We start from the raw sequence: 57,671 nt of genomic DNA, 5'->3' as shown, positions 1-57,671 counted from the left end.
CCAACGCCTCGTTCAACCGCGGCCGCATCGAGAGCCTGGGCGGCAACCAGACCGAAATCCCCGCCATCTCGTCGGGCTGGGCTGGCAGCACTGCCTCGCTCATTCCGGACTATGTGGCCCGCGTGGGCCAGCCGGTGGGCCAGATGTACGGCTACGTGACCGACGGCTACCTCACCGCCGACGACTTCTCGGGCTACGTGCCCAGCACCAGCGGCGGCCTGGGCACTTGGACGCCCAAGACGGACCGCACCTTCGTGAACGACCTGGGCCTGATTGGCGAATCGGCCTACCGCCCCGGCCTGCTCAAGCTGAAAGACCTTAACGGCGACGGCAAGATTGATTCCAATGACCAGACGGTGATTGGCAACGCCAACCCCAAAGCCGTGGGCGGCCTGAACCAACAGTTCACCTACAAAGGTTTTGATGCCAGCTTGTTCCTGAACTTCGTGCTGGGCAACGACATCTACAACGCCAACAAGATTGAGTTCACCTCAAACACGCCCAATACTTCCTTCAGCAACGTGCTCGATATCATGAGCAACCGCTACCGCGTCATCGAAGCCGACGGCAGCCCCATCACCACCATTGCCCGCTTGCAGGAAGCAAACCAGTCGGCCAACATCTGGACGCCCACCCGCAACTTCGTGTTCCACTCCTGGGCCGTGGAGGACGGCTCGTTCCTGCGCATCAACAACCTGACCGTAGGCTACACCCTGCCCAAGTCGTTGACGCAGCGCGCCAAGGTAGCCTCGCTGCGCTTCTACGCCACGCTGAACAACCTCTATACCTTCACCAAATACACCGGCTACGACCCGGAGGTGAACACCCGCCGCAGCACGCCCCTCACGCCGGGCGTCGACTACGCCGCTTATCCCCGCAGCCGCGCCTTCCTATTTGGCGTGAACCTGTCGCTCTAATTCCCACCCGATTTTTTGCTCTGACTATATGAAATCGTTTCATTCCTTTCGCCGGGCGACGCTAGCTGCCCTGGCTTTGGCAGGCACCGCCGGACTGGTTTCGTCCTGCAAAGACTATCTTGAAGTTGACCCCATTGCGCTGAACACCACCGAGTACACGTTCAGCAGCGTGAGCGGGGCCACGGCCGCCGTCATTGGCGCCTACGACCCGCTGTCGGGCGACAATGGCTACGGCACCCGCGTCAGCATGTATTATCCGCTGGATTCGGACGAGCTTATCGGCTCGGCCGGCGCGGCCGACGGCGGTCGCCGCAGCATTGCCCGCTACACGGCCCTGGCCACCAACACAGAGATTAACAACCCCTGGAACCAGCTGTACCAGGGCGTGGAGCGCTCCAACATCTGCATCCAGCAGATTCCGCAGATGCCGCTCTACACCGGCGGCACGGCCACCGAGCAGGCCGCCCTCAAGCGCCTGCACGGCGAAGCCCTCACGCTGCGGGCCCAGTACCTGTTTGAACTGGTGCGCAACTGGGGCGACGTGCCCGTGCAGTTCACGCCGGCCGTGTCGGGCCAGGATTTCAACCTGCCCAACTCCGACCGTAACGCCACCCTTACCCGCCTGATTGCCGACCTGAAGCTGGCCGAGGACCTGCTGCCGTGGCGCAGCCAGGCCGGCGCCGCCAGTGAGCGCATCACCAAAGGCGCCGCCAAGGCCCTGCGCGCCCGCATCAGCTTGTTCCGTGGCGGCTACTCGCTGCAGGGCAACGCCATGCAGCGCCCCGGCGACTACCTCGACTACTACCGCATTGCCCGCCAGGAGTGCGCCGACCTGATGACCACCAGCGCCCGCGCTGAGCACAACCTGAACCCGAGCTTCCTGGAGGTCTTCAAGAGCATGAACGAGCTGCGCTCGGAGGCGGCCAACGAAATCATGTTCCAGGTGGGCATGGCTACGGCCACTGGCGCCTCGGGCAGCAAGATTGGCTACTACAACGGCCCGCGCCTGCAGAATGCCTCGGGCACCTACGGCTCGACGCAGGGCGCTGTGACCATCGCCCCGCCTTACTTCTACGCTTTCGACTCGACCGATACGCGTCGCGACGTGACCATCACCACCTACGGCATTGCCAGCACTGCCAACGTACAAACCGGCGTGGCCCTGACGGCCGCCACCGACGGCAAATGGCGCCGCGACTGGCACATTCCGCCCGTGACCGGCACCGTGAACTACCTCGACTACAACTGGCCCATCATCCGCTTCGCGGACGTGCTGCTGATGTTTGCCGAAACTGAGAACGAGCTGAACGGCCCCACCACGGCCGCTCAGGATGCCTTTATGGAAGTACGCACCCGCGGCTTCGGCGGCAACCGCGCCCGCGCCCTTGCCACCCTGCCCACCAACAGCTTCGGCAGCAAGGCCAGCATGTTCAACGCCATCGTGAACGAGCGGTACATTGAGTTCGGCGGCGAAGGCATTCGCAAGTACGACCTGCTGCGCTGGAACCTGTTCGAAACCAAGATTGCCGAAGTGAAGGCCAACATCGAGAAGATGGCCCTCGGCCAGGCTCCCTACGACAACGTGCCGCTGTACCAGTACTACCGCACGCCCACCTCGGCCTCGCTGGCCGTGCAGCCCGTGCAGTGGACCCGCTCGTTCTACCGGCCTTCGCCCACGCCCAACACTGCTCCCACCGGCACCGTGCGCGTGAACTGGCGCCAGGGCATCGACGCGGCTTACGTGGCCAACACCAAGCCCGCCGGCACCGACTACGTGCTGCCCGGTACCACCACCCCCGTGAAGAGCATCGCCTCGGGCCTGGCTGCGGAGTACGTCCCCGGCCGTGGCAAAGAGCTGCTGCCCATCCCGCAGGCTACCCTCAGCGCCGACCCGGCTCTGAAGCAAAACTTCGGCTACTAAGCAATGCGCGTTGTGTAATAAGTGGTGAGGCTCAGGCAAAGGGCTTCGCTACTTATTACGCCATGCTGAAAACCTAATAAAAGGCCGTCGCCATCTCCGGCGTACCGAGCACAGTCCATCGTCACACCATGCTCCGTTTATTGCTGATTATAAGTGGGCTGACGGCTTCCGTTGTGGGCTCGTCCTGCGCCCGGCAGCCCATCGCGGCCGAACCGGGCCGTGTGGCCGCTTCTGCCACGGAGCAGCCGGCTGCCGCTCCCATGCAGGACAGCACCGCCGAAAAGATGCTGGTGTTTCAGCGGGCCATTGGCGGCTGGCCCAAGGCCGTGGGCAACGAGAAGGTGGACTACAAGCACCCGCTGTCGGCCGCCGACCGCACCCGCACGCTGGCCGACAAGGGGCGCAACGACGCCACCATCGACAACAACGCCACCAGCCGCGAAATCAATTATCTGGCCCAGGCCTACCAGAAAACCAACAACCCGGCCTACCGCGAAGGCGCCGAAGCCGGCATCCGCTTCCTGCTGAAAATGCAGTACGCCAACGGCGGCTTCCCGCAGTACTACCCCGATTTCAGCAACTACCGCCACCAGATTACCTACAACGACAACGCCATGGTGCGCGTGCTGGAGCTGCTGCGCAACGTGGCCCGGCAAAAGGCCCCCTTCGTGGGCCTCGCCGCGGACCTGCCAGCCCAGGCCCAAACGGCTGTAGAGAAAGGCACCGACTGCATCCTGAAAACGCAGTACCTGCGCAAGGGTGTGCTCACGGCCTGGTGCGCGCAGTACGACGAGAAAACGCTGCAGCCGGCCAAGGCCCGTGCCTTCGAGCTGGCCTCGTTGAGCGGCGACGAGTCGGTGGAAATCGTGCGGTTTCTGATGGGCATCGACAACCCGTCGCCGGAGGTGAAAAAGGCCATTGAAAGCGCCGTGGCCTGGTTCGAGAAAGTAAAAATCAGCGGCTACACGGTGAAGGAAATTGCCGCGCCGCAAGAAAAATCGGGCCGCGACCGGGTGATGGTGCCCGAAGCCGGTGCCACCATCTGGGCTCGTTTCTATGAGCTTGATACTGACCGGCCCATTTACGTGGGCCGCGACAGCCAGGTGCACTACCAGCTCAGCGAAATTGAGAATGAGCGCCGCGCCGGCTACCTCTACCTGGGCACCTGGCCCGAAAAACTTCTCTCCAAAGACTACCCTGCTTGGCAAAAGCGGGTGAGTACGGGAGGGAGGGGTTAATTCCACCTTATAGCTTCGTTCAGCAATCCAACTATTTCGTCGTAATGGACACTTTGAATCAAGAATTGGCTCTGTCCGCCCCCAGTGCTGCTGCCGCGGTGGCCTGGCCCACCCCGGCACTGTTTGCCCTGCCCGAGAAAGTGCTGCAGTTTGGTACCGGTGTGCTGCTGCGCGGCCTGCCCGATTTCATGATTGACGAGGCCAACCGCCAGGGCGTGTTCAATGGCCGCGTGGTGGTGGTGAAAAGCACCGACGGCGGCGACGCCACCGCCTTCGAGCGCCAGAACGGCCTTTACACCGTGTGCATTCGCGGCGTGGAAGACGGCCGCCCGGTGGAAGAAAACGTGGTGTGCAGCAGCATTAGCCGCGTGCTCTCGGCCAAAAGCCAGTGGGCAGAGGTGTTGGAATTTGCCAAAAGCCCCGACCTGCAGGTGGTGATTTCGAACACCACCGAGGTGGGCATTCAGTTGGTGAACGAAGACATTCACCTCACGCCGCCCTCGTCGTTCCCCGGCAAGCTGCTGGCTGTGCTCTACGCGCGCTTCGAGGCCTTCAAGGGCGACGCCAGCCGCGGCCTGGTGATTGTGCCCACCGAGTTGATTCCCGACAACGGTCGCAAGCTCGAAGCCATTGTGCTGGAGCTGGCCCACCGCAACGACCTGGGCAGCGCCTTCATCGACTGGCTCGAATCGGCTAACTCGTTCTGCAATACCCTGGTGGACCGCATTGTGCCCGGCCGCCCCGAGCCGGCGCTATACGCGCAATTGCAGGAAGAACTGGGCTACCAGGACGAACTGCTGACCATGAGCGAAGCCTACGCATTGTGGGCCATCGAAGGCGACGAAAAGGTGCGCGAGGTGCTTTCGTTCCACTCCGTGGCCAAGGGCGTAGTCATCCGGACCGACATCACCCTTTTCCGCGAGCTGAAGCTGCGCCTGCTGAATGGCACGCACACGCTGAGCTACGCCCTGGCCCACCTGCTGGGCTGCACCACGGTGCGCGAGGCGCTCGAAAATGAGGACATGGCCCGTTTCATCCACAACCTGATGCTGGCCGACTTGCTGCCCGGCATCCCGTACCAGGTGGATGAGAAGGCTGGCCAGCGCTTCGGCATGCAGGTGCTCGACCGTTTCCGCAACCCCTTCCTGGAGCACCGCTGGCTGGCCATTGCCATGCAGGGCACTGCTAAGATGCAGATGCGCAACGTGCCCACGCTGCTGCACTACTACCAGAAGCACAACGCTGTGCCGCACTACGTGGCCCTGGGCTTCGCGGCCTACCTGCTGTTTATGCGCAACACGGCCACCGGCGCCAGCGCCGGCCAGGGCGAAGCCAACGGCGAGCCCTACGCCATTCAGGACGACCGCGCCGGCTACTTCGCCGATTTGTGGGCCAAGCTCTCGCCCGAGGAACTGGCCAGCGCCGCCCTGCGCAACACCGCCCTCTGGGGCCACGACCTCACCCGCCTGCCCGGCTTCGCCGACAAGGTGACCCACTACCTCCACCAACTCCTGGAAGAGGGCCCGTCGGCTACGCTGGCGGCTTTTTTCACTAAAAAAACAGCCTTGGCCAGCTAATTTGAGCCTTCTCTGTTTAGCTACTATGAAACACCAAGTTGCCCGCATCCACCCCGCCGACAATGTGCTCGTGGCCCTCGTCGACCTGCCCATCGGCACCGAAGTGCCCTGGGAAAACGGCTACGTCACCACCACCGAGGCCATTCCGGCCAAGCACAAGCTCGCGCCCCTAGGCCTGAGCGTGGGCCAGCCCGTCACGATGTACGGCGTGCTGGTAGGCAAAGCCAAGGCCGACATTCGCCCCGGCGGCCGCCTCACCACGGCCAACATGCAGCACGCCACCAACAGCTACGACGAGCACGGCCACCAGCGCCCCGCCTGGCAGGCCCCCGACGTATCGAACTGGCAGAACCGCACTTTCATGGGCTACCACCGCGCCGACGGCCGCGTGGGCACCGCCAACTACTGGCTGGTGATTCCGCTGGTGTTCTGCGAAAACCGCAACATCCAGGTGCTGCAGGATGCGCTGATTACCGACCTCGGCTATGCCCGCCGCAAGAACTACCAGCCCGAAACCCGCAAGCTGCTGGAACTGATGCAGGCCGGCCGCTCGGTGGAGGAAATCCTGAGCGCCGACCTCGAAGCCGGTGAAAGCACTGCTCGCAGCCAGCGTCCCTTCCCGAACGTGGACGGCATTCGCTTCCTCTCGCACGAGGGCGGCTGCGGCGGCATCCGCCAGGATGCCCAGACGCTGTGCGGCCTGCTGGCCGGCTACATCACGCACCCCAACGTGGCCGGTGCCACCGTGCTCAGCCTGGGCTGCCAGAACGCGCAGGCCAGCATGCTGCAGGATGAGATTGCCAAGCGCGACCCCAACTTCAGCAAGCCCCTCTACATCCTCGACCAGCAGAAGCTCGGCACCGAGGAAACCCTCATCAGCACCGCGCTGCGCCAAACGTTTGCCGGCCTGATGATTGCCAACCAGGCCCGCCGCGAGCCGGCCCCGCTCAAAGCCCTGAATATTGGCCTCGAGTGCGGCGGTTCAGATGGCTTCTCCGGCATCTCGGCTAACCCGGCTCTGGGCCACGTTTCCGACATGCTGGTGGCCCTGGGCGGCTCGGTCATCCTGGCCGAATTCCCGGAGCTGTGCGGCGTGGAGCAGGAATTGGTGGACCGCAGCGTGGAGCCCGCCATTGCCGAGCGGTTCAGCAGCCTGATGAAGGCCTACGGCGACAGCGCCGTGGCCGTGGGCTCGGGCTTCGACATGAACCCTTCGCCTGGCAACATCCGCGACGGCCTGATTACGGACGCCATGAAATCGGCTGGTGCGGCCCGCAAAGGCGGCTCGTCGCCTGTGGTGGCAGTGCTCGATTATCCGGAGCCCGTCACCAAGCCCGGCCTGAACTTGCTCTGCACGCCCGGCAACGACGTGGAATCGACCACGGCCGAGGTAGGGTCGGGGGCCAACATTGTGCTCTTCACCACCGGCCTGGGCACGCCCACCGGCAACCCCATCGCGCCGGTCATCAAAGTGGCCAGCAACACGGCCCTCGCCAAGCGCATGCCCGACATCATCGACGTGAACACCGGAACGGTGATTGACGGCGAGGAAACCATTGAGCAGGCCGGTGAGCGCATTCTCGACTACGTCATCCGCGTGGCCAGCGGCGAGGAAGAAATTGCCGCCGTGCGCCACGACCAGACCGACTTCATCCCGTGGAAGCGCGGGGTGTCGCTGTAAATTCTCGCCTGTCATCCCGAGCGCAGCGAAGGACCTTCTCACGTCAGCTTTGGCTGAATTACTGCAAGCCGTTTCAACGTGAGAAGGTCCTTCGCTGCGCTCAGGATGACAGCTGGGAATAACAATCTACGCAACCGTTTCCGCTAATAAATACTGCTCTGTGAAGGATACGGCCCCCGCGGCGGCCTACCTTCGGCGCTGAAAGCAGCCGCACTAACCGGGTATCCCACCCATCCCATCTTAGTTGCTCATGAAGCCCTTCCTCAACGACGATTTTCTGCTGCAAACGGCCACGGCCAGCACGCTCTACCACGAGTATGCCAAGGCCATGCCCATTATCGACTATCACAACCATCTCATCCCCGAGCAGATAGCCGAGGACAAGCAGTTCGAAAACATCACCCAAATCTGGCTCTACGGCGACCACTACAAGTGGCGCGCCATGCGGGCCAACGGCGTGCCCGAGCGCTACATCACCGGCGACGCCTCGGACTGGGAGAAGTTTGAGAAATGGGCCGAAACCGTGCCTTACACGCTGCGCAACCCGCTCTACCACTGGACGCACCTGGAGCTGCGCCGCTACTTCGGCATTACGGAACTGCTGAACAAGGATAGCGCCCGCCGCATCTACGACGAGTGCAACGCCAAGCTGCAGACGGCTGAGTACTCGGTGCAAAACCTGCTGAAAATGATGCAGGTAGAAACCCTCTGCACCACCGACGACCCCGCCGATTCGCTGGAGTACCACCAGGCGCTGGCCGCCTCGGGCTTCGGCGTGAACGTGCTGCCCACCTTCCGCGCCGACAAGGCCATGGCGCCGGAATCGGCCGCCGCTTATAACCAGTACCTCGACAAGTTAGCCGCTGCGGCCGAGCTGGAAATCCGCACCTTCGCCGACCTGGAGCAGGCCCTGCGCCGCCGCCACGACTTCTTCGCCAGCATGGGCTGCCGCCTGTCGGACCACGGCCTGGAGCAGATTTACGCCGCCGACTACACCGAGGCCGAAATCGACGCCATTTTCTCGAAAGTGCGCGGCGGGGCTGAGCTGACGGCTGAGGAAGTGCTGAAGTTCAAATCGGCCATGCTGGTGCTGCTGGCCGTGCTGGACTGGGAAAAGGGCTGGACGCAGCAATACCACATCGGCGCGCTGCGCAACAACAACTCGCGCATGCTGCGCGAACTGGGCCCCGACACCGGCTGGGACAGCATCGGCGACTTCTCGCAGGGCCGTGCTCTTTCCACTTTCCTCGACCGCCTCGACGGCCAGGACAAGCTGGCGAAAACTATCATCTATAATTTGAACCCGGCCGACAATGAGCTGATTGCCACAATGATTGGCAACTTCAACGACGGTTCGGTGGCGGGCAAGATTCAGTTTGGCTCCGGCTGGTGGTTCCTCGACCAGAAGGATGGCATGGAAAAACAAATCAACGCTCTAAGCAACATGGGCTTGCTGTCGCGTTTCGTGGGTATGCTTACCGATTCGCGCAGCTTCCTCTCGTACCCGCGCCACGAGTACTTCCGCCGCGTGCTCTGCAACCTGCTCGGCAACGACGTGGAAAACGGCGAGCTGCCGGCCGACATGGACCTGCTCGGCACGATGGTGCAGAACATTTGCTACGGCAACGCCAAGCAGTACTTCGGCTTCGGCAAAGTGGCCGAAACTGCGGCCGTAACGGCGTAATTGCTGAGCCAATCGAACGTCATGCCGAGCGCAGCCGAGGCATCTCGCTCGAATCGTTGCGACGGTCTCAATTACTGCCGCACGCGAGATGCCTCGGCTACGCTCGGCATGACGTTCTTCCAACCAAGACCCTAAGCCCCCAAGTCCCTATTAGATGAAGCAAGTTGTCACGTTTGGCGAAATCATGATGCGGCTGTCGCCGCCGCTGAACTACCGGTTCGCGCAAGCCCAAAGCCTCGAAATCACCTACGGCGGCGGCGACGCCAACGTGGGCGCCTCGCTGGCCGGCCTGGGCGTGCCCGCCGCCCACGTCACCTGCTTCCCCAACAACGACCTGGGCCGCGCCGCCGCCCAGCAATTCCGCGCCCTGGGCGTGAACATGGACGCCACCGTGTACCAGGGCGACCGCCTCGGCCTGTATTTCCTGGAAGTGGGGGCGGGGATGCGCCCTAGCAAGGTGGTGTACGACCGCGCTAACTCGGCCTTTGCTCACCTCGACCCAGCTGCTTTCAACTGGGATGAAATTTTGAAAAATGCCGGCTGGCTGCACTGGACGGGTATCACGCCCGCCATCTCGGCCACCACGGCCGAGGCCACGCGCCAGGCCATAGCCGCCGCGCGCCGCCTGGGCATCACCGTATCGGCTGATGTGAACTACCGCCGCAACCTGTGGCAGTATGGCCAGACGGCCCAGAACGTGATGAGCGAGCTGGTGCAGGGCTGCGATGTGGTGGTGTGCTCCGAGAATGATGCCGAAGACCTGTTCGGCATCGTGCCCGAGCCAGGTACCGACAACAAGTTCGTATCGGTGGCCCGGCAAGTAATGGCGCGGTTTCCGCAAATCAAGCAGGTCATCACCACCCGCCGCAAGACTCACAGCGCCTCGCACAACGGCCTGAAAGGCATTTACTACGACGGTAAGCAGTTCCTCGAAACCGTCACCTACGACATCAACCCCATTGTGGACCGCATTGGCGGGGGCGACGCCTTTATGGCTGGCTTCATCTACGGCGCGCTGAACTACGACAACCCCCAGCAAGCGCTTACCTTCGGCGTAGCTGCCTCGGCCCTGAAGCACACCGTGCACGGCGACATCAACCTGGTGACCGTGGCCGAGGTGGAAGAAATAATGAAAGGCAACACCAGCGGCCGCTTGCTTCGCTAATTAACTAAAAACATGCCCCGACACTCCGCCGACGAAACCCTCGCCACGCTGCTCCGCTACCCGGTGGTGCCCGTGTTCTACCACGCCGATTTAGCTTACACCCAGCGCATTCTGCAGGCGTGCTACACCGGCGGCATCCGCGTGTTTGAGTTTGTGAACCGGGGGGCGCAGGCGCTGGAGGTGTTCACGCAGCTGCAGTCTTTCGTGGCTGAACAGTGCCCCGACATGATTCTGGGCATCGGCACCATTTACACGGCCGAGGAAGCGGCTAAGTTCATTGCGGCCGGGGCCGAGTTCGTGGTGCAGCCCTGCGCCACGGCCGAGGTGGCCGACGTGTGCCGCAGCCGCAACATTCCGTGGCTGCCCGGCGCCATGACGCCTACCGAGATTTACCACGCCAGCCAGTTTGGCGCGGCCGTGGTGAAAATTTTCCCTGGCAACGTGGTAGGTCCCGACTACGTGAAGGCCCTGCGCGGCCCCATGCCCCACATCAAGCTGATGGTGACCGGCGGCGTGGAGCCCACCCGCGAAAGCCTTAGCGCCTGGTTTGGCGCCGGCGTGAATGCCGTGGGCATGGGCTCGCAGCTCTTCAAAAACGCCGATGACACCGCCGCCCTCACCGCCAGCATCACGGAGCTGATGCAGACGGTGGACACGCTAAAAAAATAGTGCCCGCCGGTGCGCTGAGCGTGCCGTTGGGTTGATTCCGAGTAGTGCCCTGGTTTCAAATTCCCGAACTCGATTATGGCTTATTCCACTCAGGCGCCGCCTGATTCCCCGCTGGCCACCGCCAACGCTGCCGTCGGCAAGTACCGCTGGACCATCTGCGGGCTGGTGTTTTTCGCCACCACCATCAACTACCTCGACCGGGCGGTTATTTCGCTGCTGAAGCCCTACCTGGAAAAGGCCTTCAACTGGAACGCCGGCGACTATGCCAACATCGAAATTGCCTTTAAGCTGGCCTACGCGGCCGGTATGGTGGGCGTGGGCCGGGTGATTGACCGGCTCGGCACCAAGCTGGGCTACGCACTGTCGACCGCGCTATGGAGCCTGGCTGCCATGGGCCACGCCATCGTGAGCAGCACCTTCGGCTTCGGGGTGGCGCGGGCCTTCCTGGGCGTGACGGAAGCTGGCAACTTCCCGGCCGCCATCAAAACGGTGGCTGAGTGGTTTCCGCAGCGCGAGCGGGCGCTGGCCACGGGCATCTTCAACTCGGGGGCCAACGTGGGAGCCATTGTGGCGCCGCTGTCGGTGCCGCTGATTGCCGAACAGTTGGGCTGGCAGTGGGCCTTCATCATCACGGGGGCGCTGGGCTTTTTGTGGCTGGTGCTGTGGCAGGTAATGTACACGCCGCCCGCTGAGAACAAGCGCCTGAGCAAAGCCGAATTCGACTACATCAACGCCGACATCCCCGCTGGCTTGCCCGCCGAGGGTGTGACAGAGGAGAAGCCCAAGGCCTCGTGGGGCACGCTCCTGGGCTTCCGCCAAACCTGGGCCTTCGTGGTGGGCAAGTTCCTGACGGACCCCATCTGGTGGTTCTACCTGTTCTGGCTGCCTGATTTCCTGGGCAAGCAGTACGGCCTGAAAGGCACCGATATTGCGCTGCCGGTGGCGGCGGTGTATGTGCTGTCGAGCATCGGCAGCGTGGGCGGCGGCTACCTGCCGCTGAGCTTCATGAAGCGGGGCATGCCCGCTTTCCAGGCCCGCAAACGGGCCATGCTGCTCATTGCGTTCTGCGTGTTCCCCATCGTGTTTGCGCAGTGGCTGGGTGGCATGAATATGTGGCTGGCGGTGCTGGTGATTGGCGTGGCGGCGGCGGCTCACCAGGCCTGGAGCGCCAACATCTTCACCACCGTGTCGGACATGTTCCCGAAGCGGGCCGTGGGTTCCGTCACGGGCATCGGCGGCATGGCCGGTGGCCTGGGCGGCATTGCCCTCACGGCGCTGGTGCAGAAGCGCATGTTTGTGCACTTCGAAAGCATCGGCCAGATTGACAAGGCCTACTACATCATGTTCTTCATCTGCGGCGCGGCTTACTTGCTGGCCTGGGTGCTAATGTTCTCGCTGGTGCCACGCATGGAGCCCATCAAGCTCGACGACGAATAGCAACTTTTCAAACGGCGTGGCGCCTCCCGGGAGCTGCGCCGTTTCGTTTTCTACACTTCTATAACCAGATATGAAAATGCGGCCCCTGCTGCTGGCGTTGTTGCTGGCCCTGCCTTTGTTTGCGCTAGCCCAGGCGCCTAATGCGAAAAACATGACGGTTATTAAAGAAATAGAAGCCCTGGAGCGTCAGCGCTTCGAGGCGCAGGTGAAAAAGGACTATGCTTTCCTGGAAAAGGCTTTTGCCGACGACATGGTGTACACGCACGGCAGCGGCGTGCAAAACACCAAAACCGAGTACATCCAGAGCATCAAGGACGGCAAAAGCCAATACGGCAAAATCGACATTGACGCGTTGAACGTGCGGCCTTACAATGATGGTCAAACGGCTGTGGTGAACGGCACCATTCGCATCACCTCCCCGCCCCAGGCCGATGGCGGCACCAGCGTGGCCCGCATCAAGTACGTGGTGGTGCAAATCAAAGACAAGAAAAAGGGCTGGCAGGTGGTGCTGTGGCAGGCTCAGAAGCAAGCCAACTAGAATCAGTGAACAGTTAACAGTGAGCAGTTAACAAAACGACCTTATTACATTAAAAGCAACCTGTTAACTGCTCACTGTTAACTGCCAATTGACATCCATGTCTCAAGAAGCCCAAGCCAACGAAAACACCCTGGCCACGCCCGTCGGCACCACCCTGGAGCGCTATATCAAGCGCAAGGAAGCCGAGTTTGCCTACGCCACCGGCGAGCTCAGCCAGCTGCTGCGCGACATCGCGCTGGCCGGCAAAATCGTGAACCGCGAAGTGAACCGGGCGGGCCTTTCGCGCATCACCGGCAGCATGGGCGAGAAAAACGTGCAGGGCGAGAACCAGCAGAAGCTTGACGTGGAAGCCAACATCCGTTTCATTCGGGCACTCACGAATGGGGGCGAGGCCTGCGCCATTCTGTCGGAAGAAAACGAGGAAATCATCGAAACCGGCAACCGCAACGGTAAGTACGTGGTGGCCATCGACCCGCTCGACGGCTCGTCGAACATCGACGTGAACGTGAGCATTGGCACCATTTTCAGCATCTACCGTCGGGTGTCGCGCATTGGCGGGCCGGCCCGCAAGGAAGACTTTTTGCAGGGCGGCCGCTCGCAGGTGGCGGCGGGCTACATCCTGTACGGCTCCAGCACCATGCTGGTGTACACCACCGGGCACGGCGTAGCGGGCTTCACTTACGAGAACTCGCTGGGCGAATTCTTCCTCTCGCACCCCGACATCAAGATTCCGCGCCAAGGGCCGGTGTTCAGCTGCAACGAGGGCAACTGGTTCGATTACCCGGAGTTCGTGCGCACTTTCCTGATGACCTGCAAGGAGCGCCGCCTCACTGCCCGCTACGTGGGTTCGCTGGTGGCCGATTACCACCGCAACCTCTTCACCGGCGGCATCTACCTCTACCCGCCCACTGCCACCAAGCCTGAGGGCAAGCTGCGCCTGCTTTACGAAGGCTACCCGTTGGCCTTCATCATCGAGCAGGCCGGTGGCATGGCCGTAACGGGCGCCGATGTGGTGCTTGATGTGCACCCGACTGCTGACCTGCACCAGCGCGCGCCGCTGTTTGTGGGTTCGGCCGATTTGGTGGAAGAACTGCAGGCCGTGGCGGCGCAGTAAGCGCGATGCGGATGCGCGGAAAAGGGTTGCTAATTCTGTGGGCGGCATTGTGCTTCGCTTTAGGCGCCCGCGCCCAGCAGCCCACGGCCAACGTGCTGGACTGGAAGGCGCCCGCCACGCTCAGCACTTACCTGCTGCAGCAGATGCACGCGCAGTACGCACCCCGCGCGGCTGAGCTGGACCAAGCCGCACAGTCGGCGGCCGGCGCGGCGGCCTACCGCGACAGCGTGCGGGCGCGCTTCCGGCGGGTGCTGGGGCCGTTGCCGACGACGCGCACGCCGCTGCGGGCGCAGGTGACGGGCCAGCTGGTACGCGAGGGCTTTCGCATCGAAAAAGTTATCTACGAAAGCACGCCCAACCACCACGTCACGGCCAATCTGTACGTGCCGGCCGGCAAGGGGCGCAAGCCGGGCGTGCTGCTTTTCTGCGGGCATGAGCAGGAGTCGAAGGCCACGGTTTCGTACCAGAAAACTGCTATTTTGCTGGCTCAGCATGGCTTTGTAGTTTTCGTCATCGACCCCATTTCGCAGGGCGAGCGCATGCAGCTGACCGATGCCGCCGGCAAGCCGCTCACCCGCGGCGGCACTACTGAGCATACTTTGCTCAACGCGGGCGCCGCGCTGGTGGGCAGCACTACGCCCGCCGAGCAATTCTGGGACAACAAGCGAGGACTCGACTACCTGCTGACCCGTGCCGAGGTGGACACGGCGCGCCTGGGCTGCCTCGGTAACTCCGGTGGCGCCACCCAAACGGCCTACTTCATGGCCTTGGAGCCGCGCATGAAGGTGGCAGCGCTGTGCAGCTACGTGGCCGCCGGCGAGCGCAACCTGGAGCTGACCGGCCCCGCCGATGGCTGCGTGATGCTGCCCGGTGCCGGCCGCGCCCGCCTCGACCTGGCCGACTGGCCCATCATGTTTGCGCCCAAACCACTACTGGTGCTGGCCGGCCGCTACGACTTCGTGGACTACACCCAGATTCAGGCCGCTACAGCCGAAACACGCCGCATATACGCGGCCTTGGGTAAGGCTGAGCAGGTGGATTTGTTCACCTATGACGACGGCCACGGCATCTCGCAGCCCAAGCGCGAGGCGGCGGTGGCGTGGTTCCGGCGCTGGCTGTATGGCGATGCGGGCCATATTCAGGAAGGCAAACTGGTGGTTTCCTCGGAGAAGGAATTGCGCTGCACCAGTACCGGGCAGGTCAACACCGCTTTCAAAAAGGAGGAAACACTGGCCGCGCAGCATTTAGGTGCGGCGCAGGCGTGGCAGAAGAGCCCAAAGCCGGCGGCCGACTGGACCACACTGGTAGCTGCGGCAACTGGCGCTGCACCGGCCACGCCGCGCAACCTGACCATCTCGGTGCTCGACAGCCTGAAACGGGACGGCATAGCTTGGCAAAAGGTGATTTTGCGCGCCGAGAACGAGCCGCCGCTGCCGCTGTTGCTGGCGCTGCCGACGGGTGCAGCGCCCCGCAAGGTGTTGGTTTGGTTGCCCGATGCAGGCAAGGCAGCCGCGTTGGACAGCTCCACGCAAATCAAGGCCTACCTCAGCCAAGGCACCGCCGTGGTGCTGGCCGACCTGCGCGGGCTGGGCGAAACAACCGACGCGGCCGCCTTCAACGACCCCAAGTATTACAACCGGGAGTATCGCAACGCCATGCTGGCCCTGCACACGGGGAGGCCCCTGCTAGCCCAGCGCCTGGCCGATATTGCCGAGCTCGGCATGTTTGTGCGCAACACCGCGCCCCTCCACACAGTCCCGTTTGAAATCCGGGCCAGCGGCCGGGCGGCGCTGCCGGCCATGCTGGCCACTGTGCTTTCGCCCGCCATCAGCCGCCTCACCGTCGAGGCTTTGCCGCCCTCGTTCCGGCAGCTGCTGGAGCAGCCGGGCACCAAGGACACCTACTCCCAAGTGCTGCCTGGCGTGTTGCGCTACTGGGACGTGCCCGAGTTGCAGCGGGCGCTGGGGGCGCGGCTGCTGGTGCGCTAAATCTCAGGGGCGCTAGCCAGCGGCCGGAGATTCCAGCAACTCGTTTTGCCAGAGCAACTGCTCCGCCTGAATAGGGTAGGGGTCATCGTGCCGGATGGCCTGATACACGGCCTCGAACAAGCCCAGATAGTTGCCGGGCGTGGCCGGGTCGGGCGTAGTGCTCAGCGCGCCATCAGGCCCAGCCAGGGTGAGACGACCTTCTTCGCCAGGCTTCTCGCGGCCGTATTCCGGGGCCTCCGGTGACATGCCGCTTAACAACTGGGCTTCCTGAGGGTCGGTGCGGTGTTTTTGGTAGCTACCCTGGGTGCCGTGCAGCACGTAGGCGGGCACGGGGTCGGCAATGAGCAGGCCTGAGGTCAGCCATACGTTCAGGCCCTGCGGGTAGCGCAGTTGCAGCGAGAAGTAGTCATCTACCTGCGTGTTGGCGCGGTAGTGGCCCACGGTTTTGTGGACGCTCAGGGGGCGGCCAAACAAGCTGATGGCCTGGTCGATGAGGTGGGGGCCGAGGTCGTAGAGCAGGCCGCTGCCGGGCTGGGGCTCTTCCTTGAATTTCTTGGGGTTGAGCGCGGGCTTGTAGCGGTCGAAACGGAAATGCACTTCGATGAGCTGGCCCAGCTGGCCGCTTTCCACCACGCGGCGCACGGCGCCAAAGTCGGTGTCCCAGCGGCGGTTGTGGTAGGCCAGCAGGTGGCGGCCAACTTGCTTAGCCAGCGCCAGCAGTTCCTGCAACTGGGCCACGGAGGTAGCCACAGGCTTTTCGAGCAGCACGTGCTTGCCGGCGCGCAGGGCCTGGCTGGCCAGCTCGAAGTGGGTGCCGCTGGGTGTGTTTACCACCACCAGTTCGATGCTGGGCTCGGCCAGCAGCTCGGCCACGCTGGCGTAGCTGCGGATGCCGGGATAGTCGTGGCGCATGCGCTGCTCGGTGCGCTCGGCCACCGCGTAGAGTTCGAAGCCGGGGTGCGCGGCCAAAAACGGCGCCTGAAAAAGCTTGCCCGACATGCCGTAGGCCAGCAGGGCGGTGCGAATGGGAGCAGTAGTCATGCCTCAAAGTAACGCAGCGGCTGCTTTACCTGGGTGGTGCAGAGCGGTTGCGGAGGCAGTGGCTGTCGGGGCAGGGCAGGCCCCGCCCCGACGTTTTCCGGGCAGTGAATCGAACCTAAAAATGAACATTCGCAAGAACTGCGAAATGGACGTGATGTAGAAAAATATTGATAATCAGTAGGTATTGGTAGCTATTAAATAATATGGCTGGGTTGCTTTTTTGATTGTGCCTAACTTGTACCGGGTTTTTAGCGCAGCGTTGGGCACTATCCTTCGGCCCAGACGTTTGCGTTGAAAAAGCAGCCCGTCGGTTTGGGGCCGCGTCGTTGGTTGGCGCGGGGCCGGATGCGGCGGCACGGCACTGATACATTGAGAATACGGGGCGGCTTTGGGCTTGTTGGGCAAGCTACGCTACTACTGAAAACTGACTTTATGAATCGATATTTGATATTCACGGCGTGGTTGGGCTTGGTGCTGGGCAGCTATTCGGCGGCCTGGGCCCAGACGAAAGCGGCCCCGCCCGGTACCACGCCTGCCGCCGCGCCGCCGCGCTACAAAATCGGCACCCTGGCCACCGACCCCGCCCAGTACATCCTCGACGCGCAAAGTATGATGGCCGCCACCCGCAACGCGGCGGCTATGGCCTCGGCGGCTCGTCTAAAAGAATTGTGGGGCACCAACCGCCTCACGTCGTCGCAGCAGGCGCGCATTGTGGCCCTGTCGCAGGTGATGCTGGCCCAGCACTTCCGGCCACGGCCGCACTTTGAGAGCCTGTTTGGGGCCATTGTGGGCGGAGCCACCACGGCCAAGCTCAGCGACGCGCAGATGGACCAGTACCTCGACGTGCTGAGCCAGACCCTGCAAAAGGAGGCGCCCCAGGAAACTGAGAAGTTTATCACCTCCACCAACCGCTTCTTCAACGGCGGCTACCTATACCACACGGGCTTCAACTCGCTGCGGGCCGTGGGCGGCACCGTGTCGTTTGCCTATTCGCCCATTGCGGCGCCGGTTTCCAACCTCGATTTTGGCAGCGTGGCCCCGGCGCCTAAGGAAGAACCCTTGCCCGCCGCGCCTAAGCCGGCCGCCAAGAAGCCCGTGGCCGCCAAGCCGGTGGCTAAGCCCGCTGCCAAGCCCGCTCCCAAAAAGAAGGCCAGCAGCAGCGGCTGGGACACCGCCGATTTATGGTCGTCGCCCTCGGGTGGCGGCTGGGGCGATGTGGACGACGGCTGGGGAGCGCCCGTGAAGAAAAAAGCGCCGGCTAAGAAGCCGGTAGCCAAAGCTGCGCCTGCTACCAAAGCCAGCCCGGCGGCCACCAAAACGCCTTCGGCCTCGGAGGTGGCCGCCAAAGCGGCCGATTTTGAGACGCCTACCGCCAGCTTCACGCCCTCTGCTACGCCTTACGAGGAGTATCAGGCGCCGCCCGCGCGCGGGCCGGTGCTGGTGATTAAAGACGCGGACCTATTCGTGGCCTCGGCCGGCGACTCGGTGTTTATCAAGAAGGTGAGCGGCACGGCCGTGCCCAATTCCAACCGCTTCATCGGCACGGGCGGGCAGTTTACGTGGTCCATCAACAGCAACCTGGCGACGGCCGAGCTGGCGGGCTTCGACTTCGACATGAGCAAACCTGAGTTTACGGCCCAGCCCGTGACGCTGACCTACTCGGCTGTGCTGGAAGCCCCGGTGAAGGGCGCGCTCAGCTACAAGGCCGTGCGCCGCAAGCCCGGCGTGACGGACAACGGCTACCCGCGCTTTATCTCGCTCACCAACGACGCCCGCATTAAGAACCTGGGCGACAACATTCAGTACCGCGGCGGCATTTCGATGGCCGGTAGCAAGGTGCTCAGCGCCGCCCTCGACGGCTCGCTGGCCAACCTCACGGTGAGCCTCGATGGCAAGCCGAAGTTCAAGGCCGCCTCCCGGGCCTACGTGCTCGGCGACTCAGTGATTACGGCCAGCCGCGCGGCCGTTACCATCTATGAAGGCGCCAAAGACTCGGTGACGCACCCCGGCGCGCAGCTCAAGTACTCCAAAACCAAGCAGCAGCTCAAGCTTTCGCGCGAGGAAGGCTTGTATAAGAACACGCCTTACAGCGACTCCTATCATCAGATGGAAATCCGGACGCAGGCCCTGACCTGGAACTTGCGCCAGCCCACCATCAACTTTGAGGTGCTGTCGTCCAAGAACCAGCAGTCGGCCGACTTTGAGAGCAAGGAGTTTTTCACCAACAACCGCTACCAGCAGCTTAAGAGCATCAACCGCCTGCACCCGTTGCAGATGCTGGTGGGCTACAGCCAGGCCCACGGCAACGTGAAAACCATCAACGTAGCCGACCTGGCCCGCGACCTGCAAACCTCGGAAGACAACATGCGCAGCGCCGCCTCGGGCCTGACGCGCGACGGCTACGTGGCCTGGAACGCCCAAACCGGCGAGGTAACCATCCTGCCCAAAGGCTTCCACTACGTGGCCTCGGCCCGCGACAAGAAGGACTACGACCATATTGCCATCAAGTCCTTGTCGGGCTCGGGCCGCAACGCCACGCTCAACCTGAATACCAACGAGCTGTTGGTGCGCGGCGTGCAGCGTTTCAACTTCTCCGACGACTCGGCCACGGTGTTTGTGCAGCCGGACAGCTCCATCATCCGCATCGGCAAAAACCGCAACATCGACTTTGGCGGTACGGTAGTGGCCTCGGCTATGCGCTTCAAGGGACGGGATTTCAAGTTCGACTACGACGGCTTTTACGTCGACATGGCCAAAATTGACTCCATCGTTATTCGCAGCGAGGCCAAGGACGCCAAGGGCAAGCCCACGGGCAAGAAGGCCGATTTTGCCCTCACCAACAAGGGCAAGACGTCGAGCGGCCGCCTCTACCTGAACGACCCTAAGAACAAGTCGGGCCGCAAGAAGAAGCCGCAATACCCCTCGTTCGACTCCAAAACTGGCTCCAATGTGTTCTTCGGCAAGCAGGACGTGCTGGGCGGCGCCTACGACTCAACGATGGTGTTCGACATCCCACCCTTCAAGCTCGATTCGCTTAACGGCATCGGCAAAACGGCTTCGGGCTTCGACGGTACTTTCCGGAGCGGCGGCATTCTGCCCGATATCAAAACCAAGCTCACGGTGCAGGAAGACGGCTCGCTGGGCTTCACCTACGACGTGCCGAAAGACGGCTTCCCGCTCTACAAAGGCCGCGGCCGGGTGTACAACAAAGTGAAGATGGACGGCAAGGGCCTGCAGGCCGACGGTACGGTGACCTACCAGTCGGGCACATTCACCTCCAACAGCTTCGTGTTCTACCGCGACTCGGTGGTGGCCGTGGGCAAAACCGGCTCTATTGCCGCCAAGAAGACGGCCACGGCCGACATTCCGAAGATGAGCCTGCCCACCGGCTACCTTATGAACTGGAACGTGAAGCAGGACTCGATGTATCTGGCCACGCCAGCCAGCGGCGAGGCCATCAAGCTCTACTCGGGCCCTGTCGACCCCAAAACCAAAACGGCTTCGGGCTACAGCTTCAAGGGCACGGCCTTGCTCACGCCGCGCAACGCGGGCGGCAGCGGCCGGCTGGATGGGCCGCAGTCCTTTATTAAATCGCCGGAGTTCACCTTCAAGACCGACAGCTACTCAGGGCGCAACGCCTCGCTCAGCGTGAAGTCGGCTGAAACGAACAAGCCGGCCCTCACGGCTAGTGACGTGGCGTTTGAGTACAACCTGCAGAAGGGCTACGCCGACTTCAAGCGCGAAGAAGGCAGCAAGGCCAGCATCGACCTGCCTTACTCGAAGTTCAAGACCACGTTGAGCGACGGCCATTGGGACTTCAAGAAAAAGCAGGTGAAGCTGCGCGTGGCGGCCAATTCCGACTCCACGAAGTCGTACTTCTACTCCACCAACCCCGACCAGCAAGGCCTGAAGTTTAAGGCCGCCACCGCCACCTACGACCTGGCCAAGTACCGCATGCAGGTGGGCGGCGTGCCCTACATCGCCTCGGCCGACGCTTGGGTATACCCGGATTCGGGCAAGGTGAGCATTGGCGCCAACGGCAAGCTGCAACGCTTCAAGAACGCCACCGTGGTGCTCGACTCGCTGGCCAAGTTCCACCGCCTGAGCAAGGGCGCCATTGAGGTAGTGTCGAAAACGACCTTTACCGGCTCGGCTGGGTATACCTTCAAAACCGCGCGCGACTCGGTGGCTTTGCGCTTCTCCAACTTCCAGCCCGACTCCGGCGCCGTGGCCGGTGCACGCAAGGGCAAGGGCCTGCTGAGCCGCAAGCCCAAGCCTGTGGCCGACGGCGAAACGCCCCCCGGCCCGGCTACCGTGGCCACAGCCGTGGTGAATGCCAACAGCAAATTCCAGCTCACGCCCCGCATCGGCTACCGCGGCAACGTGCAGCTAAACTCGCAGCGACGAGGCTTTGCCTTCGATGGCCAGGTGCAGCTGCAGTTTGGCAAAAACCGCGCGTCGGCCGAGTGGATTGCAGTGAAGGACTCCATCGACCCGAAGAACTTCAGTCTGAGCTTACAGGATATCAAGAACGAGGAGGGGACGCCGCTCGTGACGGGCCTGTTTGTGTCGGACCAGAGCAACAAGGTATATCCGCTCTACGCCGCCACGGTGCCTAATAACACCGATATTCCCTTGTTCAAGGTGGATGGCAAGCTGCGCTACGACGACCGCAAGGGCGTGTATAGTATCTCGCGCCGCGACCTGGAAGATGTGAACGCCTACGAGGGTTCGGCCATGACCTACATCGACTCGACCAACTCGCTCAGCTTCCGCGGGCCGCTGTCGTTCATTGCCGGCAGCAAGGACTACAAGATGGTAGGCAGCGGCGTGGGCACCGCCAACCCCGACAGCGCCCGCTACTCGGTGGATGCCCTGCTGGGCCTCGACATCAACATGCCGGCCAAAGCCATTGAGGCCATGGGCGCCGACCTGGCCCGCGTCACCAAGGGCTCGGCCGAAGCGTCGGACGGCTCTACCAACGAGCTCTACAAGCTGGCCCAGTTCATTGGCGACAAGGGTGCCGAGGGCTATGCCGGCCACCCCGGCGGGGCCGAGTCCATCATGAAGCTCTCGCCCAAACTGGCCCACACCCTTTTGCTGAGTAAGGTGAACCTGCGCTGGAGCGAGAAGAAACGCGCCTGGTACTCGGTAGGCCCCATTGGCCTGGCCGGCGTGGGCAAAACCTCTCTCAACGCGCTGGTGAATGGCCACGTGGAAATCCGCCGCGACAACGCAACCGATGTGGTGGAAATCTACCTCGAGCCCGAACCCCAGACCTGGTACTACCTAAAATACGCCAACAACCTGCTGCTGACCAAGGCCTCGAACGAGAGCTTCGATGGCGAGATTGGCGGTAAGCAAAAGGGCGACTACCAAACGGCTACGTCCTACGGCGTATTCCTGGGAGAATTCTCCGACGTAGACAACTTCCGCTCTCACTTCCAGAAAGACTACCTGGGCCAGAGCGGCAAGCTGGCCGCGCGCCCGGCCGCCCCGGCGCCCACCGGCAACTTCGACAACTTCGAGGACAAGAAGAAAAAGAAGAAAACCAAGACCGACGACCCCTTCGGCAGCGAAGATGCCAGCGCCAACCCGGGCAGCGCCCCGGCGCAGGACGCCGCCCCGGCCCCCAGCAAAAAGTCTAAGAAGAAGAAAGACAACGACCCCTTCGGCGACGGCACCGTGGACGAGCCAGCGCCTGCTCCGGTAACCAAAGAGAAAACCAAGGAAAAGGAAAAAGCTGCTGCGCCCGCTGCCGCCGACGCTCCGGCTGCCGAACCCAAAAAGGAGAAAGCCAAGGAAAAGGAAGCTGCTCCGGCCACCGATGCAGCTGCCGAGCCCGACGCCGCGCAGTCGAAGAAGGAAGCCGAGCGCGAGGCCAAGGAAGCCGAGAAGCGGAAAAAAGAGGAAGAGAAAGCCGCCAAGGCCGCTGAGAAGGCCAAGCAGGAGGAAGAAAAGCGCAAGAAGAAAAACGAGAACGACCCGTTCGGGGATAGCTAGGCCCAACGGCCGGTTTAGCTGAAACAGAACGTCATGCCGGGCGAAGCCGAAGCAGCTCGCGTGTGGTAGTAAATCCTGACGATTGGATTACTGCTGCGCACGAGCTGCTTCGACTTCGCCCGGCATGACGTTCTTTATGCCTTCAATTCCCCATTGCCCATGCCTTACCTCTACATCGCCCTCGCCCTGCTTGCCGCCTACCTGCTCGGCTCCATCCCTACGGCCCTGTGGGTGGGCCGCCGCTTCTTCAACCTGGCCGACATCCGAGAGCACGGCTCCGGCAACGCTGGTGCCACCAACACCTTCCGCGTGCTGGGGCCAAAGGCCGGCTCATCGGTCTTGTTTGTGGATGCACTGAAGGGCTTTGTGGTGGCGTTTTTCCTGCCGCAGTGGCTAGTGGCGCAGGGTGCCATCGCACCCGAGCACGAGTTGTACTACCGGCTGGCTTGTGGCGCGCTGGCCGTGGTGGGGCACATCTACCCAGTGTTTGCGCAGTTTCGGGGCGGCAAGGGCGTGGCCACCATCCTGGGCATGATGTTGGGCGTGGCCCCGGCCACGGTGGGGGTGTGCATCCTCGTCTTCATCGTGATGCTGCTCATCTTCCGCTACGTGTCGCTGGCCTCCATGACGGCAGGCGTGTGCTTCGCCCTGCTTCAGTTGTTGCCCCAGTTCCGGCCGGCGCAGCCGTTTCTGATTTACGTTGGCTTTGTGCTAGCCGCGTTACTCATCTACACCCACCGGGCCAACATCGGGCGGCTGCGGAGTGGGACCGAAAGCCGGGTGCCGCTGCCGTGGGCGAAGTAGCTAAAATTACATACAATGGCTGCTGACAGTCGCGTTATGGGAGTATGACCAGTTTTCAACGTTTACTTCGGCATATAAGCACCTTTCTCTTCATTGTTTCTGGCGGCGGGTTAGTGATAATATTTTCCTATATCCTTTTTAAGGTTTTTTCTGAATAAAAGATGTGTTTCTGCAATGCGCTAAGCAGTAGCGGGCCATTGCCAATACCACTACCGACACGTTTTGTCTGCAGCTTTTCGAAAACCACGAGAAAGATTGGCTGCTTGCCTGGAGGTTCGGCGTGAAGATGATAAAGCATCCAACTCGAGGCGAAAGTGTAGCGGGCGCTAGCTTCGCCGGTATGTTCCGTTTCCTCTTCGCTGTAGTGGCCGTGCTGCTCACGCTGCCCGCCGCCGCGCAACGCTACAACGTGCCCCTCGGCCCGGCGCCCGCTGGGTTCAACTGGCAGCCCTTGCCCCAGAGCAAAGCCGCCGCGCTGCTGCCTGCCGGCTGGTACTACAAGGCCGAGGGCGAGAAAAGCGCGCCCACCTACTACCTCACCCAAGAGGAGCCGGGCGAAACTGGCGAGTACCAAACCGGCCTCTCGCTGCAGGTGGTGCGCAAGGCCAAAGCCAAAACCCGCCACGCGGCCCCCGAATACGCCGAACTGCTGATGATGCGCACCGGCTTCGGCCACGGCCAGCAGCAGCTGGAGAAAACTGCTGCCACTGAAGGAGCGTGGCACAAGCGCACCGTGCGCTACCGCGACGCCCCGCCCGACGCCGAACCCCGCGTGGTGTACCAAATGGCCCTGGCTAACGCCAAAACCGATACGCTCTACCTACTCACCTTCGAGAGCCTCGAAAAAGACTGGACCGAAGCCTGGAAGCTGGGCGAGGTGATGGTGCGCGAGCTGGTGCTGGACGCCCGGCAGTAACTACTTGCATCAGCTGTTTTCAGCGTCCCTCGGCGGCAACTTCCCGCGCTGCACTCGCTACTTTTACCGCCGCATTCCCAACCCCTAAAATTCGCTTCGCATGGCTGCTTACCTCGCCGCTAATCAAACCCGCTTCCTCGATGAGCTGATGGACTGGCTCCGCATCCCGTCCGTGTCGGCCGACCCCAAGTTCCACGCCGACGTGCTACGCGCCGCCGACTACCTCAAGGCCCGCCTCGAAGAAGCCGGTGTGCAGAACGTAGAAATTTGCCCCACGGCCGGCAACCCCATTGTGTATGGCGAATACCTCGCCGCCGGCCCTGGCGCCAAAACCGTGCTGGTGTACGGCCACTACGACGTGCAGCCCGCCGACCCATACGAGCTGTGGAATTCGCCGCCCTTCGAGCCGGTGATTAAGGACGAGAAAATCTACGCCCGCGGCGCCTGCGACGACAAAGGCCAGGTGTACATGCACGTGAAGGCCTTCGAGATGATGATGCGCGATGGCCAGGGCGGCGTGCCCTGCAACATCAAGTTCATGTTCGAGGGCGAGGAGGAAATTGGCTCCAACAACCTCGAAATCTTCGTGAAAGCCAACAAGGAGAAGCTGAAAGCCGACGTCATCCTCATCTCCGACACCGGCATCTTGGCCAACGACGTGCCCAGCATCGAGGTGGGCCTGCGCGGCCTGAGCTACCACGAAGTGACCGTGACTGGCCCCAACCGCGACCTGCACTCCGGCCTCTACGGCGGCGCCGTGCAAAACCCCATCAATGCCCTGTGCGAGATGATTGCTAGCCTGCACGACGAAAACGGCCACATCACCATCCCCGGTTTCTACGACAACGTGGACGAACTGAGCGCCGACGAGCGCGCCGAAATGGCCAAGGCTCCGTTCTCCGAGGAAGACTTCAAGCAAAGCATCGGCCTGCCCGATTCCTACGGCGAGAAAGGCTACAGCAGCATGGAGCGCACCAGCATTCGCCCCACGCTCGACGTGAACGGCATCTGGGGTGGCTACACCGGCGAGGGTGCCAAAACCGTCATTGCCTCGCAGGCCCACGCCAAAATCTCGATGCGCCTGGTGCCCCACCAGACCTCGGCCGAAATCACCGAGAAATTCAAGCGCCACTTCGAAAGCATCGCGCCCCAGGGCGTGACCGTGGAAGTACGCCCCCACCACGGCGGCGAGCCCGTCGTCACGCCTACCAACTCCATCGCCTACCGCGCCGCCGCCGATGCCATGGAAACCACTTTCGGCAAGCGCCCGGTGCCCACGCGCGGTGGCGGCTCCATCCCCATCGTGGCCATGTTCAAGTCCGAACTGGGCCTCGACACCGTGCTGCTCGGCTTCGGGCTCGACTCAGACGCTATTCACTCGCCCAACGAGCATTTCGGCGTCTTCAACTTCCTGAAGGGCATCGAGACCATCCCGCACTTCTACCGCAACTACGCTGCGGCGCAGTAAACCACAGTCGGTAAAGCTTAACACGAAGCCCCGTTCTCACCCGAGAACGGGGCTTTGCTATTCGGTTCCGCCGGTGCCCCGGCCCCGGAAAAGAAGCCCCGCGTACAGCTGAAACGTTTGGGTATAGATGTCGGCGTCGCGGTAAAGGCCGGGGTAAGCGCCCGAGCGGAACAGCGAGGTCAGGCCCGCGCAGTAGCGCACGCCCAGCAGCAAGCCATTATCGGCCTGGAACCCGGCTCCGGCGGCATAGCCCAGCTCGAAGGGTTTGAACTTGTCGCGGTTTTCGAAGACGCTCTGTCCGTTCGATTCGAGCCGGGCGCTCAGCAAGTAGGAAAAAGTGAGGCCGGTTTCCACGAACAGCCCCACGCTGCTCCGCAGCTTCACCAGCGCGGGCAATTCCAGGTAGGCCAGGCGTTGGTCGCCGTACGCGTACTGGTTAGTGGGTAGCACAAAGCTCTGGCTACGGGCTCCTTTTTGCGAGTATAGCAGCTCGCTCTGCACTGAGAAGACCGGTCCCAGGGGCAGATTCAGCACCCCGCCGCCGCAGTAGCCGCCCAGGTTGCCGTTGCCGCCGCGGGTGTCATTGCCCCGGTACTGGGCCAGGCTGCCACCCAGCTTGAGGCCCACGCGGCTTGTGCGGGTGAGCTGAGCTGCGGCGGGCTGCGTGCCGGCCAGCCCGGCGAACAGGGCAAGCAGGAGCGGCGTATTCGGCATAAAAGAGAGATTCTGAAAGGAGAAAGGGTGGTAAAGTAAACGCAAAAGCCCGGCTTCTGTGCAGAAGCCGGGCTTTTCCTGGTGCACCCAATGCAGGTTATTTGCCGCCGAATAAGAACCCTATGTACAGCTGCAGGGCGCTGTTGCGCGCCTGGGCCTGAAAGCTTCGGCCGGCGAAGGACTGGGACTTGGGCGCGTTGGTGAAGGCACCGTTGTAGCGGAACCCCACCATCGGGCCACTGTCGGCCTGGAAGCCCAGCCCCAGCACGTAGCCCAAGTCGACGTCGTTGAAAGTCGCCTTGTTGGCCTGGCTGGTGCTATTCGAGCCGCTTTCCACCGTGGCTTTGGCATCAATCAGCACCCCGGCCTGGGGGCCTACTTCCAAAAAGAGCTGGCTGAATTTTGCCTTGAGCACCACCGGCACGTCGAGGTAGTGCAGGGTCTGGTAGCCGGTGAGGTTGGCGCCGCCGAAAGCAGCTTCGTCTTTGGTGCCCTTCATGGAGTAGAGCAATTCGGGCTGAATGGACAGCCGGTCGTTCAGGCCCAGGTTGGCCACCAAGCCGGCGTGAAAACCCAGCTTATTGCCGCTGGTACTGGTCGCGTCTTTGCCCACAAAAGTAGAAAGGGTGCCCCCGGCTTTGATGCCAAAGCGGGTTTCTTGCGCGTGGACCGCGGCGGTAGTGCCAGCAGTCAGTAAGAAAAGGAGGAAAGGTTTTTTCATTAAAAAAAGCGAATGGATAAAGCGTCGGGTAAAGCTACGCTTGCGCCGGCATCCATTACGCGCATGAAAAACCCTAGCCCCCGAACGAGTACGTCAGGTACAGCTGAAACACGCTGTTGCGGAGGCGGTTTTGCACCGTGGTGTTGCCCACCGTCACGGCTTTGGGCAGGTTGGTGACGCCGCCGTTATAGCGCAGCCCAATGCCCAGGCCGGTTTTGCGCTGGTAGCCCAAGCCCGCCAGATAGCCAAAATCAACGCTATTGGTGGCGTCCTTCACGTCCACTGCCACGTTGCCGGTTTCCGCCTTGGCCGCGAGCAGAAAGCCAACCTGCGGCCCGGCCTCAAAAAACAGCCCGTCGGCGTTGAGGTGAAACGCCAGGGGCACGTCGAGATAAGAAAAGCGCGTGCGATAATCGGTCACGTTGGCCACCTTCGACCCCTTTTGCGAATAGAGCAGCTCGGGCTGAAAAGCCACCATGTTGCTGAGGCCAATATTGGCGAAAACGCCGGCATGAAAGCCGAACAGGCCTTCGCGCTCGCCAGCGTCTTTGCCTATAAACGAAGCATAAGTAGGACCCGCCTTCAAGCCCAGCGAAATGTTCTGGGCCTGCGCCGTCCCTGCGAGCCCGGCCAGCAGCGCCAGCGTAAAAATCGTCTTTTTCATAAGGGAAGTATGATAGATGAGGCCGCAAAGCTACGCCTGGCGGCCGGGCACCGGCCCTTTCCTTCCGAACCTCCCAATTGCAAACGCCCGGTTTTCGCGAGGGAAACCGGGCGTTTGCGAATGCCGGAAGGCGTGCCGCTGGCCCTATCCGCCAAACGAATAAGCCAGCACCGCCCACACGGCGCTCGACTTGAACTTGCCCGTGCCCAGCACCGTCGAGGTATTGCTCTTGAAGATGTTGGAAGCGCCGCCGTCGTAGCGCACGCCCAGCGACGGGCCCTTGCCGAAACGGTAGCCCACGCCGGCCATGTAGTTGAGCACGACGCCATTCAGCTCGCTTTTGGTGTCGGCCGCGTCCTCGTTTACGGCCTTGATGGGAAAGTCGACGGCTGGCCCCGCCTCCAGGTACAACCCGTTCAGGTGGTAGCGCACCAGCAGTGGCACGTCGATGGACGTGATGTCGCGGTTCAGGTTTTCGTCGTTCGACGTATCGAAGTAGCGCTTGCTGTACAGCACCTCCGGATGAAACGACACCTTATCCGACACCTTGAAGTCGGCCGTCAGGCCCGCCTGGTAGGCCGAGTGGCTCACCGAGGTGTACTGGTTGTTGCTCAGAATCCGGTCGCGGCCGTAGCCCACGGTAATGCCAAACGTGGTGGCGCTCTGGGCCTGGGCGGCCCCGTAGGCACCCAGCAGCAGGGCCAGGGTAGTGATGAGCTTTTTCATAAAATCAAGCGAAAGATGAAGATTGGATGAAGTTGATTTTGTGTGAGTTATGCTTACAATGGCCGTATACTAGCGCCGGCCGGCCGGGGTTGTGAGCGTCTTCCACAGATTTTGGGCGCGCTGCCCGCCGGACACAAAAAAGCCCGGCCTTGCAAGCAAAACCGGGCTTTTACCGAAGTAGGGTTCCGCAGCTTATTTGCTGCCAAAGACGTAGCCCACTTGGAGCTGAAACGTAGAGCTTCGAACCGTTGGGTTCAGGAACGTGGCGCTGTACGACTTCCCCTGATAGGGCTTTAGCGCGGCGGCGGTGCCTTCGCCTTCCTTATACACGCGGCTGATGTCGCCGGTGTAGCGCACATTCAGGCTCAGGGCGCTGGTGAGGCGATAACCCAGGCCCACCGCGTAGCCAAAAACTGCTTTGTTGAAGTCGTTGGTGGTGTTGTCGACGGTGAATGCATGCAGGGTGGGGCGGATGGTGGTGCTGTTCTTGCTGCGGTCGGGGCCGCCCAGCACCACGGTGGCTTTGTCGCCGCTCACCTCGCCCCGCTGAGCGAGCAAAAAGCTCACCTGCGGGCCGACTTCGACAAAAAAGCCCGTTCCGTTGTTGCCGCCAAGATTCACGCGTACCAGCACGGGCACATCAAGGTAGCTCAGGGTCTGGCTGTACGTGCCCGAGCCTATCGGGCCGTAGGTGTTGCCGCTGTTAATAAACACGGGCAAGTCGCTGTTGTCCTGGTTGTAGTCCAACTGCGTGCCCTTTTGCGAAAACAACACCTCTGGCTGAATCGAAATGAGGTCGGAAAGGGCGAAGTTGGCCGTAAAGCCCGCGTTCAGGCCGACCTTCGCTTTGGTATCGGTGTTGTCGGAGCCGGTGTAGCCGGACAGGTTGGCTCCCGCCTTAAGCCCGAATTGGATACCCGACTGCGCTCGCGCCACGGTGCCGGTGCCCAGCAGCAATGCCAGGGGTAGAATGATTTTTTGCATAACTGAACGTAGGTGGACTAAAAGTGACCCCGAAGCTACGGTGCGGCAACAAACCCGCCCGCCGGAAGTAGGCCGGCGCACAAAAAAAGCCCGGCTTTGTAGCAAAGCCGGGCTTTTCAAATTGGTTGGGAAGCTTATTTGCCGCCGAACATGTAGCCTACATACAGCTGGAACGCGTTGTTGCGAACCTTGGCCGCCGTCGTGCCCGACTCTTCTTTGTCGATGCTCGTGATGCCGCCGTTGTAGCGCAGGCCAATCATCGGGCCCGACTCCAACTTGTAGCCCAAGCCCACGGCGTAGCCGAAGTCGATGGTGTTGAGGCTTTCCTTGATGTCAACGTCGTTGGTGCCATCGGTCGATTTGGCGCTAGCCAAAATGCCCAGCTGCGGGCCGGCCTCAAAGAACAGACCGTCGGCGTTGTACTGGAACATCACCGGAATGTCGATGTAGTTGAGGTTGATTTTGTACTTCGAGTTGTCGGAGTCGGCAGCGCCTTTCATCGAGTACAGCACTTCCGGTTGCAGCGACAGCACATCGCCCAGGGCCAGGTTGGCCACCAGGCCGCCGTGGAAACCAAATTTGTTGGAAACACCCTTCGCGTCGGCGCCGCCGAGCGTGGTGAGCGAGCCGCCGGCTTTCAGGCCGATGCGTGCTTGGGCCGATGCCGTGGCCGAAATGCCCACTGCCAGGGCCAGGGATAGAATAACTTTTTTCATTACTTGCTGAGAAAAAAAGTGTGAAAGGTGAACTACAGCGCAAAGCTAATGGAAAATGAACTTGTAATAGCGGATGGTATATATAAACCAAGCTTTAGCATTGTGTAAATAAAAACGCCCGGCTTCTGACGAAGCCGGGCGTTGCAAAACCAGAGCAGGCTATTACTTGCCGCCGAACATGTAGCCGAGTTGCAGCGAGAACACGCGGTTGCGCTGCTGGTCGTTGGCGTCGCCGTCTTTGCCCACGCTGTTGATGTCACCGTTGAAGCGACCCTCAATGCTCAGGCCCGCCGGGAGCTGGTAGCCAATGGCGGCCACGTAGCCCAGCGCAATATTCTGGTAGGCGTCGTTGTCCAGGTCGATGTTCTTACCATTGCCGTCCGAGAGCTTTGCCTTGGCCAGGTAGCCAATTTGCGGGCCGGCCTGTAGGAAGGGGCCATTGCCATCGCCCAGGGTGTAGCGGAACATGATGGGCAGCTCAATGTAGTTCAGCTTGAAATTGTAGTCGCTGCCTTTAATTTCAGTGCCTTTTTGCGAGTAGAGCAGTTCGGTCTGGAGCGACAAGGACTCGGAAAAACCAAAATTGGCGGCCAGGCCTCCCACGGCGCCGAATTTGTATTTGGCATTGTCCACGTTATCGCCCGAGAAAGTGGTGTAATTGACGCCGGCTTTCACGCCGAAACGGGTGGATTGGGCGTTGGCCACGGCAGCAGTGCCAACCAGCAAAGCCAGTGATAAAATTGTTTTTTTCATGATATAAGAAATGATAGGGGAATTCTGAAGAAAATCTGTAGAGACAACAGAATCGTGGCTTATAGCGGCTAGAAGGGGAGCGGGGTTGTGGGCCCAACTGGTTTTTTTATTTGGGGGGTAGCAGCAGCGGCGTCGTATTTTTGAGGGCGGGCCGGCAAGCACAGGCACTCAAGGAGTTATTATGCAGTATCATTCAGGTTTTTGGATATTTGGGGCTGTGTTAATTTTTTTTGCGGGGGTGAAAGCTCAAGGGCAGGCCGTGGATACAACGGCGGCTCAGCCGGCTCCGCACGCGCCGTTTGTAGTGGGAGCCTACGCGCAGGGCAGCATCATTATGGCGCACACCTACGCCATCCGTCACCTGGTGGCCTCGCACCCCACGGGGTTCGAAATCAACCTGCAGCGCCAAACCACTGGCGCCGCCCCCTGGCACGGCTGGTACAAGTACCCGAAAATCGGCATGGCGCTCACCTACTATGATTTTCACAACCCCATCCTGGGGTACGCTTTTTCGGCCAGCCCCTACATCAGCAAGTCGTTTTCGCGCGGCGCCAAGCACGATTTCAGCTTTCGCCTAGGCGCGGGCCTGGCCTACCTCACCAACCCCTACAACCAGGAAACCAACCACAAAAACACCATCGCCAGCTCGGCCCTGAACGCCACGCTGCAGTTCCGGTTTGAGTACGACTACGCCCTCACGCCGCACCTGGGCCTGCTGGTGGGCGCCGGCCTCAACCACTACTCCAACGGCGCCACCACCAAGCCCAACTTCGGCGTGAACCTGCCCTCCGTGGTGCTGGGGCTGAACTACTATGAGCAGCGCCACCCCAACCTGGCCAACGGCAACGCGCCCGCGCCCGAAGACGTAGGCAAGCTGTTCTACAACGTGAGCACCAGCCTGGGCTACAAGCAGCGCTCCGAAGGCGACAAGCAGAAATACCTGGTGAACTCCGTGACGCTGGCCGTGGGCCGCCGCATGAACCGCAAATCGAACCTGCTGCTGGGCGTGGAGGGCTTCAACGACCGCAGCCTGAAGGCGACCCTGAACGACACCACCCGCGCCGGCCTCCGGCAGCCCGACGTGAAAAAGGCCGGCGTGTTCATCGGCCACGAGCTGCTGTTTGGGCGGCTGGCGTTCGATTCGCACCTGGGCTTCTACGTGTATGCGCCCTACAAATCGAGCACGCCCTACTACGAGCGGCTGGGCCTGAAATACCACTTCACCAAGCTGCTGTTCGGCGCCGTCGACCTGAAAATCCACCGCGGCGCGGCCGATGTGATTGAGTTCAAGGTAGGGGCGAAGCTGTAGCCCGCGCCGCCGCTTCGTCGGGCTGCCAAGGCAACTTGGCTCCATCAACCGACGGTTGAGCAAGGTTTTGGATGGCTGATGGCGAAGGCGGGCCCATTTTCGGATGCGGTTCAATCAACCCGCGCCCGTTCTCATGGAAACCTTCTTTCAAGCCAACCGCTACCTGCACATCACGGCCGGTTTTATCGGGTTTTTTGTGGCGCCCGTGGCCCTGGCGGTGCGCAAGGGCGGCCCGGCGCACCGGCTTTGGGGCCAAGTGTTTTTCTGGGCCATGGCCGTGGCTGGTGTCACGGCGTTGGTGGGCGCGCAGCACATTCACAGCCTGTTTTTGCTGCTCACGGCTATTTTCAGCCTCTACATGGCGGCGTTTGGCTACCGCTCTTTGTATTTGAAGCACTTGGCCTGGGATGCCCGGGTGGCCGTGGGCGATTGGGCAATGGCCGGTGTGGGCCTGCTCGTGTTTTTGAGCACGGTGGGCTACGCGGTGGTGGCCCGCAACATCCCGGTGGGCGTCTTCGGTGCCCTTGGGGCAATGACGGCTGCCCGGCAGCTGCGCGGCTACGCCAACGCCGGGCATTGGACCAAAAAGCAGTGGCTGCTCAACCACATTTCGGGCTTTATGGCCTCGTACATCGCAGCGGTGTCGGCCTTTTCGGTCACCAGCCTCCACTTCATTGCCTTCCCCTACAATTTCCTGTGGCCCACCGCGCTTGGTGTGCCCGTCATCGTGTGGTGGCACCGGCGGGTGCAGGGGAGTCAGTTAGTGGCAAGTAGCTAGCGGCCCTAAAAGTTACCCTGCCCAGCCCTCGCGGTCGAGGCTGCGGTACTGGATAGCTTCGGCCAGGTGCGGCAGCTGAATGGCTTCCGCGCCGGCCAGGTCGGCAATGGTGCGGGCTACTTTCAGAATCCGGTCGTAGGCGCGGGCTGAGAGGCCGAGGCGTTCCATGGCGGTTTTCAGCAGCGTGCGTCCCTCCTCGCTGATGGCGCAAATATCCTTCACCATCTGCGGCGGCATCATGGCGTTGGAATGGATGTCGGCGTAGTCGCGGAAGCGGGTTTCCTGCACCGCGCGGGCCCGGTCCACGCGGGGCTGAATGTCGGCACTGGTTTCGGCCTTGCGTGTTTCCGTCATCTGGTCGAACGTCACGGGCGTCACCTCCACGTGCAGGTCGATGCGGTCGAGCAGCGGGCCTGATACCTTGTTCAGGTACTTCTGCACCACGCCCGGGCCGCACACGCACTCCTTCTCGGGGTGGTTGTAGTAGCCGCAGGGGCACGGATTCATGCTGGCTATTAACATAAAATTGGCCGGAAACTCAATGCTCACCTTGGCCCGCGAGATAGTAACGCGGCGTTCCTCCAGGGGCTGGCGCATCACCTCCAGTACGGTGCGCTTAAACTCGGGCAGCTCATCCAGAAACAGCACGCCGTTGTGGGCCAGCGAGATTTCGCCGGGCTGCGGGTTGCCGCCCCCGCCCACCAACGCCACATCCGAAATAGTATGGTGCGGCGCCCGAAAGGGCCGGCTGCTCAGCAGCCCACCGCCGCCGAGCTTGCCGGCCACCGAATGAATTTTGGTGGTTTCCAGCGCCTCCTGCATGCTCAGGGGCGGCAAAATGCTGGGCAAGCGCTTGGCCAGCATGGTCTTGCCCGCGCCGGGCGGCCCTATCATAATCACGTTGTGGCCGCCGGCCGCCGCTATTTCCAGGGCCCGTTTGATGTTCTCCTGGCCCTGCACGTCGGCAAAGTCGGCCGTGTATTTGTTGACGGAATGCTGGAACAGCTCGCGGGTGTCGACCACGGTGGGCGCAATGTCCAGCCGGCCCTCGAAGAAGTCGATGGCCTCCTGCATGCTGCTCACGGCAATCACGTCGAGGTTATTGACAATGGCTGCTTCCTCAGCGTTTTGCTTGGGCAGAATGATGCCCTTGAAGCCCTCCTTACGGGCCTGAATGGCAATGGGCAGCACGCCCCGGATGGGCCGCAGCTCGCCATCCAGGGCCATTTCGCCCATGATGATGTATTCTGGCAGGCGCTCGGTGTTCAGCTGCTGTGAGGCGTGCAGAATGCCCAGCGCAATGGGCAGGTCGTAGGCCGCACCTTCCTTGCGGATATCGGCCGGGGCCATGTTTACCACGGTTTTGGTGCGCGGCATGCGGTAGCCCCGGAACTTCAGCGCCGCCTCAATGCGCTGCTGGCTTTCCTTGATGGCATTGTCCGGCAAACCCACCACGTTGAACCCCGTTCCGGCCGAAACCACCACTTCGATAATGATGGTGTAGGCGTTGACACCCTGCACGGCCGAGCCGAAGGTTTTGGTAAGCATGGGGTTTGGGTAGAGCTAGGAGCGTTTGACGAATGTGAGGGTGTACAGAATGGATATCGATTCTGGAGAGGTTTTAGAAACGGGATACTCACCAAGAAAAAGCTTCCTGCCACTGATAGTAAATGTATGCCGCCACGGCTTTTTGCCAGCATACTGCATTTCAAGCAGCTTCGAATTTACCAGTCTATAAGTGAAAACCTGAATTGTATTTGAGCCAGGCCACCGGATGGAGCCGTGATTGTCTGATTTGAATTCGAGTGTGACACTGTCAGGAATAACATCATCATTGTGATGCCTTACGGTGCCATCTATTTCCAGTGTCGAGTATGAATAAGGGGTTGGATAGTATGCTACCCATCTTCCAACCAGTTGCTTATCGTGAGGGGGCTGTCCCGCCGCCGTATAGATAGCTGATAAGCTAACCAACAGTGCTAAAGAGAAAAGCTGAATTGCCCTGCTCATCTATTTCAACTAACCACCAGTTTCTCAATCAGCATAATCAGAATGTGGATGACTTTGATGTGGATTTCCTGAATCCTATCTGCATAACCAAAATGCGGCACCCGGATTTCCACGTCGCTGAGGCCGGCCAGTTGCCCGCCGTCCTTCCCGGTCAGCGACACCACTTTCATTCCCAGTTCCTTGGCGGCTTCGGCAGCGCGCAGGATGTTGGGCGAGTTGCCGCTGGTGCTGATGGCCAGCAGCACGTCGCCAGGGCGCCCCAGGGCCTCCACGAAGCGGCTGAACACGAACTCAAAACCGAAGTCATTGGCTACGCAGGTCATGTGCGAGGCTTCGGTGAGGGCAATGGCGGCCAGGGCGCGGCGGTTTTGGCGATAGCGCCCGCTAAGCTCTTCGGCAAAGTGCTGGGCGTCGCAGAGGCTGCCGCCGTTGCCGCAGGTGAGAGCCTTGCCACCGGCGCGCAGGCTGCTGGCAAAAACTTCGGCCGCCTCGGCAATGCGGTTCAGGTTGGCCGGGTCGGCCAGAAACTGCTCGAGCACGCTGCGTGCTTCGCTAAGCTCGGCATGAATGAGGTCAGAAAGGGGAGTGGCGGGCACGTTGAAACGGTGTTCAGGTTAAAAATTCGTTTGTCATCCTGAGTGCAGCGAAGGACCTTCTCACGCTTAGACTGCTAGCGTGAGAAGGTCCTTCGCTGCGCTCAGGATGACAGACGGTGGGTAATCACGCCAGCGGCGGGCGCTCGGCGGGTGGGGTATTGCTCAGGCTGGGGTCGCTTTGCGGGAAGGTGGGCTGGGGCAAGTGGTCGGGCGTGCGGTACTCGGTATTGCTCACCGTGCCGGCGGCCTGGCTTTGCGTAGGGTGGGCGGGCAGGGGCTCGCCCAGGGTGCGGCCGTCCACAGTGCGGGCCGTGGCCACGGCCACGGGCGCAGTGGTGCGCTGCTGATGGTCGTAGAGCTTGGCTTTTAGCTCGTTGATTTTGTTTTCCTGCTGGCTCACCGAGCGGCGCAACAGCACACTATCCAGGTTCTCGGTGATGAGATGCAAAGCCAGCAGGCCGACCCCAATCAAAAACAGGGTGTAATAGAAGCTGCGCTCCTTTTCCAGCTCCGACAGGCCGGAGCCCATGTCCATCACGGTGGTGCGCACGGCCGGAGCCAACACTAACAACAGCGCCAGCAACAGGTAAACCATTACGGCGACGGTAACAATGCGTTTGAGAGCGAGCATGGCGGAAAAGTTGGTTAAGGTCGAAAGATAGAAGGTTGTTACACCAGCGCGGCGTTGGTTTGCAGCGAGCTCAGGCGCTGGTACACGCCGCCTTCGCGTCGCACCAGCTCGTCGTGGGTGCCGCGCTCCACAATGCGGCCGTGCTGCAGCACCACAATTTCGTCGGCGTGCTGCACGGTGCTCAGGCGGTGGGCAATGACCAGCGAGGTGCGGTTCTGCATCAGGCGCTGCAAGGCTTCTTGTACGAGTTTTTCGCTTTCGGTGTCGAGGGCCGAGGTGGCTTCGTCCAGAATCAGGATGGGCGGGTTGCGCAAAATGGCCCGCGCAATGCTCAGCCGCTGCCGCTGCCCGCCCGACAGGCGCGAGCCCCGGTCGCCAATCAGCGTCTGGTAGCCCTCGGGGCTGGCCATGATGAACTCGTGGGCGTTGGCAATGCGGGCCGCGTCCATCACCTCGGCCTCGGTGGCCTGGGTATTGAAGCGGATGTTGTTGAAAATCGTGTCGTTGAAGAGGATGCTTTCCTGGGTCACAATGCCCATCTGGTCGCGCACCGAGTGAAGGGTGCAAGCGCGCACGTCGTGCCCGTCGATGAGAATCTGGCCTTGGCTGGGGTCGTAGAAGCGGGGCAGCAGGTCGGCCAGCGTGCTTTTGCCGCCGCCGCTGCCGCCCACCAGCGCCACAGTATGGCCTTTTTTGATGCGCAGGTTGATGTCGTAGAGCACCGGCGTTTCGCCGTAGCTGAAGCTCAGGTTCTGAAACTCGATTTCGCGCTCAAACGGTGGCAGCACTGCGGCATTGGGCCGGTCTCGGATGGCGGGCTCGGTGTCGATGATGCTCAGCACCCGCTCGCCGGCCACCAGCCCGCGCTGGATGTTGCCAAAGGAGCTGGACAGTGCCTTGGCTGGCGTCAGCACCTGCGAAAACAGCACGATGTAGCCGATAAACTTGGCCGCCGTCAGGTCCGACTGCCCACCCAGGACCAGGGCTCCGCCGAAGTAAAGCAGGCCGGCTACCACCGTTACTCCCGCAAATTCGGAGAAAGGCGAGGCCAGGTCGCGCGTGTTGTCGATGTTGCGCGAGGTGCGGGCATACTGGTCGTTCTGGTCCATGAACTTGCCCAGGATGTACTGCTGGGCATTGAAGGCCTTGATGACCCGCACCCCGCCCAGGGTTTCATCAATCACCGAGAGCATGGTGCCCAAGGTTTTCTGGCTTTGCTTGGCCTGCTTGCGCAGCCGCTTCGACACCGTGGCAATGATGCCGCCGGAAACGGGCAGCAAAATCAGCGAAAACAGCGTCAGCTTGGCCGACATGGTGAACAGAATGACGAAAAAGAAGATGATGGTGAGCGGGTCGCGGATGACGCCGGTCAGCGTGTTCACCACCGAAGTTTCCACCTCCTGCACGTCGTTGGTGAAGCGCGACATCAGGTCGCCCTTACGCTCGCTGTTGAAGAAGCCCAACGGCAATTGCAGAATGCGCTGGTACAACTCAAGGCGCAGCCCGCGAATTACGCGGGCCCGCACCCGGGCAATGAGCCGCAGGCTGAGGTAGCGAAACAGGTTGCTAAAAAACACCGACCCCACCACTACCAGGCACACAAACGTGAGCGCGCCAATGCGGCCGTGCTCCACAATAACCTGGTTGAAAAAGTATTTGAAGGCGTCGGTAACGTAGGACACGCTCAGCGAAAACGCCGGCAGCCGGGTGGGCGCGTCGGCCACCGTCTCTTTGGTGGTGCCAAACAGCACGTCCAGCAGCGGAATGATGAGCGTGAAGTTGCCAATGCTGAAAAAGATTGTCAGCAGCGTATACACCAGGTAAAGAGGCAAGAAGCTGGCCCAGGGCCGCGCGTATTGCAGAATGCGTAAGTACGTTTTCATAACGTTAAGTCAAGCTCGGTTAAGGACGCCGGAACTCCGCCGTTACTTCAATATGGCCCCGAATGTGCTGGTTAAACTCGGCCAGCTGTTCCGCCGGCACCCACAATTCATTGTGCTGGGCATCGCCTACATTTTGCACCGGAAACTGGCTCAGGTAGGCCGCGTCCACTGCAAACCGCACCACGTAGCCCACACCATAGTAGGGCACGTTCCAGTCGCGGCTGATTTGAATGGCGTAGTCCTCGTTCGTAACCGGGTAAAAGATGGGCTGCTCCGGCAGCCGGGGCGGAAATTCCCGCCAGCCACTGGCCGCAATCAGGTCCAGCTCCTGCTGGTTCACGGGGCGAAATAAGTCGGTGGTTTCGGCCATGGCTTAAAACTCGTGCAGGCGCTGGGCAATGTTCCAGCGCAGGGCCAGCGAGGCGTACACCTCGTTGCCGTCGAGGGCGGGCGTGAGCGAGTAGGTTTGGTGGCGCGCAATCAGCTTGGCGTCCAGAAACAGGTTAAGGCGCGGCTGGTAAGTGGCCGTGAAATCGGCGTGCAGCAGGCGGCTCTTGTTGCCCTGGGCGGTGCGGTTGCCGTATTCACTCACGCGGGTGTTGTAGGACTTGAGCACGTTGCCGCCGTAGTTGGCGCCCGTCAGGTCGGCGTTGGTCAGGTCCAGGCCCTGCTCCGAGTAAAAGGCCTTGCCCACCAGCATCAGGCGGGGCAGGGGCTGGTAGCTGAGCACGCCCAGAATTTCGGCCAGGTTGGCGCCCATAGGGTGGGCTAGTGGCTGCATGTAGTGCGTGTAGGCCGTGTAGTAGTCCTCGTGCTGGTAAGTGTAGGGACGGATGTAGTTGAACTCCACCTGCAAATCCAGGTTGCGCACGCCGGCCACATCAATGTATTTGCCACCCAGCTGGAATGCCTGTTTATTGCCCCACCAGCCGTTGCGGGCCCGCACTTCGCCAATTTTGAATTCATCGAGCACCAATTGGCCATAGAGCTGCGCCGTGTGGAAAATATTCCACTTAAAATCAAGTCCCAAAATGGCGTTGTCGGCCGAGCCCACCTGCTGCTCCACAGCGCGGTAGAAAATAATCGGGTTCAGGTACTGCAACTCCAGACCGCGCCCGGGGCCGCCGGCAATTTCCGACTCAAACACGCCGATGTTCAGGTTCGAGGTTACATCGAGGCTGAGGTGGTGCAGGGCCAGGTATTTCTTGGGGTACACGCCATCAACCGGGCTGCCGGCCGAGTTGTAGGTGCGCCGGCCCGTGAGCTCGGCAAACAGGTTCTGGTAGTTCAGCTTCCAGACACGGGTGTTCAGCTTCAGGAAGAAATATGGCGTGCTGTAATCCGACAGAATCAGCGAGCGGTAGCCGTTGCCGATGAAGTTGCGGTCGTGCCCCAGTTGCACGTTGATGTGCTTGGTGGCTGCATAGGTGAGGTAGCCCCGCGCCGAGAAGAAATCGTACTGGCCGGCGCCGGTTTTAAAAGGTTTCCAGTAGCCTTCGTGCGGCACAATGGTGTCGCGTGCAATGCGGTTCTGCACGTACAGCGGCACCCGCTCCTGGTTGTCGGTCAGGAAGGCGTAGAAGCCCAGGCGCTGGTCGATGGTGCCTTCTATTTGGGCGCCGCGCGTGTTCACGTAGCGGATGCCGTCGCTGTTCTGGTTGTCCTTGCCCACCGACAGCAGCGCCACCGGATTCACGCGCAGCGTAAAATCCTTGCTGTCGACGTGGTAGAAATCGGTTTGGTCGCGGTAGAAGTAGTTTAGAAACGGCCGGGCACTCTGGTTCAGGTCGTTGCCCTGCGCCGAGTTGGCCCAGTTGTCTTTCAGCAAGTATTGGGCGTTGAAACGGTCGGCCCGCGAGAGGCTGCCGCTGCGCGTGGCCTGCGCGCTGTCGGGCCCCAGCATGCGCTCGCCGAGGTGGGCGGCCGCTGTGCGGGTGTAGGGCCGCACGCTGGTGTGCGGGTCGCGCAGCGAGTCGGAGCCGAACTTGATGGCGTAGCGGTCGATGAGGCGGTAAATGTCCGGGTCGAGCGGCACGTAGGTGGCGCCCTGCGTGGCCTCGAAACCGTTGCGCGACACCTGGGCGGTGCGTCGGGCGCCACCGGGCGCTGGGGCGCGGCGCACCGCCTTTTCGCGGGGCGCACGCCGCCGGGGCGTCTCGGCCACACTATCCAGCGGCTGGTCAAAAATCAGCCAAGGCGATTTTTCAGCGGCGGGCGCCGGGGTGGCGGGGGTGCCGGGGGCGGGCACGGCCGGCACCGTTTGGGCGGCGGCGGCCCCGGCCAGCAGCGTCAGGCCAATCAGGAGCAAGGTTTTGGGCATAGAATCGGATAAGCGCCCGCCGGGGCCACGCCGCACGGTCGTACAAAAGTCAAACAAGGCAATTTCTTAACAAACCTACGCAGCAGGCCGTTGGCGGGTCGATACCGGGCGCAGGCCCGCGGCGACGGAAGCCGACGTTTTTCGCCTTGCTTTCTTGCTAGCGCCCGGTTTTGGTGCCAACTTCGGGGCATCGGCCGCGCCTGTTGCCTGGCTATACTCTCAACGCTCCGTTCTTATGGCCACGCCGCCCGTTCCCTCCGCCGTTCCCTCGCCAGCCGCCGAAACGGCCGAGGCCCGGGCCAACATCCACGTGGTGTGCGCCGAGCCCAGCATTGCCAACCACTTCCTGGCCGAGCTTCGCGACAAAGACATTCAAAAGGACAGTCTGCGCTTCCGCCGCAACCTGCAGCGCCTGGGCGAAATCATCGCCTACCGCATCAGCGCCCACCTCAGCTACACCGACCAAACTATTCAGACGCCCTTGGCCGAAACCACCGGCAAGCTCCTACACGACTTTCCCATTCTGGCCACCGTGCTGCGGGCCGGCTTGCCGTTTCACCAGGGCTTTCTGAATTATTTCGACCAGTCGCCCAGCGCCTTCGTGGCCGCCTACCGCATCGAAGGCACGGCCCAGGTGCAGGTGCAGGTCGACTACCTCTCGGCCCCGCGCCTCGACGAGCGGGTGCTCATCCTGGCCGACCCCATGCTGGCCTCCGGCAAGAGCCTCGTGCAAACTTACCGGGCTATGCTACGCTTCGGCACGCCGCGCCAAGTGCATATCGCGGCCGTCATTGCCTCGCCCGAGGGTCTGGCCCACGTGGCCCGCGAAATTCCCGAAGCCACCCTCTGGGTAGCCGCCATCGACGAGAAGCTAAACGACCAAGCCTACATCGTGCCCGGCCTCGGCGATGCCGGCGACCTGAGCTACGGCAGCAAGCTGTAGCGGCGCGTAAGTACATGTCGCCGCACTTCACCCTTCTGGTCGGCCTGCTGGCGGTGCTGGCCTGGCTGCTGTGGCGGCAATACCGGCCCGCTCCGGCCCCGGCCGCCAAGCCCCGGCGCCGCGCCAACTTGCCGCCCATTTCCACGGGCATCGACACAGTGTTCGCCCTAGATGAGCCTGCTTATCGAAAATTCGACGCCCGGCAGTGGCGTGGTGCGGTTCAACTTTGCCTGCTCCGTGACGGAGAATTGCCGGGCCTGCGGCTAAGCCATCTGTTTGAGAAGGAGCGCCCCGGCGATTTCAATGACGGCGACCGGGCGTTTCAGGCGGCTTTGCAGGAGAACATCAACAAGCTCAAACTGAATATTGCCCAATACACCGCGCGCATAGCCCAGTCTGCGTCCGATGCGGTGGCTTACAATAACCGCGGCTACGTGCTGCTGCTGCTCGGCGAATACAAGCAAGCCATTCCGGATTTCGACCAGGCCATTGCGCTGCGGGCCACCGAGGTGTACGCCTTCGCCCACAACAACCGCGGCTTTGCTTACCTGCGCACCGGTCGGCCGCAAAAGGCATTGGCCGACATCGAACACAGCCTGTTGCTCGACCCGGACAATTCTTACGCCCACCGCAACCTAGGCATTTATTACTATGAGCAAGGCCAGCTGGAGGCCGCTCTCGCCGCGTTGGAACTGGCGGCAACCCTCAATGCCGAAACCCCTAGGCTAAACGCATACTTGCGACTGGTGCGAAACGCACTTGCCCCCAAAGACCCCGCTGCGTAATATATTTTCCGGAAAGGAGCATCCGCCCCGAACCAAATAGCCGTCTCCTATCTTTGTCACGCGCCCACCCCGCGTTTGTTGCCCCCTTCCACCCGCCTGCCTTTCCGCCTTCGCCGTGGTTCATCCCGCAGTTAAGTTCGCGTCCGTGTTCCTGCTGAGCACGGTCAAATTTTTGGGCGGCCCGCTGGCCGGGGCCTCCATGGGCCTGCACTTCTGGCAAACCCTAGCCCTCACCGTAGCCGGCATGATGACCAGCGTGTTCGTCTTCTCCGGCGTGGGCGGCACCTGGATGCGCCACCGGCAGAAACAGCGTCGCCTCCGCCGCGAGCCCATCTTCACCAAACGCTCGCGCAACATCATCAAAGTATTTCGCAAGTTTGGCATGGGCGGCATTGCCTTCCTTACGCCCATTTTGCTCTCGCCCATCGGGGGCACGGTCATCGCCACGCTGCTGGGCGTGCCGCGGCAGCGCATTATGCTGCACATGTTCCTGAGCGCGCTGTTCTGGGGCACGGCTCTCACCTTCGCCAGCATCCACTTCGGGCACTTGCTGCACCACGGCAAATAGAAGGGTTGAGTTTTGAGGGTTGAATGTTAAGTGGAAAAGTTAATTCAACATTCAACCCTCAAAACTCATTCCTTCTAGCGTCCGCGCCGCTTCAGCGCCTTCACGCCGGGGTCGGAGCCGCGCTTTTTGCCGGGGTTCGCTTTGGCGCCCTTGGTGCTCTTTTTCTTGCCTTCCACAAAGGGTTTGCCGGTGCGCTTGTCGATGGTCACGCCGGGCTTAATCCACTCCTTGCGCTCGTGAAAGGCACCTTTGAAGTTGGGGTCTAACTTCTTGCGGCGGTCGTCGAGTTCCCGGCCAATCTGCTGCCGTTCTTCGAAGGAGGTATCCTCTATTTTCACTTCGGCGGGCAGCGGTAGCAGCTCAATCTTTTGGTTGATAAGCTGCTCGATTTCGCCGATGTGCACCATTTCGGCCTCATTGGCGAAGGTGATGGCCGCGCCCGTGTGCTGGGCCCGGCCCGTGCGCCCGATGCGGTGCACATAGTCGTCGTGCACAATGGGCACGTCGAAGTTGATGACGTGGCTCACCTGCGGCACATCGATGCCGCGCGCTGCCACGTCGGTGGCCACCAGGTAGCGCACCCCGCCGGCCCGGAAGGCCTCCATGCTGTTCATGCGGGCATTCTGGCCCTTGTTGCCGTGAATGACGCGCACCTCGCCCACCGGCGCCTTGCGGTCGAGGAAGTGGGCCACCTGGTCGGCGTGTTCCTTGGTGCGCGTGAACAGCAGCACCCGCGTCATGGTGGCGGCGTCGCGGTGCAGCAGGAAGTGCAACAGGTTTATTTTCGTGAGCAGGTTGGGCACCTCGTACAGCGTCTGCGATACTGTGGAGGCCGTCTGGGCCGGCGGCGTCACCTCCACCCGCACCGGAAACTCCAGGAATTCTTCGCTCAGGCGCGTCACGCGCTCTGGCATGGTAGCCGAGAACAGTGCGTTCTGCCGCTTGCGCGGAATAATCTCCAGAATGCGCCGAATCTGGGGCATGAAGCCCATGTCCATCATCTTGTCGGCCTCGTCCAGCACCAGCGTTTTCAGCTCTTTCAGCACCAGGTCGCCTTTCAGGTAGATTTCCATCAGCCGACCGGGCGTGGCAATGAGCACGTCGAGGCCCTTGGCAATGGTTTCAATCTGCGTTTTCGGCCCCAGCCCGCCGTAGATGGCGAAAATGCGCAGGTCGGTGTTCACGGCCAGTGCCTTCAGGTGCGCCTCAATCTGCATGGCCAGCTCGCGGGTGGGAGCCAGCACCAGGGCCCGCGGGTGCAGTCCCTGGGCATACTTCACCTTCATCAGCAGCGGCAGGCCAAAGGCAGCGGTTTTGCCGGTGCCAGTTTGGGCAATGCCCAGCACGTCGTGCCCGGCCAGCAGCAGCGGAATGGTTTGCTGCTGCACCGGCGTGGGCTCCGAGAAGCCGGCATCGGCCACGGCGGTAAGAAGTTGCTTGTTGAGCTTGAAGTCGCTGAACGACGGGGCGGGCGTGGGTTCCATCCGGCAAAGGTCGGCATTTCACAGCGGGCGAGTACCGAACGACATAAAAGAACGTCATGCAGAGCGCAGCGAAGCATCTTTACCGCTTCATTGCGTAGCGGCTGATTACTTGCGCGGTAAAGATGCTTCGCTGCGCTCTGCATGACGTTCCAGCAAAAAGCCGCCATCACCGGCAAGAACTTTTTTTGCCGATTTCCGTCTTTCTTTCTACCTTTGCCCCACCAAAACAAACACGGTAGATATAGCTCAGCTGGTTAGAGCGTCGGATTGTGATTCCGAAGGTCGTGGGTTCGAACCCCATTATTTACCCTCTCAAAGAAAAGTCCCCGGAATTATCCGGGGACTTTTTTGTTGCTAGCTTTAATCCCGTTTTAATACGGAATTCATCGAACCGTTTTTATTCACCACAATTTACCTGCATGAGTCTGCTCGTCATCGGCAGCGTCGCCTTCGACGCTCTGGAAACGCCTTTCGGCAAAACCGATAAAATCATCGGCGGCGCCGCCACCTACATCAGCCTTTCGGCGTCGTATTCGCTGAAACCCGTGAAACTGGTGGCCGTGGTGGGCGAAGACTTTCCGCAGTCCGACATCATGCTCCTCGAAGAGCACGGCGTCGATACCGAGGGCCTGCAAGTGAAGCAGGGCGAGAAGTCGTTCTTCTGGTCGGGCAAATATTCCAAAGACCTGAACTCGCGCGAAACCCTCGTGACCGAGCTCAACGTGCTGGCCAACTTCGACCCCATCATTCCCGACGCGTACCAAGATTGCAAGTACCTCATGCTGGGCAACCTGGCTCCGCAGGTGCAGCGCCTCGTCATTCAGCGCCTCGTGAACCGCCCCAAGCTGATTGTGATGGATACGATGAACTTCTGGATGGACATTGCCCTCGAAGAACTCATCGCCACCATCGAAATGGTAGACGTGCTGAGCATCAACGACGAGGAAGCTCGTCAGCTCAGCGGCGAGTACTCGCTGGTGAAAGCCGCGAAGAAAATCATGGCCATGGGCCCGAAGTTTCTCATCATCAAGAAAGGCGAGCACGGCGCCCTGCTTTTCCACAAGAACAAGGTGTTCTACGCCCCGGCCCTGCCGCTGGAGGAAGTGTTCGACCCCACTGGTGCCGGTGACACCTTCGCGGGCGGCTTCATCGGCCACTTGGCTGCGACGGACGATATCAGCTTCGAGAACATGAAACGCGCCGTGATTCACGGCTCGGCCATGGCTTCGTTCTGCGTCGAGAAATTCGGCACCGAGCGCCTGCTCAACCTCTCGGCCGAGGAAGTGGAAGCCCGCGAAGCCCAATTTGCCGAGTTGGTGAAGGTGGTGCCGGCCTCGGCCGTGGCCAACGTGCCGGCTTAAGACCGCATAATTGGGGCATCGTGTACCGGGGCGGCAACTCTTTGAGGGCGGCGTGGGTAAAAGGAAACATCTTTCCACCTTTTGTCTTCCACGCCATGTCTGATAAGAAAACCAACCTGCCCAACGAGAAGCCTTCGGTAGTGCCCTATGAGAATGAGCACCACAAGAAGACCAAAACCCCCTCGGTCGATTCTTCCACGAATCAAAACGTGAATCAGAATCACATCACCGAGCAAGGCAACGAAACCAAAGGCAACACGCCCGGTGGCAACTTCAACGAAGTGCGCCACACCCAGGCCAACAAGCCCCGCAGCAACCCGCAGGGCAACAGCCCAATGTCCATCGACACGAACAGCCCGAAGAAAGGCCCCGGGAGCAAAGCCGACTAGGCTCTATAAATCCCAATAGAAAAGCCCCGCTGGATTTTTCCGGCGGGGCTTTTCTATTAAGCAGGAGCGCTAAAATTCCCAGCCCAGCCACTGCTGAAACCCGCGTTGCTGGGCCGCATCGGCTATTTCCAGCGTATCCACCGCGTAGCGCTGTCCGAAGCGTAGGCCCGGCGTGGCGGCCAGCGTTACGGTCAGCAGACGGTTCTGACGGAACACGCTCACCTCGTAGCTGGGGTCGCCGGTGCTGAGCAGGCTTTGCAGGTTCATGTCCACGCGACGGCCATTCACGGCCACTATTTCGTCGTCCACGGTCAGGGCTGCGGCGGCGGGCGAGTTGGGCCAAATAGCCGTCACTTCCGTACGCTCGTTCTTCACTACCGTGCGGAAACCGAAGTGACCTTCCGAAGCCGAAGCGTTTTCGCCTACCAACAGCTGGCAGCCCACGGTACGCAGCACCCGGTCGAGCGTGTCCTGCAAGGGGGCGGTGCCGTAGATAAACTTGTCGAAATAGGCATGCATGTCGCGTCCGGCCACTTCGTTCACAATGCGCACGTAGTCGGCCTCGGTGTAGCCGATTCCGGTTTTGCCGAACTCCTCGTACAGCCGCCGCATCACGTCGTCGAGGCTGCGGGCATGGCTCGAAAGCTGCCGGATGGTGAGGTCCAAAATCAGGGCCACCAGCGCGCCCTTGTGGTACACGCTCACCTTGCGGTCGGGCACGCCATTCTTGTAGCCATCCAGCCACAGGTCCATGCTGGCGTCGGCCAGCGAGAGGTTGTCGCCGCCGGCATCATCATAGTGCTTGCGCAGCACGGTGTTCAGCTCCTCGAAATACTGCGCCGGCGTGCGCACGTGGCTGCGGGCCAGCAGGTATTCGCCGTAGTAAGTAGTAATGCCTTCGGCAATGAAGCAGGTACGGAAGTAGTTCTCGCGGCTGTAGTCGTAGGGCTGCATCTCAGCCGGCCGAATGCTCTTGATGTTCCAGGTATGGAACAGCTCGTGGCAGCTCACGCCCAGCAATTCCTTGTAGAGCCCCTCGCTCATAATCAGCTCGGCCGGCCCCAGCGTAATCACCGTGGAGTTGTGGTGCTCCACGCCGTGGTAGTGCTTGTAGGGCAGAAACTGGTTCAGGAAGTGGTAGTCGGCCACCGGAAAGCCGCCAAACATTGCCAGCTGCACTTCTGAGAATGCCTTGAAGTCCGCCAGCAACTGCGGCCAGTTCACCGGCGCTTCGCCCTGCACCCACACATGAAAAGGCAGCCCACCGGCTTCATACTCGTGGTGCACCAGCGTAGGACTGGCAATCAGCGGTGCGTCGGCCAGTTGGTCGAAATTCTGCGCCATTAGTACGTTGGGCCCGGTTTGGGGCAGGCCGCAGGCTATTTGCCAATCGTCGGGAATGTCCAGGGTCAATTCGCATGCTTCCTCCTGCCGGCCCTCGGCATACATCAGCGCCTGCACCGGGTTCAGGTATAGTTGCGACTCATCAAGCCAGGAACCGCCTGCATCCATCTGGTGGGCGTAGAAATTGTAGCGTACCCGCACGCTGCGGCCGGCCGCGTTGGGCACTTCCCATCGGTCCTTCGTCAGCTTGCGGTAGGGGAGGACTTGGTTGGTTGCAGCATCTTCCACCACCACTTTCTGAATTTTCTGCGCGAAATTTTGCAGCTCATAACGGCCCGGGCGCCACGCGGGTAGCTGCATTTCCAGCGGCGCCTGGGCATCGGCCGCCACGTCCAGCGTCAGTTCGATTTGCAGGTAAAACGTGAGGGGATTCTCGAAGGAAACGCGGTAGTGAATCATCGCCAAAACGGTATAAATGGGCTTAAAACTACTGCCTACGTGCCGCCTCGCGTAAAAGTGGCTGAGCCCCTTGCCTTTTCCAGACAAAGCCCGTACCTTTGCCGGCCCAACTCGAAACTCGTCTTTTAAAGATTCATTGATATGAAACGTACCTTCCAACCTTCGAAACGTAAGCGCGTGAACAAGCACGGCTTCCGCAGCCGCATGGAAACTGCCAACGGCCGTAACGTACTGGCCCGCCGTCGCGCCAAAGGCCGCAAGCGCCTCACCGTATCCGACGAAGGCAAGCACAAGCGCTAACATCTAAGCTGTTAGCCATTAGCTGGCAGCTATTAGCCAACAGCTGACAATGCAAGAACCACAATCACCTGGCTCCTCCTCTCCTTGGGAGAGCGGGCCGGGGGGTGAGGTTCCCGGTACCGCGCCGCGTTCGCGCCGCCATACCTTCCCGAAAGAGGAACACCTGTGCCGCAAAAAGCTCATCGAAGAGCTTTTTGGGAAGCAGAGTTCCTCTTTTGGCGTTTACCCCCTGCGCCTCGTCTACACCAAAACCGCCGCGCCCACCACGGCCCCGCCGCAGGTGCTCATCAGCGTGAGCAAGCGCAGCTTCAAACGGGCCGTCGACCGCAACCGGCTCAAGCGGCTCATCCGGGAGGCCTATCGTCTCCATAAATATCGATTGCTGGAGCAACCAAACGGGCACCAAGTCGCTCTGCTGGGTATTATCTTCACGGGGAAGGAAAAAAGTCCACTAGCCTTGGTGGAAAAAAAATTAATTTCCGGTATTCTTCGTTTGATGGGCACGACTATTGACGCATCCGCGCCACCACCGGCCCCGTAGATTCGCCCAGCCGCTATCCTTTCCGTATGACTATCCGCAAAAAGCTACTCGCTGCCCTGGCCCTGAGCACGCTGGGTTTGGTATCGTTCCGCGCCGCTTCCGACAACGAGCGGTATTTCGAAATCGCGAAGAATCTGGATATTTTCGCCACGCTCTTCAAGGAGGTCAATACCTATTACGTCGACGAGATTACGCCCGCGAAGCTGGTAAAAACCGGCATCGACGCCATGCTGCGCTCACTCGACCCCTACACCAACTACATTCCGGAAGACGACATCGAGGACTTCCGTACCATGACCACCGGGCAGTACGGCGGCATCGGGGCTTCGGTGGCGAAGCGCAACGGCAAGGCCGTGGTGACCAGTACCCTGGAAGGCTACCCGGCCCAAAAAGCTGGCCTGCTCCCCGGCGATGAAATCCTCGACATCAACGGTGTGGTGGTCGATAAAAAATCGAATTCCGACATCGGCAAGTTGCTGAAAGGCCAAGCCAACTCGACGGTGAAGCTGCTCGTGACCCGCTACGGTCAGGAAAAGCCCGTGCAGATAGACATTGCCCTTGATAAGATTCACCTGGACAACGTGCCTTACACCGGCATGATTTCCGGCGACGTGGGCTACTTCCAGCTCGGCGGCTTCACGGTAGACGCGGGCAAGGAAGTGCGCACCGCCGTGACCAAACTCAAGGAGCAGGGCGCGAAGAAAATCGTGTTCGACATCCGCGACAACCCCGGCGGCCTGCTGAATGAGGCCGTCAACATTTCCAACCTGTTCATTGATAAGGGCCTCGATGTGGTGAGCACCAAGGGCAAAGTGACGGAGTGGAACAAGACTTACAAGGCCCTCGACGTGCCGCTCGATACCCAGATTCCCATTGCCATCATCACGAGCAACCGCTCGGCGTCGGCCTCGGAAATCGTGTCGGGTGTGCTGCAAGACTACGACCGCGCCGTGCTGGTGGGCGAACGCACCTTCGGCAAGGGCCTCGTGCAGGCCACCCGGCCGCTGAGCTACAATTCGCAGCTGAAGGTGACGACCGCCAAGTACTACATCCCCAGCGGCCGCTGCATTCAGGAAATTGACTACGCGCACCGCGCCGAGGACGGCACGCTGGGTAAATTCCCCGATTCATTGCGCACGGCCTTCAAAACCACTGCCGGCCGCACTGTGTACGACGGTGGCGGCGTGGCCCCCGATATTGAGGTGCAGGACCGCGAAATTGCCGACATTACCCGCATCCTGCTCCAAAAAAACTACCTCTTCGACTACGCCACTCGTTTCCGCGCCGAGCACCCCACCATCGCGCCGGCCCGGCAGTTCAAGCTCACAGATGCCGACTACCAGAAGTTTGTGGGCTACCTGCAGGGCAAAAACATCAGCTACAGCACCGACGCCGAGAAGGCCCTCACCGACCTCAGCAAAAAGGTGAAAGAGGAAAAGCACTACGACGATGTGAAGCTGGAGCTGGAAGCCGTCCGCAAGAAAATCACCGTGAACAAGGCCAACGACCTGCAGCGCTTCAAGCCCGAAATCAAGGAGCTGCTGGAGCAGGAAATCGTGTCGCGCTATTACTTCGAGAAGGGCCGCACCGAAGCCGGCTTCGACGACGACCCCAACATCATTGCCGCGGTAGCGGTGCTGAACGACCCGAACCGCTACGCTGCCCTGCTGAAGCCCACCGGCCAGGCCGCCAGCGCCCGCAAGTCGGCCGGGACGAAGTAATTTTGAGTTGCGTTAGAATTGAAAAAGCAGGCGCTGAGAGGCGCCTGCTTTTTTGTTGAAATATGAAATGCAAATCGATTTTATAGAGCCTTGGGCAGCTGTTGGTGGCGAACAAGCATCAATTGAAGAAGAATTGCGCCGGGAGCTTTCGTCCGATAATGCGCTGTATGGTATCAACCTGCGCGCACTCGGCCGTCGAGTAGATTGCGACGACGTTCTTTTTGAAACATTAAGCGAAAATGTCAATTTCAGATTAGCGCTGGTGCATCTGACTTGGAGTGGTATGGCCGAATTAAGACTTTGGCCTTCGACGAAGCTGTTTGCAAACACAGAAGAATTTGTTACCCAAATGCTGATGGATGCGCAGGGTTATAATTCGTAGAACTTCAAAAATCTGCGCTCACTGCTCTTCATGAGGCGAATAGAGAAAATTGCCGCTTTATCAAATCAGCTTAAGTTTCAAGCAAGGCTTAAATTGAAGCGTGATGACGGTCCAGAAGCATGGGGTAGTGGCATAGGCCTTCCAGTAAGGGCATACATTGAGATAATCGGACCATGGTCATTCAGAGAAGTGGAATGGCTTGAAATCAATCCAATTGCAATGGAACACATAGGCAGATTGGTTGCGCCAAAACAATGGAATCATTTAAATGCATTGGTCTCGTTATTACAAGTTGAAAACGTATACTACAGCATAGTTGATGGTATGATAAGAATACCGTTTGAAGCAATTGCCGATTAGTTTAATGAGTTTACTCCTCTCCCTCGAAACCTCTTCCCCCGTCTGCTCAGTGGCCCTACACCGCATCGCCGACGGCTCCCTAATCGGTCAGTCCGAATTGCGGCTCGATAAGTCGCACTCCACCCACCTCACGGTGCTCATCGAGCAATTGCTGGCAAATACCGGCCACCAATTGTCCGACCTCTCCGCCGTGGCCGTGAGCGACGGGCCAGGCTCATACACCGGCCTGCGTATTGGCGGGGCAGCTGCCAAAGGCTTATGCTTCGCGCTCGATATTCCGCTGGTGGCTGTGAGCACGCTGCGGGCGCTGGCGGCGCAGGTGGCGGCCGTCACGGCACGGCCCGAAAATTATCTGTTTTGCCCCATGCTGGATGCCCGGCGGCAGGAAGTGTACGCCGCCCTCTACACCCACGACGGGCAGGAGGTGCTAGCCCCCACGCCGCTGTTGCTCGACGCCGACACGCTGGCCGAACAATTAGCCCACCGTTCCGTGTTATTCTTCGGTCACGGCGCGGCCAAGTTTCAGGCGGTACTGGGGGCGCATCCCAACGCGGGTTTCTTGGCGGGGATTGAGCCTTCGGCCATTGCAGTGGGACAGCTGGGCGTAGCGGCTTTTCATCGGCAAGAATTCCAAGACGTGGCCTACTACGAGCCTTTCTACCTGAAAGAAGTATACACCACCACGCCCAAAGCGAAGTAGTGCGGACGTTGTAGTTCGCACCCCCGCGCCGGCCGAACATTCACCAATAAATACGCGGACCACAAAGTCCGCGCTACCATATGGAACCTCTCTTCGTCAACCGCGTCGCCAACTCTGGTCTAATCACTCTCAACCTGGAAGAGTTTATTCATCCCGGCGAGCGGGTGGTGTACGACATCAAAGACAACCTTTTTCACGGCCTGATGCTGCGCGAAAAAGACTTCCGCGAGTTTGTAAAAACCCACGACTGGACGCAGTACGACGGCAAAAACGTGGCTATTATTTGCTCCGCCGATGCCATTGTGCCCACCTGGGCCTACATGCTGCTCGCCACCAAACTCCAGGGCCACGCCCACCGCTATGTATTCGGCAACCTCGATGGGCTGGAGCAGTCGCTGTTCGAAGAAGCCATTGCCGCCATCGATGCCGAAGAATACCGCGATGCTAAACTGGTGGTGAAGGGCTGCGGCGACAAGCCTGTGCCCACCTTCGCCTACGTAGCCATCATGCAGAAGCTGCTGCCCGTCACGAGCAGCATTATGTACGGCGAGCCGTGCAGCACCGTTCCGCTCTACAAGAAGCCCAAAGCGGTGGCGCAGTAAAGGCGGATAGAATAACACCACGTCATGCTGAGCTTGCCGAAGCATCTCTGCCGCGCAACGTAACTCAATCGAGAGGGTTAACTATTGCGGTAAAAATGCTTCGGCGGCGCTCAGCATGACGTTCTTTTTTGCTCCGTCTCGTCGGGCAGTTGGTTCGCATCTTTGCACCATGCCCGATAATTTGCCTGCCAGTCCCTATAAAATTACTTTTCTCACCGGCGCGGCTATCGTGGTGGCCAATATGGTGGGCACGGGGGTTTTCACCAGCCTCGGCTTTCAGGTAATGGGCATCGAAAGCGGCTTTGCGCTGCTCATGCTGTGGCTGGTGGGCGGCCTCATTGCCCTGTGCGGAGCCGTGAGCTACGCCGAATTGGCCTCGGCCATGCCGCGCTCGGGCGGCGAATACCACTACCTGAGCCAGATTTACCACCCTGCGCTGGGCTTTCTCTCGGGTTGGGTATCGGCCACGGTGGGTTTCGCAGCGCCCACGGCCCTCGCCGCGCTGGCGCTGGGACAGTACGCTAAGAGCGTGTGGCCGGGCCTGGAGCCACAATGGCTGTCGGTGGCCGTGGTATTGGCCTTGGCATTAGTGCACGGCAGCAGCACCCGCGCCGGTAGCCGCCTGCAGGTGGTCATCACGGCCCTGAAAGTAGCCGTGCTGGTTGTGTTCATTGGCGTGGGCATGGCAGTGGGGGAGGGGCAGCCCCTAAGCTTTCGGCCCGATGCGGATGGTTGGCGCGCCTTGCTCAGCCCGGCTTTTGCCGTAAGCCTTGTGTTTGTAAGCTACGCTTATTCCGGTTGGAATGCCGCTGTGTATGTCACCGGCGAAATTGAAAACCCGCGGCGCAACCTCTCCCGCATTCTGCTGGCGGGCACCGTCGTAGTGCTACTCTTATATGTCGGGCTGAATTACGTATTCCTCCGTTCCACGTCGCTCGCAGGGTTGAAAGGCCAGGTCGAAGTCGGTTTCGTGGCGGCTACTTCGCTGTTTGGCCCGCTCGGCGGCCGGCTGATGGGCGGCGTCATCGCGGCGCTGCTGGTTTCCACCATCAGCTCGATGGTATTCGCCGGCCCTCGCATCGTCCAAACAATGGGGGAGGACTTGCCTGCCCTGCGCTTCCTCGCACCCAAAAGCCGCGCTGGCATTCCCGTGCGCGCCCTGTTGCTGCAAACGGTCATCACGCTGGCCTTTATTCTCAAGCCCAGCTTTCAGGGCGTGCTGGTCTACGCCGGCTTCGTGCTGAATCTGTTCACCTTTCTCACAGTGCTGGGCTTGTTCATCTTCCGTTGGCGCCAGCCCCATGCGCCGCGACCCTACCGCGCTTGGGGTTACCCCGTCACCCCGCTGCTTTTCCTGGCCCTCAGCGGCTGGACGTTGTTTTTCATTCTGCGCGACAAGCCTTGGGAGTCGTTCTACGGTTTGGCTACGCTGTTGGTGGGGGCGTTGGTGTATTTCCTCGCCACCCGGCTGCCAGGTACTACCGCCGCAAATGCAACGGAAGAGGCGCACAGCCGCAGCCGCTACTGAAGGCTGTTGTATTTACTGAATGCAGTCCTCGCGTGGCTCTCTGTTCATGCACTAGCAGCGGGTAGGGGAGGCGTGTAGGGCGAGCCCGTCCGTAACTTGCGCTCCCAATCATTCAGTACCCTAATAATGTTTCTCCGCACCGCTGTGCTTCGGCTGCTGCCTGCCGCTTTGCTTCTGCTTTCTGCCTGCTCCGAGTCGGCCAAAAAAACTGAAACCACGACTTCCACCAAGGAAGAAACCATGGCTAGCACGGCCGATGCCATCGACCCGACCCAGCACCCAGCACCTAGCGTCAGCGAAAAACCTTCCAATACGGCTGCCAAGCTCAAGCCCACCGCCGCCCCCGATACCGCCTACGCCCAGGATGTGGCCCTGTTCCTCGGCGGCCTACAACCCAGCCAGCACAGCAACCTCAGCACGTTGGCCGCTACACCTGCTTGGCAGGCTTTCGCCAAAGACCAGGATAAAAGCTGGGATAAATACCGCGCCTCCCACACCACGCGCATGACGCAGTGGGCCAACACCGAGCTCGACTCCGTGCACGCCAACAGCCCCACCATCTTCTACCCATTCAGCGGCCCCGACTTCCTGAACGTCTTCACGATGTTCCCCACCAGCCAAACCTACGTGCTCATCGGCCTCGAGCCCGTGGGCAGCATCCCGGCCCGCGCCTCCCTCGAAAATCCCAAGCTGTTGCCAGCCGTCAAAACTTCGCTTTGGTCGGTACTCAATTTCAGCTTCTTCCGCACCAACGACATGGCCGTGGACCTGAAATCCGTCGAACTCGACGGCGCCCTGCCCCTCATGATGCTCTTCGCCGCCCGCACCGGTAACCAAATCACCACCATCCGCCCCGTGCAGCTCGATGCCGTCGGCCAGCTCCAGGACGCCCCCAAAGACACTACGCAGGCCCTCGACCCCAAAGCCATTCCCGGCGTCGAAATGAAGCTGCGTGGCCCAGACGGCCAACCCAAAACCGTCTACTATTTCTCCGCCGACCTCAGCGACTGGAAACTTACCACTAAAAGCGCCCCGCTGGAATTCGTGCGTCACCTCGGCCCCCTCACCACCTATGTGAAGTCGGCCACCTACCTCATGCACAAGTCGTATTTCAACAAAGTGCGCCGTACCGTCCTCCGTCGCAGCCGCTACATCCTGCAAGACGATTCCGGCATCGCCATGAAGTACTTCCAGAAAGGCGCTTGGCAGTTCAACTACTACGGCACCTACCGTCGCCCCATCAACCTTTTTGCCAAGCAGTACCAGCCCGAACTCACCGCCGCATACCACGACACCGTGAACAAGCCAAAGCCGCTCCCCTTCGGCACCGGCTACAACTGGCGCCAAACCGATTCCAACCTCCTTCTCGCCAAGCGCTTAGTCCCTTTGGCCGATTAACAACCGTATAAAAACCGCCCACAGGGCCGTGGTGACTTCATCACGGCCCTTTTTATTTCGCTATGTTATGAAAACGCACTCGCAATCCCGCCTCGCTATATACTATATAATAGGAGCAGCATTCCTATTAACAATAACTACAATAGCCGCCAGTAGCCATTTGGCATCCTCTCACCATGGAACTCTGCGCATGAAGCATATGGGAGACCCGGACGGGCTCCTAGCAGGAGATTCCCCACTCCTAGACTCGCTCCTAAAAACAACTTCCTTATTAAAGCGCGTCGCCCAAAACCCGCAATACGAACTCCAAATCATCTACACTCAAATCGACCGCGACGCCCAGAACCGCCCCACCTTCAATCCCCATATCTTCCACCTCAACCCCCGCCAGTACTTCAACCCCGCCAGCCTGGTCAAGTTCCCCGTCGTTGCCCTCTCCCTCGAAAAGCTCAACGACCTACACCAGCCGGGCGTCACGCGCCGCACCATCATGGCCACCGGCACCGCCTTCCGCTGCCAAACCCCCGTCCCCTTCGCCGCCCCCGCCGACTCCGACCGCACCGCCACCGTCGGCAATTATATAAAGCGCATGCTCTTGGTGAGCGACAACGTCGCCTACAACCGCCTCTACGAATTCCTCGGCCAACGCCACCTTAACCAGCGTCTCCAGGAACTCGGCTACCCCAACGCCCGCATCACCCGCCGTTTCGCCCCCTGCGACACCGCCGCCAACCGTCACACAAATCCCATCAGCTTCCACACCCCTACCGGCGACACCTTATACAAGCAGCCAGCTCAATTCAATCCCATCATCTACCGCAGCCCCCTTGGCCGCGTCCTCAAAGGCCGCGCCCACCAGGCTGGCCGTCGCCTCATCCCCGAACCCTACGACTTCACCACCGCCAACCACCTCCCGCTCCCCGACATCACCGCCTTCCTCCAAAATATCCTCTTCCCCGAATCCGTCCCCACCGCCCAACGTCCCCATCTCACCACTACCGATTACGCCTTCCTGCGCCGCTACCTCCACACCACTCCCCACGAGTCCGGCTTCCACCTTTACGCCCCCACCCGCTATTTCGACGCCTACAAAAAATACCTCTACTACGGCCGCAACCCCGACTTACCCCAGCAATCCACCCTCCGCATCTACAACATCGTCGGTATGTCTCACGGCTACCTTGCCGATGTCTCCTACTTCGCCGACTCCCTCCACCAGTCCGAATTCCTCCTCAGCGCCGTCCTCTACGTCAACCAAGACGGCATCATCAACGACGGCGCCTACGAATATGACACCATCGGCCAGCCCTTCCTCGCCCAATTAGGCCGCCTAATCCGCCAATACGAGTCCCAGCGCACCCGCCAACACCGTCCCGACCTCACTGAATTCTTCGCTCCCGAGCCCATTCGCTAATTTTTATCAAGATTCTTCGCTCGCCATAAGTTATTGATTGCAAACGGAACATCATTGAGAAACCGCGCTAATACGGCCTGTTGCTCGAGAAAGTTTTCGCGACTCCCTTGCCTTCTCCAAAAAATCCCCCTACTTTTGCACTCCCAATCGCCAACAGGGCCTCGGGTTTTGCCAACGCAACCGCTGCGGCAAAAAAATGACAAGGTCGGGAACTTGCCGGGAGTGGCGCTTGTCTTGCTTCCCGTGCCGGCTCCGCAAAGTGCTAGAAAAATAAATTTTCGGTGCCGCTTGCGAGAGTCGAAAAAAGGGCCTTACCTTTGCACCCCGCTTCGAAAGGAGGCGGGCAGGGGTTGAAAAGCGAAGCAAACGAAAAATAAAAATTTTCACTTTTTGCTTGCCACTTCAAAACTTCTTCTTACCTTTGCA

49 protein-coding genes and 1 tRNA gene (1 of these 50 running past the window's edge) are annotated in these 57,671 nt (G+C 60.8%); 34 read left to right on the top strand and 16 right to left on the bottom strand.

Features of this window, described 5'->3' with window-relative positions; genetic code table 11:
- The 12 genes from I2I01_RS12280 to I2I01_RS12225 form a co-directional block, all read left to right on the top strand.
- Positions 1 to 917 carry the final stretch of a SusC/RagA family TonB-linked outer membrane protein gene (locus I2I01_RS12280; RefSeq protein ID WP_196286782.1) on the top strand. Its footprint begins 2,368 nt before the window's first position, so 917 of the gene's 3,285 nt are visible here — the last part of the coding sequence; its start codon lies beyond the left edge, outside the window; the stop codon is at positions 915 to 917.
- Between the two features lie 28 nt (positions 918 to 945).
- On the top strand, positions 946 to 2,838 hold the full coding sequence (locus tag I2I01_RS12275; protein WP_196286781.1) for a RagB/SusD family nutrient uptake outer membrane protein: 1,893 nt from the start codon (positions 946 to 948) through the stop codon (positions 2,836 to 2,838).
- 128 nt (positions 2,839 to 2,966) lie between these two features.
- Positions 2,967 to 4,076: a pectate lyase gene (gene pelA / locus I2I01_RS12270; protein WP_211537932.1), complete on the top strand. Its 1,110-nt coding sequence runs from the start codon at positions 2,967 to 2,969 to the stop codon at positions 4,074 to 4,076.
- Positions 4,077 to 4,120: 44 nt separating this feature from the next.
- Positions 4,121 to 5,653, top strand: coding sequence for a tagaturonate reductase (locus I2I01_RS12265; RefSeq protein ID WP_196286780.1), 1,533 nt, complete (start codon positions 4,121 to 4,123; stop codon positions 5,651 to 5,653).
- 25 nt (positions 5,654 to 5,678) lie between these two features.
- Positions 5,679 to 7,334, top strand: coding sequence for a UxaA family hydrolase (locus tag I2I01_RS12260; protein WP_196286779.1), 1,656 nt, complete (start codon positions 5,679 to 5,681; stop codon positions 7,332 to 7,334).
- Between the two features lie 250 nt (positions 7,335 to 7,584).
- A complete protein-coding gene (gene uxaC, locus I2I01_RS12255; RefSeq protein ID WP_196286778.1) occupies positions 7,585 to 9,018 on the top strand; it encodes a glucuronate isomerase in 1,434 nt (477 codons plus the stop codon).
- A gap of 154 nt (positions 9,019 to 9,172) precedes the next feature.
- On the top strand, positions 9,173 to 10,183 hold the full coding sequence (locus I2I01_RS12250; protein WP_196286777.1) for a sugar kinase: 1,011 nt from the start codon (positions 9,173 to 9,175) through the stop codon (positions 10,181 to 10,183).
- A 12-nt stretch (positions 10,184 to 10,195) separates the two neighbouring features.
- Entirely contained in the window at positions 10,196 to 10,852 is a 657-nt protein-coding gene (locus I2I01_RS12245; protein ID WP_196286776.1) for a beta/alpha barrel domain-containing protein, read from the top strand.
- A gap of 75 nt (positions 10,853 to 10,927) precedes the next feature.
- Positions 10,928 to 12,289 carry an MFS transporter gene (locus I2I01_RS12240; RefSeq protein WP_196286775.1) on the top strand — a complete coding sequence of 454 codons (1,362 nt, stop codon included), beginning with the start codon at positions 10,928 to 10,930 and terminating at the stop codon, positions 12,287 to 12,289.
- Between the two features lie 70 nt (positions 12,290 to 12,359).
- Positions 12,360 to 12,827 carry a nuclear transport factor 2 family protein gene (locus I2I01_RS12235; protein WP_196286774.1) on the top strand — a complete coding sequence of 156 codons (468 nt, stop codon included), beginning with the start codon at positions 12,360 to 12,362 and terminating at the stop codon, positions 12,825 to 12,827.
- A gap of 97 nt (positions 12,828 to 12,924) precedes the next feature.
- Positions 12,925 to 13,941, top strand: a complete 1,017-nt coding sequence (gene fbp, locus I2I01_RS12230) for a class 1 fructose-bisphosphatase (RefSeq protein WP_196286773.1) — start codon at positions 12,925 to 12,927, stop codon at positions 13,939 to 13,941.
- A gap of 47 nt (positions 13,942 to 13,988) precedes the next feature.
- Positions 13,989 to 15,929, top strand: a complete 1,941-nt coding sequence (locus tag I2I01_RS12225) for an alpha/beta hydrolase family protein (RefSeq protein WP_196286772.1) — start codon at positions 13,989 to 13,991, stop codon at positions 15,927 to 15,929.
- Between the two features lie 12 nt (positions 15,930 to 15,941).
- Here the strand turns inward: I2I01_RS12225 and I2I01_RS12220 are convergent, their stop codons facing one another.
- A complete protein-coding gene (locus tag I2I01_RS12220) occupies positions 15,942 to 16,970 on the bottom strand; it encodes a Gfo/Idh/MocA family protein (RefSeq protein WP_196286771.1) in 1,029 nt (342 codons plus the stop codon).
- A 432-nt stretch (positions 16,971 to 17,402) separates the two neighbouring features.
- Between I2I01_RS12220 and I2I01_RS12215 the strand changes: the two genes are divergently transcribed.
- The 4 genes from I2I01_RS12215 (at position 17,403) to I2I01_RS12200 (ending at position 26,161) form a co-directional block, all read left to right on the top strand.
- On the top strand, positions 17,403 to 22,973 hold the full coding sequence (locus I2I01_RS12215; RefSeq protein WP_196287621.1) for a hypothetical protein: 5,571 nt from the start codon (positions 17,403 to 17,405) through the stop codon (positions 22,971 to 22,973).
- A gap of 159 nt (positions 22,974 to 23,132) precedes the next feature.
- Positions 23,133 to 23,777, top strand: a complete 645-nt coding sequence (gene plsY, locus I2I01_RS12210) for a glycerol-3-phosphate 1-O-acyltransferase PlsY (protein WP_196286770.1) — start codon at positions 23,133 to 23,135, stop codon at positions 23,775 to 23,777.
- A gap of 340 nt (positions 23,778 to 24,117) precedes the next feature.
- A complete protein-coding gene (locus I2I01_RS12205; RefSeq protein WP_196286769.1) occupies positions 24,118 to 24,693 on the top strand; it encodes a hypothetical protein in 576 nt (191 codons plus the stop codon).
- Positions 24,694 to 24,793: 100 nt separating this feature from the next.
- Positions 24,794 to 26,161: a dipeptidase gene (locus I2I01_RS12200; RefSeq protein WP_196286768.1), complete on the top strand. Its 1,368-nt coding sequence runs from the start codon at positions 24,794 to 24,796 to the stop codon at positions 26,159 to 26,161.
- A 57-nt stretch (positions 26,162 to 26,218) separates the two neighbouring features.
- Here the strand turns inward: I2I01_RS12200 and I2I01_RS12195 are convergent, their stop codons facing one another.
- The 7 genes from I2I01_RS12195 to I2I01_RS12165 all read right to left on the bottom strand — a co-directional run bounded on the left by I2I01_RS12195 (position 26,219) and on the right by I2I01_RS12165 (position 31,439).
- Complete coding sequence (locus I2I01_RS12195) at positions 26,219 to 26,875, bottom strand: porin family protein (RefSeq protein WP_196286767.1); 657 nt, start codon at positions 26,873 to 26,875, stop codon at positions 26,219 to 26,221.
- 97 nt (positions 26,876 to 26,972) lie between these two features.
- Positions 26,973 to 27,596, bottom strand: coding sequence for a porin family protein (locus I2I01_RS12190; RefSeq protein WP_196286766.1), 624 nt, complete (start codon positions 27,594 to 27,596; stop codon positions 26,973 to 26,975).
- A gap of 73 nt (positions 27,597 to 27,669) precedes the next feature.
- The gene (locus tag I2I01_RS12185; protein ID WP_196286765.1) at positions 27,670 to 28,260 is read right to left on the bottom strand and encodes a porin family protein; all 591 of its coding nucleotides are present in this window, start codon (positions 28,258 to 28,260) and stop codon (positions 27,670 to 27,672) included.
- A gap of 144 nt (positions 28,261 to 28,404) precedes the next feature.
- Complete coding sequence (locus I2I01_RS12180) at positions 28,405 to 28,986, bottom strand: porin family protein (protein ID WP_196286764.1); 582 nt, start codon at positions 28,984 to 28,986, stop codon at positions 28,405 to 28,407.
- A 192-nt stretch (positions 28,987 to 29,178) separates the two neighbouring features.
- Positions 29,179 to 29,970, bottom strand: coding sequence for a porin family protein (locus I2I01_RS12175; RefSeq protein WP_196286763.1), 792 nt, complete (start codon positions 29,968 to 29,970; stop codon positions 29,179 to 29,181).
- Between the two features lie 134 nt (positions 29,971 to 30,104).
- Positions 30,105 to 30,686, bottom strand: coding sequence for a porin family protein (locus I2I01_RS12170; RefSeq protein ID WP_196286762.1), 582 nt, complete (start codon positions 30,684 to 30,686; stop codon positions 30,105 to 30,107).
- 162 nt (positions 30,687 to 30,848) lie between these two features.
- Complete coding sequence (locus I2I01_RS12165) at positions 30,849 to 31,439, bottom strand: porin family protein (RefSeq protein WP_196286761.1); 591 nt, start codon at positions 31,437 to 31,439, stop codon at positions 30,849 to 30,851.
- Between the two features lie 238 nt (positions 31,440 to 31,677).
- Between I2I01_RS12165 and I2I01_RS12160 the strand changes: the two genes are divergently transcribed.
- Positions 31,678 to 32,748: an acyloxyacyl hydrolase gene (locus tag I2I01_RS12160; protein ID WP_196286760.1), complete on the top strand. Its 1,071-nt coding sequence runs from the start codon at positions 31,678 to 31,680 to the stop codon at positions 32,746 to 32,748.
- A 133-nt stretch (positions 32,749 to 32,881) separates the two neighbouring features.
- Entirely contained in the window at positions 32,882 to 33,526 is a 645-nt protein-coding gene (locus I2I01_RS12155) for a DUF2306 domain-containing protein (protein ID WP_196286759.1), read from the top strand.
- A gap of 12 nt (positions 33,527 to 33,538) precedes the next feature.
- Here I2I01_RS12155 and I2I01_RS12150 read toward each other — a convergent pair whose 3' ends face one another.
- The 6 genes from I2I01_RS12150 to I2I01_RS12125 form a co-directional block, all read right to left on the bottom strand.
- The gene (locus I2I01_RS12150; RefSeq protein WP_196286758.1) at positions 33,539 to 35,074 is read right to left on the bottom strand and encodes a YifB family Mg chelatase-like AAA ATPase; all 1,536 of its coding nucleotides are present in this window, start codon (positions 35,072 to 35,074) and stop codon (positions 33,539 to 33,541) included.
- Positions 35,075 to 35,541: 467 nt separating this feature from the next.
- Positions 35,542 to 36,132 carry a D-sedoheptulose 7-phosphate isomerase gene (gene lpcA / locus I2I01_RS12145; RefSeq protein ID WP_196286757.1) on the bottom strand — a complete coding sequence of 197 codons (591 nt, stop codon included), beginning with the start codon at positions 36,130 to 36,132 and terminating at the stop codon, positions 35,542 to 35,544.
- Positions 36,133 to 36,256: 124 nt separating this feature from the next.
- Entirely contained in the window at positions 36,257 to 36,763 is a 507-nt protein-coding gene (locus I2I01_RS12140; protein WP_196286756.1) for a hypothetical protein, read from the bottom strand.
- 38 nt (positions 36,764 to 36,801) lie between these two features.
- Positions 36,802 to 38,646, bottom strand: coding sequence for an ABC transporter ATP-binding protein (locus tag I2I01_RS12135; RefSeq protein WP_196286755.1), 1,845 nt, complete (start codon positions 38,644 to 38,646; stop codon positions 36,802 to 36,804).
- A 19-nt stretch (positions 38,647 to 38,665) separates the two neighbouring features.
- Positions 38,666 to 39,016, bottom strand: a complete 351-nt coding sequence (locus I2I01_RS12130; protein ID WP_196286754.1) for a hypothetical protein — start codon at positions 39,014 to 39,016, stop codon at positions 38,666 to 38,668.
- A gap of 3 nt (positions 39,017 to 39,019) precedes the next feature.
- On the bottom strand, positions 39,020 to 40,966 hold the full coding sequence (locus I2I01_RS12125) for a capsule assembly Wzi family protein (RefSeq protein WP_196286753.1): 1,947 nt from the start codon (positions 40,964 to 40,966) through the stop codon (positions 39,020 to 39,022).
- 235 nt (positions 40,967 to 41,201) lie between these two features.
- On the opposite strand from I2I01_RS12125, the gene upp reads away from it, so the two are divergent.
- The 3 genes from upp to I2I01_RS12110 all read left to right on the top strand — a co-directional run bounded on the left by upp (position 41,202) and on the right by I2I01_RS12110 (position 43,262).
- Complete coding sequence (gene upp, locus I2I01_RS12120) at positions 41,202 to 41,909, top strand: uracil phosphoribosyltransferase (RefSeq protein ID WP_196286752.1); 708 nt, start codon at positions 41,202 to 41,204, stop codon at positions 41,907 to 41,909.
- A gap of 14 nt (positions 41,910 to 41,923) precedes the next feature.
- Positions 41,924 to 42,694, top strand: coding sequence for a tetratricopeptide repeat protein (locus I2I01_RS12115; protein ID WP_196286751.1), 771 nt, complete (start codon positions 41,924 to 41,926; stop codon positions 42,692 to 42,694).
- Between the two features lie 115 nt (positions 42,695 to 42,809).
- Entirely contained in the window at positions 42,810 to 43,262 is a 453-nt protein-coding gene (locus I2I01_RS12110; RefSeq protein WP_196286750.1) for a small multi-drug export protein, read from the top strand.
- A gap of 74 nt (positions 43,263 to 43,336) precedes the next feature.
- Here the strand turns inward: I2I01_RS12110 and I2I01_RS12105 are convergent, their stop codons facing one another.
- A complete protein-coding gene (locus I2I01_RS12105) occupies positions 43,337 to 44,746 on the bottom strand; it encodes a DEAD/DEAH box helicase (protein ID WP_196286749.1) in 1,410 nt (469 codons plus the stop codon).
- Between the two features lie 235 nt (positions 44,747 to 44,981).
- On the opposite strand from I2I01_RS12105, the gene I2I01_RS12100 reads away from it, so the two are divergent.
- The 3 genes from I2I01_RS12100 to I2I01_RS12090 all read left to right on the top strand — a co-directional run bounded on the left by I2I01_RS12100 (position 44,982) and on the right by I2I01_RS12090 (position 46,496).
- Positions 44,982 to 45,055, top strand: a tRNA-His gene (locus I2I01_RS12100).
- Positions 45,056 to 45,165: 110 nt separating this feature from the next.
- A complete protein-coding gene (locus tag I2I01_RS12095) occupies positions 45,166 to 46,107 on the top strand; it encodes a PfkB family carbohydrate kinase (RefSeq protein ID WP_196286748.1) in 942 nt (313 codons plus the stop codon).
- Between the two features lie 95 nt (positions 46,108 to 46,202).
- Positions 46,203 to 46,496: a hypothetical protein gene (locus I2I01_RS12090; RefSeq protein ID WP_196286747.1), complete on the top strand. Its 294-nt coding sequence runs from the start codon at positions 46,203 to 46,205 to the stop codon at positions 46,494 to 46,496.
- 69 nt (positions 46,497 to 46,565) lie between these two features.
- Here I2I01_RS12090 and I2I01_RS12085 read toward each other — a convergent pair whose 3' ends face one another.
- A complete protein-coding gene (locus I2I01_RS12085; RefSeq protein WP_196286746.1) occupies positions 46,566 to 48,299 on the bottom strand; it encodes a M61 family metallopeptidase in 1,734 nt (577 codons plus the stop codon).
- A gap of 141 nt (positions 48,300 to 48,440) precedes the next feature.
- Here I2I01_RS12085 and rpmH point away from each other — a divergent pair, with 141 nt between their 5' ends.
- From rpmH to I2I01_RS12035, 10 genes are all read left to right on the top strand, one after another.
- On the top strand, positions 48,441 to 48,599 hold the full coding sequence (gene rpmH, locus I2I01_RS12080) for a 50S ribosomal protein L34 (protein WP_190928465.1): 159 nt from the start codon (positions 48,441 to 48,443) through the stop codon (positions 48,597 to 48,599).
- Between the two features lie 49 nt (positions 48,600 to 48,648).
- Positions 48,649 to 49,140 (top strand): ribonuclease P protein component, encoded by a 492-nt coding sequence (locus tag I2I01_RS12075; RefSeq protein WP_196286745.1) that lies wholly within the window; start codon positions 48,649 to 48,651, stop codon positions 49,138 to 49,140.
- 26 nt (positions 49,141 to 49,166) lie between these two features.
- The gene (locus I2I01_RS12070; protein WP_196286744.1) at positions 49,167 to 50,861 is read left to right on the top strand and encodes a S41 family peptidase; all 1,695 of its coding nucleotides are present in this window, start codon (positions 49,167 to 49,169) and stop codon (positions 50,859 to 50,861) included.
- Positions 50,862 to 50,928: 67 nt separating this feature from the next.
- Entirely contained in the window at positions 50,929 to 51,243 is a 315-nt protein-coding gene (locus I2I01_RS12065; RefSeq protein WP_196286743.1) for a hypothetical protein, read from the top strand.
- Between the two features lie 30 nt (positions 51,244 to 51,273).
- Entirely contained in the window at positions 51,274 to 51,603 is a 330-nt protein-coding gene (locus I2I01_RS12060) for a DUF6678 family protein (protein ID WP_196286742.1), read from the top strand.
- Positions 51,604 to 51,607: 4 nt separating this feature from the next.
- Positions 51,608 to 52,303 (top strand): tRNA (adenosine(37)-N6)-threonylcarbamoyltransferase complex dimerization subunit type 1 TsaB, encoded by a 696-nt coding sequence (tsaB, locus tag I2I01_RS12055; protein WP_196286741.1) that lies wholly within the window; start codon positions 51,608 to 51,610, stop codon positions 52,301 to 52,303.
- Between the two features lie 80 nt (positions 52,304 to 52,383).
- The gene (locus I2I01_RS12050; RefSeq protein WP_196286740.1) at positions 52,384 to 52,905 is read left to right on the top strand and encodes a DUF2480 family protein; all 522 of its coding nucleotides are present in this window, start codon (positions 52,384 to 52,386) and stop codon (positions 52,903 to 52,905) included.
- A gap of 169 nt (positions 52,906 to 53,074) precedes the next feature.
- Positions 53,075 to 54,433 carry an APC family permease gene (locus tag I2I01_RS12045; RefSeq protein ID WP_196286739.1) on the top strand — a complete coding sequence of 453 codons (1,359 nt, stop codon included), beginning with the start codon at positions 53,075 to 53,077 and terminating at the stop codon, positions 54,431 to 54,433.
- Between the two features lie 168 nt (positions 54,434 to 54,601).
- Positions 54,602 to 55,831 (top strand): hypothetical protein, encoded by a 1,230-nt coding sequence (locus I2I01_RS12040; protein ID WP_196286738.1) that lies wholly within the window; start codon positions 54,602 to 54,604, stop codon positions 55,829 to 55,831.
- A 190-nt stretch (positions 55,832 to 56,021) separates the two neighbouring features.
- On the top strand, positions 56,022 to 57,245 hold the full coding sequence (locus I2I01_RS12035) for a serine hydrolase (RefSeq protein WP_196286737.1): 1,224 nt from the start codon (positions 56,022 to 56,024) through the stop codon (positions 57,243 to 57,245).
- Positions 57,246 to 57,671 lie beyond the last annotated feature (426 nt).

This window comes from Hymenobacter properus (assembly GCF_015694735.1).
Classification (GTDB): Bacteria; Bacteroidota; Bacteroidia; order Cytophagales; family Hymenobacteraceae; genus Hymenobacter; species Hymenobacter properus.
Note: the sequence above shows the minus strand (reverse complement) of the source record. Positions and strands in the feature narration are given on the sequence as shown.

Coding starts and splice junctions, on each gene's coding strand:
- tsaB (WP_196286741.1), top strand. CDS start 51,608: ATGAGTTTACTCCTCTCCCTCGAAACCTCTTCCCCCGTCTGCTCAGTG.
- I2I01_RS12050 (WP_196286740.1), top strand. CDS start 52,384: ATGGAACCTCTCTTCGTCAACCGCGTCGCCAACTCTGGTCTAATCACT.
- I2I01_RS12125 (WP_196286753.1), bottom strand. CDS start 40,966: ATGCCCAAAACCTTGCTCCTGATTGGCCTGACGCTGCTGGCCGGGGCC.
- I2I01_RS12185 (WP_196286765.1), bottom strand. CDS start 28,260: ATGAAAAAGACGATTTTTACGCTGGCGCTGCTGGCCGGGCTCGCAGGG.
- I2I01_RS12060 (WP_196286742.1), top strand. CDS start 51,274: ATGAGGCGAATAGAGAAAATTGCCGCTTTATCAAATCAGCTTAAGTTT.
- I2I01_RS12235 (WP_196286774.1), top strand. CDS start 12,360: ATGAAAATGCGGCCCCTGCTGCTGGCGTTGTTGCTGGCCCTGCCTTTG.
- I2I01_RS12105 (WP_196286749.1), bottom strand. CDS start 44,746: ATGGAACCCACGCCCGCCCCGTCGTTCAGCGACTTCAAGCTCAACAAG.
- uxaC (WP_196286778.1), top strand. CDS start 7,585: ATGAAGCCCTTCCTCAACGACGATTTTCTGCTGCAAACGGCCACGGCC.
- I2I01_RS12140 (WP_196286756.1), bottom strand. CDS start 36,763: ATGCTCGCTCTCAAACGCATTGTTACCGTCGCCGTAATGGTTTACCTG.
- I2I01_RS12245 (WP_196286776.1), top strand. CDS start 10,196: ATGCCCCGACACTCCGCCGACGAAACCCTCGCCACGCTGCTCCGCTAC.
- I2I01_RS12075 (WP_196286745.1), top strand. CDS start 48,649: ATGCAAGAACCACAATCACCTGGCTCCTCCTCTCCTTGGGAGAGCGGG.
- fbp (WP_196286773.1), top strand. CDS start 12,925: ATGTCTCAAGAAGCCCAAGCCAACGAAAACACCCTGGCCACGCCCGTC.
- I2I01_RS12095 (WP_196286748.1), top strand. CDS start 45,166: ATGAGTCTGCTCGTCATCGGCAGCGTCGCCTTCGACGCTCTGGAAACG.
- I2I01_RS12115 (WP_196286751.1), top strand. CDS start 41,924: ATGTCGCCGCACTTCACCCTTCTGGTCGGCCTGCTGGCGGTGCTGGCC.
- I2I01_RS12165 (WP_196286761.1), bottom strand. CDS start 31,439: ATGAAAAAAACAATTTTATCACTGGCTTTGCTGGTTGGCACTGCTGCC.
- I2I01_RS12085 (WP_196286746.1), bottom strand. CDS start 48,299: ATGATTCACTACCGCGTTTCCTTCGAGAATCCCCTCACGTTTTACCTG.
- rpmH (WP_190928465.1), top strand. CDS start 48,441: ATGAAACGTACCTTCCAACCTTCGAAACGTAAGCGCGTGAACAAGCAC.
- I2I01_RS12150 (WP_196286758.1), bottom strand. CDS start 35,074: ATGCTTACCAAAACCTTCGGCTCGGCCGTGCAGGGTGTCAACGCCTAC.
- I2I01_RS12135 (WP_196286755.1), bottom strand. CDS start 38,646: ATGAAAACGTACTTACGCATTCTGCAATACGCGCGGCCCTGGGCCAGC.
- I2I01_RS12250 (WP_196286777.1), top strand. CDS start 9,173: ATGAAGCAAGTTGTCACGTTTGGCGAAATCATGATGCGGCTGTCGCCG.
- I2I01_RS12195 (WP_196286767.1), bottom strand. CDS start 26,875: ATGCCGAATACGCCGCTCCTGCTTGCCCTGTTCGCCGGGCTGGCCGGC.
- I2I01_RS12155 (WP_196286759.1), top strand. CDS start 32,882: ATGGAAACCTTCTTTCAAGCCAACCGCTACCTGCACATCACGGCCGGT.
- I2I01_RS12215 (WP_196287621.1), top strand. CDS start 17,403: ATGAATCGATATTTGATATTCACGGCGTGGTTGGGCTTGGTGCTGGGC.
- I2I01_RS12265 (WP_196286780.1), top strand. CDS start 4,121: ATGGACACTTTGAATCAAGAATTGGCTCTGTCCGCCCCCAGTGCTGCT.
- I2I01_RS12205 (WP_196286769.1), top strand. CDS start 24,118: ATGTTCCGTTTCCTCTTCGCTGTAGTGGCCGTGCTGCTCACGCTGCCC.
- I2I01_RS12170 (WP_196286762.1), bottom strand. CDS start 30,686: ATGAAAAAAGTTATTCTATCCCTGGCCCTGGCAGTGGGCATTTCGGCC.
- I2I01_RS12045 (WP_196286739.1), top strand. CDS start 53,075: ATGCCCGATAATTTGCCTGCCAGTCCCTATAAAATTACTTTTCTCACC.
- upp (WP_196286752.1), top strand. CDS start 41,202: ATGGCCACGCCGCCCGTTCCCTCCGCCGTTCCCTCGCCAGCCGCCGAA.
- I2I01_RS12240 (WP_196286775.1), top strand. CDS start 10,928: ATGGCTTATTCCACTCAGGCGCCGCCTGATTCCCCGCTGGCCACCGCC.
- I2I01_RS12130 (WP_196286754.1), bottom strand. CDS start 39,016: ATGGCCGAAACCACCGACTTATTTCGCCCCGTGAACCAGCAGGAGCTG.
- I2I01_RS12090 (WP_196286747.1), top strand. CDS start 46,203: ATGTCTGATAAGAAAACCAACCTGCCCAACGAGAAGCCTTCGGTAGTG.
- I2I01_RS12070 (WP_196286744.1), top strand. CDS start 49,167: ATGACTATCCGCAAAAAGCTACTCGCTGCCCTGGCCCTGAGCACGCTG.
- I2I01_RS12175 (WP_196286763.1), bottom strand. CDS start 29,970: ATGCAAAAAATCATTCTACCCCTGGCATTGCTGCTGGGCACCGGCACC.
- I2I01_RS12190 (WP_196286766.1), bottom strand. CDS start 27,596: ATGAAAAAACCTTTCCTCCTTTTCTTACTGACTGCTGGCACTACCGCC.
- I2I01_RS12260 (WP_196286779.1), top strand. CDS start 5,679: ATGAAACACCAAGTTGCCCGCATCCACCCCGCCGACAATGTGCTCGTG.
- I2I01_RS12035 (WP_196286737.1), top strand. CDS start 56,022: ATGAAGCATATGGGAGACCCGGACGGGCTCCTAGCAGGAGATTCCCCA.
- I2I01_RS12200 (WP_196286768.1), top strand. CDS start 24,794: ATGGCTGCTTACCTCGCCGCTAATCAAACCCGCTTCCTCGATGAGCTG.
- plsY (WP_196286770.1), top strand. CDS start 23,133: ATGCCTTACCTCTACATCGCCCTCGCCCTGCTTGCCGCCTACCTGCTC.
- pelA (WP_211537932.1), top strand. CDS start 2,967: ATGCTCCGTTTATTGCTGATTATAAGTGGGCTGACGGCTTCCGTTGTG.
- I2I01_RS12180 (WP_196286764.1), bottom strand. CDS start 28,986: ATGAAAAAGCTCATCACTACCCTGGCCCTGCTGCTGGGTGCCTACGGG.
- I2I01_RS12275 (WP_196286781.1), top strand. CDS start 946: ATGAAATCGTTTCATTCCTTTCGCCGGGCGACGCTAGCTGCCCTGGCT.
- I2I01_RS12065 (WP_196286743.1), top strand. CDS start 50,929: ATGCAAATCGATTTTATAGAGCCTTGGGCAGCTGTTGGTGGCGAACAA.
- I2I01_RS12220 (WP_196286771.1), bottom strand. CDS start 16,970: ATGACTACTGCTCCCATTCGCACCGCCCTGCTGGCCTACGGCATGTCG.